The sequence below is a fragment of the Streptomyces sp. NPDC051364 genome, assembly GCF_040682115.1.
Taxonomy (GTDB): Bacteria; Actinomycetota; Actinomycetes; order Streptomycetales; family Streptomycetaceae; genus Streptomyces.
This window is the reverse complement of the sequence record NZ_JBFBAH010000019.1, coordinates 53,982-108,527: the sequence shown is the minus strand read 5'-3', so window position 1 is coordinate 108,527 and position 54,546 is coordinate 53,982. Positions and strand designations below refer to the sequence as shown.

Genomic DNA, 54,546 nt, shown 5'->3' with positions numbered 1-54,546 from the left:
GTTCGAGGTGGCGGAACGGGACGCCTTCCTGATGGCCTGGTACGCGCGCACGCCGCTGCCCGGCATTGCATTGCCCGCCGACGACCCGCTGGTGACCGCCCTGGCCTCGCGCGCCGCACTGATGGGGTACCGGCTGAGCCTGCAGGACGCCACCAACGACCTCGGCATCCCGGCGGTGGTCTCGCTCTGCCGCTACGAGGGGAGCCACCCCGACGCTCCCCGCGCCTTCCTGGCCGCCGGAGCCCACCACGATCCGCGGGCCGCGATCCGCTCGGCGGTGGCGGAGGTCGTCACCAACGTCCAGGACGCCGTGCACCGGCCGGCCGGACCGGGCGGGCCGCGCGACCCGGAGCGGCTTCGCCCCATGCTCCGGCGGCCCGAGCTGGTGGTCGACCTCGACGACCACGTGGGCCTCAACACCCTGCCGGAGGCACAGCCCCGGCTGGAATTCCTGTTCGCCGACATCCGGGAGGTCCCCTGGCAGGAACGGTGGCCGGGCGCTCCGACGCCCGTGGCCGACCTGACGCAGCTGCTGACGGAGACGGTCGCGCGGCTGGCCGCCGAGGGGCTGGAGGTGGTCGTCGTGACGCAGGACGAGCCCGGGATCCGGGACCGGCTGGGGCTGCACTGCGCCAAGGTGATCGTACCCGGCACCCTCCCGATGACGTTCGGCCATGTCAACCGCCGCACCCTCGGGCTGCCCCGGCTGCTGGAGGTGCCCCACCGGCTGGGACGCACCACCCGTCCACTGCGCCACGACGAACTCCCCCTGTACCCGCACCCGTTCCCGTGAGGACGATCCGATGACCGAACGCTCGTACGCGACCCCTGTGAGCGCGGGAGCGCCCGCCGCTACGACAGCAGCCCTCGCACCGGCTCCGGCGGGAGGCTGGCAGAGCCTGCACCTGACCCTGCACACCGACGGAGCGGACACCGATGCCTTCGTCACCGGGGCGCTCGCCCCGCTGATGGATGGCCGGTACGGCCCGATCGGCGGCGCCTGGTTCTTCATCCGGTACAACGAGGGCGGACCCCACCTCCGGATCAGGTTCCGCTGCGCAGCTTCCCCTGAAGAAGCGGCCGAAGACGCGGCCGAACTCGCCGCGGAACTGGCCCTGCTGGCCGGCTGCACCACCCCCGTCACCGGCCCCTGGACCGGTTGGCACGGGGAGGTGCGCGCGGTGCCGTACGAGCCCGAGACCGACCGCTACGGTGGCCCGGCCGCGCTCCCGGTGGCCGAGGAGGTGTTCGTGCACTCGACGCGAGCGACCGTCGCCGCCCTGCGCGCCGTGCCCGGGCGGGCCGACCGGCTGCGGCTCGCCCTGGACCTCGCCCACGCCACGGCGTACGCCCTGGGCCTGGACGAACTGGCCTCGGCGGGCTGGCTGCGTCGGCACGCCGCCTCCTGGCGCTGGGCCGCCGAGGTGCGGCCGCTGCCCGGAGCCGCCGTCCACACCCGGGTCAACACGGTGTTCGCAGCCCAGCGTACGAACCTGGCGCGGCGGGCTCGGGCAGTGCGCGCCGGGCTGGACGACGGCTCCGCCGATCCCTGGCTCGCGGAGTGGACCCGGCAGGTACGAGCGGCCGACGCCCGGCTGCGTACCGCCGCACCCGCCGCGGACCGGCCGGACGCGCCGGTGCGGATGCACCGCCGGCTGTGGGTCTGGGCCTCACAGCTCCACATGCTGTTCAACCGGTTGGGGGTCACCCCCGACGAAGAGCGGGCCGTCTGCCGGCTCGCGGGCCGCGCCCTGCTGGAGACGGGGGACGAGGACGGCTTCTTCGGCGCCGGCCCGCGCGCGGCCGACTACCGGTACCTGGAGCAGAGCAAGTTCCAGATCGGTCGGGCACAGGACACCGCCGTACGGAGCATCGCGCGGCCCGGCATACCGTCCGAGTACCGGCCCGAGGCCGAACGCCCGCTCCCCGCAGCCTCGTTGCCGGAGCTGTCCCTCGCCGAGGCGCTGCGCCGCCGCAGCTCGGCGCGCGGGGCGCTGCGTGGGCCGCTCACCGCGGAGGAGCTGGGCGGGGTGCTGTGGCACGCGCACGCGCCGAGCCATGTGACCCGGCAGGCTCTGGCCGACGGCACGGAGCGCACCGTGCACCACCGCCCGTACCCGAGCGCGGGCGCCCTCTACAGCGTCCGGGTACGGCTGCTGGCCCTCTCCGTGGCGGGACTGGCCCCCGGCACCTACCACTGCATGCCGGAGCGGCGGTCGCTGGTCGCCCTCGGGCCCGCGCCGGACCTCGACGGGCTCAAGGCGTTGTCCTCGTACCTCTCGCGCCCGGCCGAGGACCCGGACTCCGTCGGGATCGACGAGGCACCGGCCGTGCTGGCGATCCACCTGGACCTCGGGCTGCTGCGCCGCCGCTACGGGCTGCGGGCGCTGCGGCTTGGCCTGCTGGAGGCCGGGCACCTGGCCCAGACCCTCCAGCTCACGGCCGGCGCGTTCGGGCTGGCCACGATTCCGCTGGGTGGCCTGCACGACGACCTGGCGCATGAGCTGCTGGGCCTGGACGATCTCGACGAGCCGATCCAGTACCTGCTGCCGCTCGGGCGCCTGGAGGCCGGCCGGTCATGACCCTGTGTGTGACGGGTGCGTGGGTGGCGCAGCCGCCGCGCGGTGCTTGATGTTGACGGCCGAAGCCTTGGCCAGCGCCAAGGGGTTCAGGAAGCGCAGCGGACCGATCAGGCGGGATGCGAACAGGTGCATGTGCCGCGCCACCGATTCATCGCGCGCCGCCGCCGAGAACACCAGCCGCTCCACCGGATTGAACGGGCGGGCCGTGGCGAAGTCGGCAGCCAGGCGCTGGTGACCGCTCAGCCGGCGCCGGTGTGTGCGTGCGTACGCCACGAGCGACCTGTCGAGGTCGCCCCGACCGGTTGCGGCCGAGGCGACCGCCTCTGCCAGCCATTGCGCGGACTGCAGAGCCCACCCGCATCCCACTCCCCACAGGGGATCGCCGGTCAGGGCGGCGTCGCCGATGAGCGCGACGCCCGGTGCGGTCGGCTTGCGGCTGTGAAGCGGGTAGTTGACCGATCCGATGATCTTCGTGATGCGCTCGGCGGAGTCGATGGGCGGCGCCTCGGGGAGCGCTCGGACGAACTCGAAGAAGCTGCCCTCCAGGTCTTCCCGGAAGGCGGGCAGCCGCTTCTTGTCCGGGAGCACCGCGAGGACCGTCACCCCGTCGTCGTTCGGGAACGCGTACGCCATGTCGGGGTCGAGGAACCAGGTTTGACCTATGCCGCCGCGCAGCGGAAGGTTGCGGAAGTGCGCGAGGTAGCCGAACCGCGCGTTCTCGTACTGCGTGGCAGGGACCCCGGCGAACTTCGCCACGGCCGAGTCCTTGCCATCGGCGCCGACCACCAGGCGGGCCCGGATCTCACGCTCGCCCTCTGGGGTCGACGCGCGCACCCCTACCGTTCGCCCGGCTTCCCGGACCAGCCCGGTCACATGGTGACCGAGGAGCAGATCGACGCCAGGAGTCTGCGCCGCACGGGACCTGATCAACGGGTCGAGGATGCTGCGACGGATGTTGTACGCGTACGGCAGCTCGGGGCCCGCCGGCGCGGCCCTCGGCTCGATCCACCCCCAACGGGTGTACCAGCGGGCCTCGTTGCGGACGGCTCCCGCCTTCTCCAGAGCGGGCACGAGCCCGAGTTCGTCCAGCACCGGGTAAGCGTTGGCCGTGATGGAGTGCGTGCACAGCACCTTGTACGCCTCAGGGTCCGAGCGGCGCTCCAGCAGTGCGACGCGGGCACCGCGTCGAGCCAGCAGGATCGCCGCGGCGCTGCCGGCGAGGCTGGCTCCGCTGATGACGACGTCGTAGTCGTGTCCCGCGCTCTCAGGCTTGGTCATGTGCTGATCGCCCCCTTCGAGGTGCGGTGCCGTTCGTCGGAGTGGTGCAGTGCCACTGCTGTCAGGCACATGACGAATTGTAGAGTTCTCGGCGTGCGCACGGGGGTTGGCTCGCCCACAACCCCAGCCTGGGACGAAGCTCGGAGGGAACCGAAGCACGGCGGGGACGGGGTGCCCCGTGCCCCCGCCGTGGCTTCGGTGGCCTCGAATTCGCTCTGGCCGCTTAGCTCACGCGTTCGATACGCGCGCGCCGGATCAGATTCTTGCCCGGCTCCCGCACCGTGTCGAAAGCCGCATTGTTCAGCAGGACACAACTCCCAGACGGCCCGTTCACCGTCACCGTCGTCGCCTTGCCGTTGTCCAGATTGGTCACCTTCACCTTCGTCCCCACCGGAAACGTCCCACTGCTCGCCGCCGGCGCACCCCCCTCACCCGACAACGTCACCGTCGACCCCTGGCACACGACGTCGGGGACGGCGGCATTGCCGGTCGCCATCGTGGCGACGATCCCTCCGGTCGCGAAGGTTCCCGCGACGACAGAGAGCACGAGCTTCTTCTTGAGACTCATAGTCCGTTTCCTGGACATTGGCACTCCTCGATCCGATGGACGCTGTCCCACCCCACGTCCTGCATACGGGGCGAGGTCCCAGGCGAGTTCATTCCTGTCGCTGCCTGATAAATCGAGCGGTGAGGAGGTTCGGGGCGCTGCGTGGGGGCATACCGCCGGGCTCGTGGATCATGGCCTACGCCAAAGAAGCAGGTCACAACCCCCATGTCGATGGGGTCGATAGATGTGCGGCGCTCACGCCGACCGGCTGGACCGACGCAGGGCGAGGAGACCACAGGCACCCTTAAGGTTCAGTTGATCTGCCCTTAAGCGTGCCCGGCCGCCCCGTCGCCCAGGCACCGGCCTCAGTCGGCGGAGGCCGGATCGTCGAGTTCGTGCAGACCTGCCGGGTCCTCGTCGGTCAGCACCTCGCCGGTCGCTGTGACGAAGCGCTGGGCGTGGCCCCGGTGGACGCACAGGAGTTGGTCGCGGGTGCCGGTCCGGGCCCGGTGCACAGCCAGCGCAGCACCGTACTTGCTGCTGTGCCCCGGCATCTCGGTGTCCGTACTCCACCCTGCGCCGTCGAAGGCGGACCACCAGAGCTGCTGGCGGGCGGGGTCGCGGTGGACGCACATCAGCTTGCCGTCGAAGACGGCCAGGCCGATGTTGCTCCGGGTACGGTGCCCGGGCAGCGCGCCCTCGGAGGTCCAGGTGGTGCCGCGCAGCCGGGTCCAGTGGATCGCGCCGTCCTTGGGGTTGCCGTACAGCAGGTGCAAGGAGCCGTCGTACACGGCGAGCGCCGGGGACCTCGTGGTGGCGCAGCCGGGGACGGGTTCGGGGGTTGTCCAGCTGCGGCCGTCCCGGCTGGTGGTGACCATGATCCGCTGGGCGGCGTCGGCGTAGGCGAGGTGGAGCGCGTCACGGAAGACGGCCAGCGCCGGCCCGTAGACGCTCTCGGCGTTCGGGACCGGCCGGTCCGGCCTCCAGGTGCCACCGTCGTACGAGGTCAGCGCCATGCCCCAGTCGCCCGAGCCGCCGCGGTGCGCGCAGTACAGCCGGTCCTGGAACACGGCCAGGGCCGGGCTGCCCAGGGTGTGGTGACCGGGGAACGGCTGGTCCTCGGACCAGCTGCCGTCCGCGCGGTGCGCGGTCCACCACAGGTCGGGGTCATCGCCCCGGCCCTGGTAGACGCAGTACAGGTCATCGCGGAAGACGGCCAGGGCGGGTGCCTCGGAGGCGTAGCGCGCCGTGAACTGCACGTCGGCTCCCCAGCCCGCGCCCGGTTCGAACACGCTGAACCACAGGCCGGTCTCGCGCGGCGGCGCGTCGAGGGCCACGGGGGCGAGGAGAGTGGGCGCGGCCCACGGCGAGAGCAGCTCGCACCCGGCGCCCCGGGCAGCCGACCGGATCTGTTCCGCGCGTCCGGCCAGCCCCGCGCCAACGGCTTCGGCAAGGGCCGCGGGCAGGGAGCCGGCGAGCACTTCCTCCACCAGGCCGCGGAAGCCGCTGACGGGCCCCGTGCCGTCGGGGGGCGCGAGGCCGTCGGCGGCCCGCTGGTCGAGGCGGAGGGCGAAGCCCCACCCCAGCAGGCGGACGGAGACGGCCGCCCCCGCCGCGGCGAGCTCCTCGCCCGCCCGTTCCGCGCGTTCCACGGCCTTGGCTGACGGAGCGTCCGCGCCGAACTCCGGTGCCTTGCCGCTCTGCCGCCCGGGGGCGGCGCCTTCGATCGCCATGCTGTCTTCCTGCCTGCAGGGCCACGGGCCGGACAGCCCGCGTTCCGCGCGGCGCGCGGGCGAACCGTCCCGACCCGCGGACATGGACGCTTGCGGCCCGATCCCGGCCAGGTATGCGCTGGTCTGCGGGCTCTCCCACGATTCACCGGGCCCGCCGGTGCGGACAAGTAGCCGTTCTCAGCCGCCTGCCGTCGGCGAATGCGCCACTGGGTCGCGGGCGTGGTGACGGTCTGGCGTCGGCCGGGATACGGACATACGGAGACCTCGAATCGGTGACGGCGGGTCGGTGTCCGGGCACGTCGTGGCGGGCACCTCTGCCGCCCTCAGGGAAGGTCGGGCGCAGCGGGGGGCACGAGCTGCCGCGCGTCGTGCGGCAGCGGGAGGATCCGGTCGCCCACTCGGATCGTCCCGCCGCGGACCACCTCGGCCCGCAGCCCGCCACGGTGCAGCAGGCCGCGGATCAGGCCGGGGCGGACGAGCTGTTCGAGGCGGGCGCAGGGTTCGCTGAGTTTGAGGCCGCGCAGGATCACCGCGCCGACCTGGAACTCCTGGTCCACCAGCGGGTTGAGCCGGATGTCGCGGCAGACGAGGTTGCGTCGGCATTCGGCAGGGGTGAGCGTGATGCCGTGTTCGCAGGCCAGGGCCTCGAGGGCTTCGGCCTCTATGAGGGTGACGTCGCAGACCCCGGACGCCCGGCCGGTGCCCCGGCGCCGCGGCCGGGGGCCCTCGCCCGCCCAGTAGTTGCGGTCCCCCGCCAGCCCGCGGCCGGTCACCGCGCGGGCCCGTGCGACGCGGAAGGTGGGCTCGCCGACGCGCGCGGCAAGGTGCAGGGAGGTGACCCGGCCGGGTCCGGGCGGGGGCGGGGCCTGCTCCATGGGCGGTTCACCCCTTCAGGAAGTGGTCCGTGAGGGACCGAAGGGTGCGGAACTGGTTCACGTCGATGTGGTCGAGCTGCAGTTCCCGGCCGATCAGGTCCTCCAGCAGCAGGATGAACTCCATGAAGCCGAGCGAGTCGATCAGCCGGTTCTCGATCAGGTCGAGGTCCTCCGGGATCTCTTCGACGGTGGGGTTGCGTTCGCGCAGCCAGTCCACGACCGGCTTCATCACGTCGTCCATGGTCACCTCTCCGGGATCCTGTGCAGCTGTTGGGAGTCCGCCGGGAGCCGGCGCGCGCTCTCGTACTCCCGGCGGAGGCGGGCGACGGTGACGGCGGCCGGGTGCAGGGCGGTGACGCGGGTGCAGGACCGGCCGCAGTACATGGCCATCTCCTCGATGCGGCCGGTGGTGGCCTCGCCCGGAGCCGCCGCGCTGTAGCGCGGTACCGCGTACTCCCGGCCGTCCACCCGGGTGGTGGCGATGAAGGTGGCCGGGGCGCGGTCCTCGGCGGTGGTGAGGGAGTTGCGCAGGACGCGGTGCGGGCGGTGCGGCCAGCCGATGTCGAAGAGGGAGGTGATGAGGGTGTCGTCGGCCACGGCCTCGACCACCCGCCGTTTGAACTCCGGGTGTGCGGTGGATTCTGCGGCCGGGATGAACAGGGTTCCGGCCATGGCCCCGTCCGCGCCGCGTGCCACGGCGTCCGCGAGGTCCCTCCCGGTGGCGATCCCGCCCGCGACGGCCAGGACCGCGTACGGGTGGCGGGCCCGGACGGCGGCCAGCAGGAGGTCCGCGGGCAGCCGGCCGAGCAGGTGGCCGCCGGCTTCGGTGCCCTGGAGGACCAGGACGGCCGCGCCCTGCCCGAGGGCGGTGTCGGCGTCCGCGAGGGTGCCGACCTGGACCACCAGGGGGTGTCCGGCGGTCCGCACGGCCCGGGCCGCGTCGGCATCGGGCAGCCCGAAGGAGGTGACGAAGCCGCCCGGGGGCAGTTCGGGCAGGACGGCCCGGAGCTGGTCCAGGCAACCGGCCGGGCCGGTGACCTCGGGGACCACGTTCACGCCGAACGGGCGGCCGGTGGCGGCCGCCACCTCGCGGACCAGCCGGGCGGCCCGCGCGGGCGGTTCCTTGTACAGCGCGAGGGTGCCGCCCGCTCCGGCCCGGGACACCTCGGCGCACAGAGCGGGGCCGGCGACGGCGCCCATCCCGGCTTGGAGCAGCGGCAGTCCGAGCCCGAGCCGGCTGGCCAGCCGGGTCACGAGCGGTCTCCCGCCTGCCGTACCGCGCGGTGCGCGGCGGCCAGGTCCCCTTCGAATACGTCGCCCAGGGCGTGCACCCAGCGTTCCAGGCCGAATGCCACGCAGCCGGTGAAGGCCGAACGGCCCGCGTGGCGAATGGCGCGGCGCTCGCCGAAGAAGTTGCGGTGGTTGTTGGTGGAGGCGACGGCGGTGCCGTCGGTGTGCAGGTACTCGTCCTTGACGGGGGCAAGCAGCTGCATGACGGTGCGGGCGCCGTCCTTCTCGAAGAACGGGTCGGTGGCGGGCTGCCGGTCCAGGGTGAGGCCGAGGGCCGCCCCGAAGGCGGCGATCCGCTCCTGGTGGCGGTCGAGGTGGGCCCGTACGGCTTCGGCGGAGCCGACGCACACGATCTCCCGCATGGTGAACCCCCAGAGCCTGCGCAGCCCTTCGTGGCGGTCCTCGTTGCGGAAGCACTGCGCGACGGTGGTGATCAGGACGGGAGTGTCGGCGCTGGTGCCGGTGAGGTGCAGGAAGCAGCCGTAGCAGGCCGCGGAGGGCAGCAGGTGGGTGGCGTCGGCCAGCTCGGACGCGGGCAGTGCGGTGGTCCCGGGCGGAGCCGCGGCGAGGGCGGCCAGCCGGTCGGGGCGGATGCGGGTGACCGGGCTGCCCAGGTGCGGGAAGTTGCGGAAGTAGTCGAGGGACCGCAGCTCTTCGGCCCGCAGCAGCGGCGGGTAGCTCTGCTGCCGGGCTCCGGCGTCGGTGCCCCAGCGGGTGAACAGGGCGTCGAGTGCGTCCCTCAGCAGGACGGCGGGTTCGTCGAGGGTGGCCAGTCCGTCCCGGACCGACCAGGTGGTCCCGGTGGCCGTGGGGTCCCCGGTGGCCGTGGGGTCAGTGACGGGCATCGAACACCCCGATCCGGTGGAGGAAGTCGGTGGTCTTGTGCAGGACCTTGGCGTGGGCGGCCTGCCGGGCGGGGTGGGCGAGCAGCCGTCCGCGCAGCGCGAAGCCGTCCGGGAGGCCCGCGTCGCGGTAGACGGCGGGGTTGTAGAAGGACTCGATGCTGGTGGTGAGGTAGCGGCCGAGGTAGTCGCGCAGTTCGTGCCGGACCGCCTCGTCCAGGCCGCTGTCGAGGAGCCGCTCCCACAGCAGCTGCACCAGGCGGCGGCCGAAGGCGATGTGGCGGGACTCGTCCTGGTGGTGCAGCCGGTTGATGTGCCGAATGGTCGGGTGCAGTCGGCGGTCGGCGGCCAGCTGGACGTTGTAGTGGTCGACGATCTGCTCGAAGATCAGGATCCGGGCGAAGACCAGGAAGTTCTCGATGTCCGGGTCGCGCGGGGCCTCGGGCAGCTTCACCGACTTGTCGGGATAGATCTTGCCGGCGTACTTGAGGCAGAAGGTGGCGAAGAACCACATGTGGTCGTTCTCCTCACCGATGAAGTGGTGGAAGAACTCGGAGGGGAGCTCGAAGCCGGGCGTGTGGATGCGCCGGGTGACCTCGATGAGCAGTTCGCGGATACCGTGCACGTTGAGGCTGTAGAAGTTGACGCTCTCCCACCGGCTCAGGGCCCGGAGCTGGGCGTGGCTCAGTTCGTCCATCAGCTCGGTGCCGTGGACGGAGAGCAGTTCGGGGGACATCCAGAGCCCGTCGGCGGGGATCGTGGCCGGCCAGTCGAAGGTGGTGAACGGGTTGTAGTAGTCCGCGGTGGCCTTGTCGGAGAGCCGGTCGAGCAGCACCCCGAACTCGCTGTCGTCGGCGGTGGCGGTGCGGGCCGCTCCGGCGGGCTGGGTGTTCCGGGGGCGCATGGGCGTCACTCCTTCCAACGGACGGCCGACAGCAGGGCCCGGTGGAGTTCGGGGGTGGCTGCGGCCACGCAGGACCGCTGGTTGGTGATGCTCAGGTCGGTCAGGACGGTGTCGCCGAGGGGCTGTCCGTAGCCGTCGGTGATGACCGCGCCGGCCCGCTCGGCGAGGAAGACGGCCGCCGCGATGTCATACGGGAACAGGTGCAGCACCCGGCCGTTGCCGACGCGTTCGAACTCGGGCAGCAGTGCCGGGTCGTCGCGCAGCAGCCGGTTGCCGATGTCCACGTAGGCGTCGAGCTGGCCGGTGAGCAGCCGGGAGATGGACCAGGTGGCGCTGTTGAAGACGAAGACCCCGCCGGTGTTGGCCGAGCGGTCGATGAGGTGGCCGTACGCCTCGGTCATCAGGCGGGCCGGGTGGCCGTTGAACTCCAGCGACCAGAACATCCGCGCGGGGTCGGTGGTACGGGTCAGCGCCGGGACGGGGTGGTCGTAGCCGTGCGCGGTGATGCCGGGCGTCGCCAGGTCCCCGTAGAGGTAGGCGCCCGTGCGCAGTTCCATCAGCAGCGCGTGCTCGACGTCGGCGATGCGCGGGCGCTGCGACATGCGGGCGACGGCGACCGAGACGGTGGCCGACTCCAGGCCCGCGACGGCGGGCCGGGTGCCGTCGATGGGATCGACGACCAGCAGGTGGGCCGGGTCCGTGCCGTGGTACTGCAGGCCGCGGTCCTCGGAGTAGACGGCGACGGGCAGGTCGTGGCCGACGACGTACTTCCAGACGGCCGCCTCCGCGACCTCGTCAAGGCCGAACTGGGCGTCCCCGCCCGGCGAGTGGCCCCGGACCAGGCGGCTGCCTGCTCGGTGTTGCGCGGCCAGCACGGCCTCGCGGACGGCGCCGGCGAGGCCGGTCACGTACTGCCGCACGGCCGCGGCGGGCGGGCGGGCGTCGTACTCGGCGCCGGTCATGCGGCGGCCTCGGCGGCGAAGAGGGCTTCGAGCCGGTCGCAGAGCAGATCGGCCTCGGTGCGGGTGAGGATCAGCGGCGGGCGGATCTTGATCACGTTGCCCCGGCCGTAGCGGGAGGTGCGCAGGATCAGGCCGTGGTCCATGCCGCGCCGGGCCAGGGCCTGGGTCCTTTCGCTGTGCGGGCGGCCCGCGTCATCGCCGATCTCGATCCCGATCATCAGGCCGAGGCCTCGTACATCGACGATGGCGGGGTGCAAGGCCGCCAGTGCGCGCAGCCGTTCCATGATGTGGGCGCCGACCTCCCGGACGTTCTCCAGGAAGCCGGGGCGGCCGATCACCTCGAGGGTGGTGGCCGCGGCGGCAGCGGCGAGGACGTTGCCGCCGTAGGTGAAGGAGTGGTGGTCGCTGCTGAGCCCGGACATCCGTTCGTCGGCGACGATGGCCGCGATCTGGGCGCCGGAGCCGCCGAGGCCCTTGGCGGTGGTCAGGATGTCGGGCCGGACCCCGTAGTGCTCGGCGGCGAACATCCGGCCGATCCGGCCGATGCCGGTCTGGATCTCGTCGAAGACGAGGACGATGCCCCGTTCGTCGCACAAGGCGCGCAGCGCCGGCAGGTAGCCGTCGGGGGGCACGATGTTGCCACCGCTGCCGGAGATCGGTTCGACGACCACACAGGCGACGCTGCCGGAACTGGCGTGGTCGAGGAAGTCGTTGATGCGCTCGACGCAGAGCATGCCGCAGCTGTCAGGGCCCGCCTGCCGGTAGAAGCACCGCAGGCAGTAAGGGTCGGGGACCTGGAGCACGCCGGGCATCAGGTGCGGGAAGGGGGCCTTGCGGAAGGACTCGCCCGACATGGTCGTCGTCATCATGGTCTGGCCGTGGTGGCTGCGGAACAGGGTGATGACGTCACGGCGGCCGGTGGCGAGTTGCGCCATCTTGACCGCGCCCTCGTTGGCGGTGGAGCCGCCCGACACCTTGAGGTGCACCTTGGTCAGGTTCGGCGGGGTGACCTCGACCAGCCGCCGGACCAGGTCGTTGACGGGGGCGGTCTGGAAGGTCGAGGTGGTGTGCACCAGCCGTTCGGCCTGATCGCGCATGGCCTTGACCACTTCGGGGTGCCCGTAGCCGAGGCTCAGGTTGAAGGTGCCGGAGGCGCAGTCCAGGTACTCGTTGCCGTCGGTGTCGTACAGGTGGACGCCTTCGCCGTGGTCCATCTCGTACGCGCTGACCGGGTAGTACAGATGGTTTTGCGCGTAGCTCAGGGCATCGCTCTGCGTATCGCGCTGGGCGCGCATGAGGTCGGCCATGTGTCTCCTGTCGACTTCCGTCCCGCGGACACGACGGACGGATGATATCGATATCTCCGGGCAGCGGAAGAAAAGGCTCCCCACGGGATTTTGCAGCCGGATTTCACACGTCCAGAACGAAGGCGAACGCGGCGTCCCACCCCTCGGACGTCTCCCGCACATCCATCAGACACTCTGGCCGGAAATACTTGTCAAGGTGGTTACGGCGTTCGCCGGGGAAATACAGCATCGTGGTCAGCACGGCTCCGCCGGGCGGCTGCACCTTCACGTGCACGTGCCGCGTCCGCCCCGGGTACACGGCGGGCAGCACCGTCTCCAGCCGCCACCTCCCCTCGGCGTCCGCGAACTGGTGGCCGCGCAGCCGAAAACCGTCGTCGTCGTAGACCCCGGTGTCCCCGACCTGCCAGAAGTCGAGCAGGGTGCCGCCGACTGGCTTGCCCTCGGGGGTGCGCACGACGCCGTGCAGCAGCATCGGAACGCCTCCTGCCACATCGCCCCGGAAGCTGGTCCTGCAGGGGGTGTCGGGCTTGTAGTACGGCCCTTCGCGCAGGGCGGGCGTGGGCGGCGTCCCGTTGCAGCGAACGGTCGGCGTGAGTGTCTTCAGGACATTTTCCGGACTTCCGTTCTCCACGGCGGAATTCTCCCTCGATCAAGGATTTTCGCTCCCGTCCGGGCAGACTAACCGGCATTCCCGATGTTGAAAAGAAGGCCCCGTGTCACTTCTTCGCCATTTACCCGACACTTTATTGCCAGGGCTTCCGCGATCAGCACGGGCACCAGTTGTCTCCTGGGAATGGAGCGGCGCACGGGAGGGATGAGAAAGGTGGGCCGATCGGTGGCGCACGCTCCTCCGGCCGCGGTCAGTACCGCTCGGCGGCGGACCGGCACAGCACTGCGCGGGCGCGGGCGAAGTAGGCCGGGTCGGGCGGTGCGGTGAGGATGTCCGCGAGGGCGAAGAGGTCCAGCGTCCGGCTGAGCCGCAGCCAGTCGCCGGGCAGCCGGCCGTTCCCGCCCAGGAAGCCCTCGACGAAGCCCACGGTGAACGCCGGCGGGTACTCGTGGGCGAAGCGCAGCATGTTCCCGACGTCGAAGAGCGGGGAACCGCTGAAGGCGAGCTCCCAGTCGAGCACGGCGGCCACCGCCCACTGGCCGGCGCGCCGTTGGACCAGGACGTTCTTCGGGTTGAAGTCGCAGTGCACCAGGCTGCGTTCACCCGCCACGGCGGCGAGTGCCCGGGGCCCCCGGCGGGCCAGGGCACGCAGTACGGCCGCATCCGTCCCGCTCAGCGGCCCGTCCACGGCCGCGGTGGCCAGACAGCGGTCGACGAAGCCGGGCAGGTCACCCAGCGGGGCCGCCCCGTCCGGGGCCGGGACCAGCGAAGAGTCGCCGAAGACGCCCGGGCGGGGCAGTCTGACCCGGCCGATCCGCGCCAGCACCGCGCCGACGGCCCGGCCCAGGGCCCGCGCTTCGCCGCTCACCGGGCCGTCCGCGAGCACCTCGCTGAGCGGGGTTCCGTCCACGAACCGGTAGAGCAGGGTGGGGCGGCCGGTGGCCCGGCCGTGCGGATCGGCCGCGACCACCGCGGTCACCGGGACGGTACGGGCCGCCGCCCGGCCCAGGACGGCGATCTCCACCGCACAGGTGTTGCGCGGGACCCGGCTGCCGCTGGGCCGGTAGCGGCGCAGTACGTAGCGCTCCGCGCCCGGCGCGTCGGCGGGCTGGGCCGTGAGCAGGGCCATGTCGTTGGTGAACCCGCCGGGCAGCGGGTCCACCTCGTGCAGCCGGGCGCCGGGCAGGGCGTGCCGGGTCAGCCAGGCGTGGGTGGCCGGGTCGAGGAGGCCCACCGGACCGGGGCGCGTCACACCGGCCAGCCTGCCCGGCCCGGGGCTGTCCTCATGCGTCCGTTCCCCCCGATGGCCCAGCGCCGGACCACGGCCGCTGCCGCGCTGAGGCGGCCGCCCGGGCCGCCAGGACCAGTCCGCCCGCCGGTCCGGCGAGGCGGCCGAGCCGTGCCGGGACCACGAAGTCCTCGGCCGCGTGCTCGGGCAGCCCGGGGTATCCGGCCAGGGCCGCGGCCAGTTCGGCGCGGAGCAGCGGGAACAGACCGGGGAGTTCCGCGACTCCGCCGCCGATCACGATCCGCTGGGGCGCGGTCGTGTAGACGATGTTGCGCAGCCCCGCGGCCAGGTACGCCGCCTCCAGACGCAGCGCCTCGCGCAGGGCTTCGCCGGTCAGTTCCTCGGCCGGGGTCCCCCAGCGGGCGCCCATCGCCTCGCCGCCCGCCAGCCCCTCCCAGCAGTCGCCGTGGAAAGGGCAGGAGCCGGGGAAGGCGTCACCCGCGATCCGGGGCACCGCGAGGTGGCCCATCTCGGTGTGGACCAGGCCGCTGACCACCTTGCCGCCGATCACCGCGCCGCCGCCGATGCCGGTGCCGACGGTGAGGTAGACGTACGTGTCCAGGCCGCGCGCCGCGCCCCAGCGGCCCTCGCCGAGGGCCGCTCCGTTGACGTCGGTGTCGATGCCCACCGGCACGCCGAGCGCGGCGGCGACCGGACCGGCGACGTCCACTCCGGACCAGCCGGGTTTGGGGGTGGCTGCGAGGTGGCCGAACTCGGCATGGCCCGGGCGCAGTTCGAGTGGCCCGAAGGAGGCGATGCCGATCGCGTCCAGCGGTCCGGTCGCGGCGGCCGTCTCCTGGAAGAAGGCGATGGCCCGGGCCAGGGTGGGGCCCGGTTCGCCGGTCGGGAACCGGATCTCGGCCTCGATCCGGTCGGGGGCGGAGCCGACCAGGCAGACGAACTTGGTCCCGCCGGACTCGATCGACCCGAGCCGCGGCGCGCTCACGCCTCCACCGGCCAGCCGTCGGGGCCGACCGGGCCGGAGTGCGAGCGGATGACGACCTTGAGCGCGTCGTAGCGCGGTGACCGTCCGGTGCCGTCGTCCGCGTCTCCCTGGGTGAGCCCGCCGAGCGCGGTGAAGGCATCTGCGTATCGTTCGAGCGGGAACTCGTGCGTCACCAGCCGTTCCAGGACCGGTGCGGTGCCGGTGCCGGGGCGTTGTGGGCCGCCGAGCTCGGCGGCCAGGTCCACGGCGACCGGGAAGATGTCGGCCCGGTAGTCGCCGGCGCCGATCAGCCGGATGCCCCGGTTGGTGAGCCGGAGCGGGCGCAGCGGCACGGTGTAGGTGTCGTCGAAGCCCATCACCACGACCCGTCCGCCGTCGTCGATCAGCCGTAGCGCCGCCTCCAGGCCGGTGCCCGTGGTGTCGAAGACGACGGAGGGACGCTCGCCGCCCGAGGCCTTCACCACGGCTTCGGCCGGGTCCGTTCCGGCCACGTCCACGACGTGCGCGACCTGTTCGCGGGCCCGCTCCAGCCGGTAGCCGTCCGGTTCGGCGACGGTGACCCGGCGCGCCTGGCGGGCGGCGACCAGCGCGGTCAGCATTCCGATCGGGCCCGCGCCGAGCACCACCACGGTGTCGTCGAAGGTGACGGACGCGGCCCGGACGTTGCTCAGGACGCAGGCGAGCGGCTCGATCAGGACCGCGCTGCGGAAGGGCAGTCCGGCGGGAACCCGTTCGACGAAACGTTCCGGCATGGTCACGGCCTCCGCGTACGTACCGTCCCGGTCGACGCCGACCTCTGTCCCGGCCTTGTGACGGCAGAAGTTGGTCGCTCCCCGGCGGCACGGAACGCACCAGCCGCAGTACAGCGTGGGGTTGACCACCACCCGGTCCCCCACCCCGACCGAACTCACCTGCGGCCCGGTCTCCCGCACCACACCCACCGACTCGTGCCCGAGCACCACGCCCGGCCGGGCCGGGAACCGCCCGAGCAGGATCTTGCGGTCCGTTCCGCAGACCCCCGTACCGACGATCTCCACGACGACGTCATCACCGTTCACGAGTTGCGCGGCGGGCCGGTCCTGCAGTTCGGCGGAGCCTGGACCCAGATACACGAGAGCGCGCACGAGACCTCCCCATCGGTGTTCGGAGGGCGACGCTAGCGCAGCCGGACGCGGCCGGACACGACGCCTCTGAGCCACTCCGCGTCCGCGGCCGGCGGGGCCCGGGCCCCGCGGCTTCCGGGTCGGCCGGAATGTCGGCTGGTCAGGGCCTCGTGCACGGCCTGTCCGGATCCAGGAATCCGGTCGTCTCCATTCGTCACGGGAGACAGAGATTCGACGGCGTGCAGGCAGCGCAACTTTCTCGAGGACCTCGTCAGCCCCGCCGGCATCCGAGCACCATCCGGAACATCCGTCAACGTGCGTTGCGCAGCGTGAGGATGTACGCCGCGGTGAGCGCAACGGCAGGATCTTCGTCATGCGACAGATCCGTGAGGGCACGTGAAGCTGTGATTCCCGGGATATCCGCGAATGCCTGCACCAGCCGTCGACGTGTGGCCGATGCAAGGGGGCCGTGAGGGAGGCGGCCGACGAGCGCCGTGGCGATCTGCTCGGCCAACGCGGGACGGCCCGCCAACGCACTCAGTGCATCGGCTGCATCGACGTCGTTCGTCCCCTCGACGATCATGTCGATGAGCGTCGGGACCGCATCGGCCACTCCACGTGCTCCGAGCGCCAGAGCTGCACGCCTGCGGACCGCGGTGTCGGAGCTCGCGAGGGAGCCATGCAGCAGGGCGATCGCCTTCTCGTCCGGAAACTCGGCGATGGACCGGACGGCCCGTTCCCGTACCTCGGCTACCGGTGAGGCAAGGCCCTGCGCCAACAGTTCCAATGCGCCATCGCCTGATTGCGCCACAGCCCATCGAAGGGCTCCGGCAGCGTTCGGATCCGTCTCGCTCAGCACTGCCTCGACAAGCGCTTCCACTGGCACTGGCACCTCTTCGACCGAGGACAACGCCGCGCGCTGGCGTTTCCCGGCGTTCTCCGAGCCCAGCGCATGCAGGAGTGCAACGATCTGAAGAACGTCCTCCCAGTCGGCCGGCTCCGCAGCATCGATCCGGCGGAGTCGCGTGAGCAGCGCCGTCTCGACGGCGATGCGTTCCTGCGTCTGGCGGATGAGGTCGTCGACGAGTTCCGAGGGCCTGAAGCCGGGGTCGTCCAGGGCGCGCGCGACTTCACGCAGCGACAGACCCAATGACCGCAGGCTCTCGACGTGGAAGATCCGCCGGATGTCCTCGTTGGAGTACTCCCGATACCCGGACACGGTACGTCCCGTCGGCCGCACCAGGCCGAGCGAGTCGTAGTGCCTGAGCATGCGGGCGCTGACCCCGGACCGCCTGGCCACATCACCGATCAACACTGCCTACGCTCCTCCTGGCTGGTCCTGCAGGGCCGCAACGCGCTTCGCCTCCTCGATCGCGGACTCGAATCCGGCATCCGGGTCGCGCAGCAGCCGTTCCGTGGCTGCCGCATGGTGACGCACGCGAGGGTCGAGATCCCTCATCGCAGCATGCAGGACCGGCAGAACGGCCTGACCGAGGGCGATCATCGCCCGGCTGAGGCTCAACTGCGTCTCACGCCCGCCTCGCCCCAGCTGTGCCGCCAGCGCTCCGGCCAGCTCAGACTCCTCACCCTCGGGCACGAGCACAACCGCTGCCCGCCAGGCACTCCGCGCCACCTCCTCGTCCCCGTCGGACAGGAGCGCCCGTGTGATCGCCGGCCACGCCTGCCGTTCCCCGATCTTGGACAAGGTGTGCAATGCCTGGCTTCGTGCCTGCGCCCGCTCGGAACGGAGCTCGGCGACGAGCCGTGGGACCGTCATGGATGCTGCGTGACGGGTGAGCGCCCAGGTCAGCATCTCGCGCACGTAGAACTCGGGCTCGATCGCGCACCGCTCGATGAGCTTCTCGACGGACCGCGCGTCCGGGATCGAGCCGATCGCAAGGGCTGCCCGCAGTCGCACCGACGAGCGGCTGTCTTCCAGCCCCTGGAGGGCTCGCGCCGTGTTCGTGTCCTGTTCCACCGTGGTCATCGGAACCACCTCCTTGACCGCAGTGAAAACCTTGTCATCGTGTCAAGGTCAAGAACGGCCATGCCGAGGCCGAGTCCCACGCGGCGGGAGTTTCGGCAGGCCGGCCGACGTCAGCCGATGATCGGGCCGGCTGCCGACCAACACTGGTCACGGGGCCTTTGATGTCCGGAATCCAGCCCCGCATTCAACGGCGGCATGACCCACCTGCTCTGGCCGTTCCGCTGCCCGTGCTCCTGGGCGACCAGTCCACCGGCGCACCGCCGGCGAGCTCGGCGAGACGCTCGGGGCTCTGTAGTCCGTACCGCCTTCCCGGGCGCTCCTCACCCGTCCGGCGCCCGTCGGCCGGGCCAGGTCGGATTCCTCTGCTAGAAAGGTTGTGACACAGCGTCAGGTGATGGAGGTGGACGGCATGACCGATTCGGCGGACCCGCGCGAGGCCGACCGTGCGCTCAAGGCGAAGCACCGGACGATGTGGGCGCTCGGCGATTATCCGGCCGTCGCCACACGGGTCGTCTCGGCGCTCGGGCCCGTACTGGTGGAGGCCTGTGGGGTGAAACGCGGCGACCGGGTGCTCGACATCGCCGCCGGATCGGGGAACGCCGCCATTCCGGCCGCGCTGGCCGGCGGCAACGTGATCGCGTCCGACCTGACGCCCGAGCTGCTGGACGTAGGGCGGCGGGAGGCCGCGGCGCGCGGCGCCGAGCTGCGCTGGCAGGAGGCCGACGCCGAGGCGCTGCCCTACGCCTACGGGGCGTTCGACACGGTCATGTCCTGCGTCGGGGTCATGTTCGCCCCGCACCACCAGGACTGCGCCGACGAACTGGTACGGGTCTGCCGGCCGGGCGGCACGATCGGGCTGATCAACTGGACCCCGGAGGGGTTCATCGGGCAGATGTTCGCCACCATGAAGCCGTACGCGCCGCCTCCGCCGCCGGGGGCGCAGCCGCCGCCGCTGTGGGGGCGGGAGGAGCACGTCCGTACGCTCCTCGGCGACCGTGTCACCGGGGTCGAGGCGCGTCGGCAGACCATCCGCGTGGACCTCTTCGAGAAGCCCGAGAGCTTCCGCCAGTTCTTCAAGGCCACCTATGGACCGACGATCGCGGCCTACCGGAACATCGCCGACGACCCGGGGAAGACCGCTGCCCTGGACCGGGCCCTCGACGAACTGGCGGGCGGCGCGCTCCGGGACGGGGCGATGGAGTGGGAGTACCTCCTGGTCACGGCGCGCCGAAGCGGCGATGCACCTGCCTGAGGCCCACCGGGCCGTATGCCAGTGCATCCGGGCGGTCTGCATCAGGTTCCCCGCAGGTATCACCCGGTACGGCCGTGGCGACCGTGCCGGGTCCGGTCACGACGGCGCATGCCGCGTGGTCCCGCTTCAGGTGTTCTTCCCGGTCCCCGGCGTCCAGCCCGGGTCACGCCCGCTCAGCCCGGCGGCCGGTCCAGTAGCGGGGCGCCGTCGGGTACGGGCACGACTGGCCCGAAGTTGCCATCGCCTCGGCCCCCGTCCTCTGCAGCCGCCGGCACGAACAGGACATCGCAGTGCTGCGGGCCCCGGACGGTCACGGTCGAATCGAGCTGGCGAAGTTCCACACGCCGAAGGCGATCAGCTCCGGACCGAAGGACGCTCCGGCCAACACGCTGGGCATTCGTCCCATCATGTTTGCCGTCGACGACATCGACGACGTCGTTGCCCGCCTGCGCACCCACGGCGCCGAACTCGTCGGCGAGCTGGCGCAGTACGAGTCCAGCCATCGGCTCTGCTACGTCCGCGGCCCCGAGGGCATCATCGTCGGACCGGCCGAGCAGCTCAGCTGAAGACTGCCGAGGGGACCGAGCCCGAGCCGGACGATTCCGCTGACGGGAGCCTCAATGGTCTTCGTCCGTGGGCGTGGCACGGGCACGGTGTGCCGGCGCCGCCCAGCCTCGGCCGCGGCGATCCCCAGGGAGCCGCGACCGATCGCGGAGAGCCTTGACGGGGCATCGGTCGCCACCCTGACGGCCGCAAAGGGCTCCGCACGTCGCTGTCGTGCACCCTCAAGGCACGGCCACGGCCCTGCGGTCCCCGCTCGGGCACGGCTCCGACGGTGAGGTGCCGGGCCGGCGCTCAGCCTGGGATGAGCGCCTCCCACTGGTCTCGGGTCGGGCCGTCGGGCTCGGGCGAGAAGTCCGGGTGGACAGCCAGCCAGGCGGTGACGTGTCGGTCCACTTCGTCGGTGCCGTAGGCCTCGTCGGCCCGTCGCAGGAGATGGCGTACCTGCGCTCGGGCTCGCATGACGACGGGATCGTCAAAGGCGCAGGCGCCCACGGCAGCCGCCCGCCGATCTGCGGGTGGTGTGCTCTCGGCGAGGCGTTGCTCGGTGCCGCGGTCGGCCGTCACCTGTGCGTCGAACCACGGGCGGAGGGCCTGTGCCGTCCAGGTGTGGTAGCCCACGGGGTCCGCCGCGATCCGGTCGACATGGGTGGCGATGTGCTGGGCGGCGCGCAGGCCGAGGGACACGCCATGGCCCGAGGTGGGGTTGGTGTGGATGAGGCTGTCCCCGGCGTTGACCAGGCCGGTGACGACAGGTCCGTCGTCGTCGGCGAGGGCGGTCCATCGGTTGTCCAGGCCGGCCATCGGCAGGACGGCTGACAGTGGTTCGGGGGCCAGGTCGAGCCAGGCGGCGGTGGCGGGGAAGCGGCGGGCGGCGGCCTCGAACACGGCCGGGTCGGTGAGCGCGCCGCGGGTCGGATCAGCCGTGGAGAGCACCAGGTTCACCGCGAAGGTGTCGTTGTCGGAAGGGAAGACGCCGGCGAGCGCGAACGGTGCGGCCGAGCCGGGTTTCACCCGCCCGGGGTCACGCGGGCCATCGGCACGCAGGCGGTACCAGCGGCACAGATAGGCGATCCCGGCGCGGTGGCTGTCGACCACGGGCGGGCGGCAGCCGGCCGCGACCAGCCATGCGGGCACCGGCGAGCGACGGCCTGCCGCATCGACGACGAGGTCCGCCTCGTGCATGTCCGCGCCCACCTGCACGCCGGTGACCCGGGCAGGGCGGCCCTCCTCGATGGTGAGGGCGTCCACCGGGCAGCCCCGCCGCACGTCAACGGTTCGTTCCCGCCGCACGGCCGCGGTCAAGGCGGCCTCCAGCACGATGCGGCGGGTGCGCAGGGTCACCAGGTCCTCATCGCCGGCCCGATGTGGCGGATGCCCATCGAACCAGTCGAACTCGTGGTACTCCCGGGCTCCGCGTGCCAGCAGGTCCGCGTAGACATCAGGGGTCTCGGTGCGCAACACGGTGCGCACGGGCGCGAGGAGCGAGTGGGGTTGGACGGCCTGCGGTATTCGGGGCCTGTCCCACTGGAAGAAGTCCCGGTTCAGGTCCTCTCCGGCCTGTCGCGCGTCCTGCTCGAACAACGTGACCCTGTGGCCCCGCCGGCCAAGCATGAGCGCCGTCCCCAGCCCACTGATACCCCCACCGATCACCGCAACCCGCGCCACTGAAGCTCCCCTTCGCGTCGTGTTGCGGCACGAGCCTAATGCTTGGTGATCTCCGATCGGGAACCGGGTCGCCGTCCGTCGCGGTGCCGGGGGGCGGGGCACGGCAGCGGAGGGGGACGGATCCGAGGTGCTCAGCCCGTCGGCAGAGCCGGCTCGGTCTGCCCGCCGCAGAACACCTCCTGGACGAGCTTCTGCTTCACGTTCTCGAACACCCCGGCTATGGCGGCCAAGTCGAGCTCGGCGTCCCCCATGGTCAGCGAACCGGTCAGGGTCCTGCTGCCGTCGGGTGTGCTGTACATCAGCGCCGCCCAGCCCCAGAAGCCGCCGTTGTGCTGGAGGATGGTGCCGCCGTCTGCCGTCTCCTCCACGAACACCCCCAGGCCGTAACCCATCTTGGGGTGCGGTGTGCGCATCTCGGCCAGCAGTGGGGCCGGCAGGATCTTCCCGCTCATCAGTGCGGAGAAGAACGTGTGGAGGTCCTGGCTGGTCGAGATCATGTCACCGGCGGCGGAGATCCAGGAGGGGTTGAACCGGGTGGTGTCGGCCACCTTCCACTGGCCGGCGTCCTCGTACGTGTAGTAGCCGTGGGCGTGCGGCTCGGGGATCTCCGGCGAGGCGTCCGGCACCACCGTGCCGGTCAGGCCCAGCGGACCCAGGATCAGCCGCTGCATCTCCTCGGCGTAGGAGCGGCCCGTGGCCTTCTCGATCAGCAGCCTGGCCAGCACGTAGTTGGTGTTGGAGTAGCTCCAGTCCGTCCCCGGCTCGAACCGCGCCGGCTTGGACAACGCCATCCGCACCAGCTCCTCCGGCTGGTAGGTGCGGAACTGGTTGTCCATCCACTCCTTGCCCATCCCGGGGACTCCACCGGGCACGACCGTCCCGTCGTCGTAGATCTCGCCGGTGAAGCTGAACAAACCGCTGGTGTGCTGGAGCAGCATCCGCACCGTGATCTGTCGGTCCAGCCCGAACTCGGTCAGGTAGTCGTCCGCCGGGGTGTCCAGCCCGACCGTGCCCTCGGCCACCAGTTGCAGCACCAGGGTCGCGGTGAAGGTCTTGGTGATGCTGCCGACGCGGAAGTGCCCGTCGGTCGGCGGCTTGGCCGCCTCGCCCAGCTTGCGCACCCCGGCGTTGCCGACCCACTGGCCCCGCTCGTCGTGGACGCGCAGCTGCACCCCGGCGAAGCCGAAATCGACAATCTCCTGGATGGCGTTCTGCAGCTCCGGGCGATCCGGCCCGGCAGCGGTGTTCTTGATGGTGTGGAGGGACTCGTCCATGGTCATTCCTCAGCTCGCGACGGTAGGTGTCCGGCACGGCTCGAGAGTGCAACGGTGGCCCTGGTGGCTCCCGTTGCGCTGTCGAGGCGGCCATGCGACGAGCGTGCACCCTGCCCCAAGGTCAAGGTCAACCCCTGTCGCGACCATGGACTGAGCGACACCGATCGCAGGCCCACTTGCTGCGCAACGCCGAGTGCCTGGCCGCACAAGCCCACTGCCTTCGACTTCCACGCCGCCGAGGGCCGCTCCTGGCGTCTCACGGCCGACGGCGACGGTGCACGCGTCACCCGTCTCCCCGCGCCCGGCGCGACGCCCGCTGCCGACGAGGGCCCGGACGCGGCCGGCGCCTCCGTCCGCGGCACGGCCAGTGAGCTGGTCCTCTTCCTGTACGACCGCATCCCGGCGGACTCCCTGCAGATCGACGGAGACGTAGGCCTGATCGACCTACTCCGCGCCTGGGAGCCGGAGGAGTAGTACGTGGCGATGCGCCACCCGTTCCGCGCGCGCCGTTAGGGCTGGAGCCGCGCGCGCAGGAGGCAGAATTCGTTGCCTTCCGGGTCGGCCAGGACGTGCCAGCTCTCGGTACCGGTCTGACCGACGTCGGCGGGCCTGGCGCCGAGAGCGAGCAGCCGCTCCAACTCGGCTTCCTGGTCACGGTCGGTGGCGCTGACGTCGATGTGCAGTCGGAGCTTCCCGGGCCGCGGGTCGCTGCTGGGGCTGAGGACAAGAGTGGGCTGCGGGCCGCCGAAACCGGCGTCGGGCGGCCCGATCTCGATGCTTCCGTCGTCCTCCCGGCCGAGTTCGACGTAGCCGAGGACCTTGCTCCAGAACGCCGCGAGCCGGTCGGGGTCGGCGGCGTCGATGACCAACTCGCTGATGCGGCATGCCATGCCCGTCAGTGTACGTAGCCAACCCGCGAGACCGCCTCGTGCACCACGCGGCCCACGCGCAGCTCGCCGCTGCCCGCCACGCCTGACGAGTTGGCCGGCGGTCCGGCCACTGCACCGAGCGGCACACCCCTCCGAGCTGATCCCAGAGGGCGGTACAGCACTCGCTGAGCTGCACGGACAGCGGGCCGGACAGGTCCGGACAGTCCCGGACAGCGGGATCGCTTGGCCGCGTCGCGCTGCCCCGTCGAGAGTTCTGCCATCCCAGCGAACAGCCGTGCGAGCCACGGCTCTCGACCGATGGAGTCTGCCATGCGCAAGCGCACTTCACTCGCGGCCAGGGGCGCCGCGATCACCCTCCTCGCCGGTACCGCGTTGGCCGCTACCGGCGTCGCCAACGCCCAGCCGGCCTCGTTAGGAGCGAACATCGCCACCACCGCCAAGGGACAGATCGGTGCGGGCCCGTGCGGCCTGAACAACAAGGGCAGCTACTGGGGCCGGGGCACCGCCCAGACCGGCAGCTGCGGCCCCAACCACACCGAAGCGCACCCCTGGTGCGCCGACTTCGTCGGCTGGGTGTGGTGGAAGAACAACGTGGGCGGCAGGATGAGCAGGCTCAACGACCTCGCCTCCGGCTTCACCGGCTACGGTCCGATGCACTCGACGCCGAAGGTCGGCGACGCGATCCTCTACAACCAGCACACCTCGGACATCGGAGACGACCACGTGGCCATCGTGGTGGCCATATCCGGCTCAAGGATCACCGTGGTGGGCGGCAACCAGGGCCGGCCCGGCAGTGTGAGCTCCCACACCTGGGCCTCCTACAAGGTCGGTACCCAGGTCAACAACACTCAGAGGATCAGCGGATACGTCACCCCGGTGGCCGGCTGACCTCACGCAGTGGCCCGCCGCCCTCCCCGGGGCGGCGGTTGGCCTGCCCACACCGGGACCGGGGATCCGCGTACCCTGAGCCGGCAGGCGGCAGCCGGTCGCGGACCTGCCGTCAGCTCGGGACGGCCGCCTGAGGAAGCAGGTCGACGAGGAAGCGCTGGGCGGGTTGGTCGCCGCAGGGTTGTTGGACTGCCTCGGCCCCAGCGGTCGTCTCACCGTCAAGGATCCCCAGGCAGAGCTCGGTGTGTGCGCGCCGAAGGCGGTAGCCCTCGACCGTATCGCCGAAGCGCTCGATCCGGAAGAACTGTGCATCCTTGTCGGCGAGGCAGTTGCCCTGCGGCTCCACCAGGCCTTTGGCAGGGCCGCTGTCGAGGATGGTCAGACAGCCCATTCCCTTGCTCGTCGGATGCTCCCACTTGATGTTGGCCAGGTCGTCGCCGTTGGGCTGCAGGAACGAGCGCGGGCCAGGGTCCGCGCAGGGGCGCTGGACCGCCACCTCAGATCGGTATCGCCCGGAGCGTTCCTTCCCCGCCGTGAGGCACAACTCCGGTGTCTGCGCGGGGCGGATGCGGGCCCAGCTCCCGGCGGAGACGACGGCGAGGAGCGCAGAACGGCGGTTGGCCGGGGCACCCGTCATGCGTGAGCCCGAAGTCATGAGATCGATGCTCAGCAGAGCACCGGCCGCGAGAGCTCCCGCCAGCGTCACGGCGACCACCACGATCACGGGCCGTCTCCGGTGTCCGGTTGTTCCCGTTGGCGGCGGCTGTTCATCGGTGTCGCGGCCGCCACCGGCATCCGCAAGAGCGTCCCCGCTCGCCAGTCGCTCCCAGGCCCCCAGCCACTCTGCCGTCCTGTCCTCTTCACCGCAGGCACGGACGTACGCGGCGACCGTCTCACGGCGGGGCAGGGTGCGCTTGCGCAGGAGGTCGGCGACGGTGCTTCGCGGCAGGATGTCGCCCCGGGCCGCAGCCCGGCTCTCCAGCTGCCGCAGGGTCAGGCCGGACCGGGCCTTGAGCCCTCGCAACGCGGCCGTGAACTCTTCGACGCTGCGTATGTCGGCAGGCTGTAACTCGATCTCATCCATCCGACCAGGAGTAGTGCACAGGACGATGACAGACAACGGGTTCCTCGGCCGACCGGACGAAAGCCTGGAGTCGTCGTGCCGCGGGGCGAAGCGGGTGGTCGGGCGGAGGCCGGCCCGTCCTCGAGCCCCGGCCCTGCTGCATGTCATTCCACCCAGCCGACGACGGACGCGACGCCGAGTGGCAGTCGACGCGCCGCTCGGCCGGGTGGTGTACGCGTCTGATGCCGTCGGCACCGCCCTCCTGCACGGGCGGACGGAACTCGTCCGCCGGGCCTTCCCCTCCGGCGAGGCCCTCTGGCACCGGCCGCTGGAATCCGAGGTCATCGACCTGGACACGCACGCCGGGGTCCTGCACGCCCTGTGCGCCGACGACACCCTCGTCTCCGTCGACGCAGCTGACGGGGCGGTCCTCCACCGGCACCCGCTGCCCCCGTATGTGCCGCTCTCGCTGCACGCGGCCCCGGACGGCACGGTCCTCATCGGCACCGCCGCAGGCCAGATCCTGCGCTGCCCGTGGAAGCCATGAAGTTCTGAACAGTGAGGGTGCGAGGTTTCCGCGGCGCGCCGGTGCGTCGCACAACCGTGTCTCGTCGGCGGGACACGTCAACACGCGCCGCTGCCTGACAGTGCTGCGCCGTTTTGCCCCGTGCAGGCCCGGCTCACGCGCTACTCTCGATCACCGAGGGCTCTGCGATCGAGGACGCGCGGCACATGGCCGCCGACGGCTATCTGGCGAACAAGTGGGTGGCCGAGATGATGGTCAAGGACGCCATCGCACGCGGTGCGTCCGCCCGCGTGTACCGGCTCGGGCGAATCTGGGCGGAGTCGGAGCGGGGCGCCATCAACCCGGACGACATGTTCTGCCGCCTGCTGGTCAGCTGCGCCGCCCTCGGCTGCCACCCGGAGGGAACGGCGCTGCAGGCCGATCTGCTGCCCGCCGACGTCGCGGCCCGCGCCCTGGTGGCCCTCGCCCTGGCCGGCGGAGGCCCGGACTCCGCCGCCGTGCACCATCTGCACCACCCCCGGAAGACCGGCGCGGACGCTTTCCTGAAGGTCTTCGACGAGTGGCGCGGGACGCGGTCGGAGCCGGTGGGGCTCGGCACGTGGCTGCGCCGCCTCAGGCAGGCGAGCGAGGCCGGGCGCGACCTGCCGTTCCTGCCGTACCTGGACGTGTTCCAGCAGCACGTCGAGCAGGTCGAGCAGGTCGAGCAGAGGGAGAACGCCTCGGATGCCTCGGACGCCGCGGATCTCCCGTCCGACACCTACCGCAACGACCGGACCCTGCGCGCCCTCGAGCGCCTGGGCGTGGTCATGCCGGAGGTCGACGAGCGGATGATCCGGGACTTCTGGCAGCACCTGGAGGCCACCGGAGAGCTCGGCTGACAGCCGAGCTCTCCGACGAGCACGGCATCGCCGCGACGATGGGCTTCAGCACCGGTGACCCCCGTACACCGGCGGTGTCCCCCACGTGGGCGCACGTACGACGCCCTCCCGCCGGCCGTCAGTGAGCGTCCCACGGTGTCCCCCACGTGGGCGCACGTACGACGCCCTCCCGCCGGCCGTCAGTGAGCGTCCCCTCCACCGCCCTCCCGACGCCTGCGGCGGCGTCGGCCGAGGGCTCCCGCCAGACCGATCAAGCCGCCTGTGAGCGCGCCGGACACGAGAATGCGCAAAAAGTCTTCCATGGAGCACTCCCCCTTCTGGGCCAGGTTCACCATGTGCTTGGCTGCCTGATCAACTACGAACGGGGACACTATCGGCGTGCAGCCGGCCTGGCTTGGACAAATTTGACCTCGCCCTCACAGGGCGAGGGCTCCCTCCGTCACCCGGGCGGCAGCCACCTGGCCGGGAGTGGTCTCGGCCAGGGCGCGGAACTCGCGGTTGAGGTGGGCCTGGTCGTAGAAGCCACAGGCGGCGGTCACTTCGGTGAGATGCGCCCCCTCGCGGGAGAGCAGCCTCACGGCCCGGTGGAAGCGCAGCACTCGGGCGGACATCTTGGGCGTCAGGCCTATCTGTTCGGTGAAGCGGCGGACCAGGTAGCCCTGGCTCCAGCCCACTTCGGCCGCGATCCGGCCGATCTGGATCGCCCCGCCGGCGTGGGACAGCAGTCGCCAGGCATGGCTCACCTCGGGCGCGGGATGCGGGCCACGTTCGATGCGGGCCGCCAACGCGAGGTCGAGCAGGTCGAACCGGGCTCCCCAGTCGCTGGTGGCTGCCAGTTGCTCCGCCAGCACTCCGGCCTCGGGGCCAAGGACGTCGCAGAGCCCGATCACCCTGTTGGTCAACTCGCTCATCGGCATGGCGAACAGCCGGTAGGCGCCCAGTGGGGTCAACTCGAGCCGGATCGCCTCCTGGCCACCAGGGTGGTCACACACCCGGGGCCCGTCCTCCAGCCCCGCAACCAGCGAGCCGGTCACCTGGCTGTCCGGACTCGAGTCCCCCAGCCGATGGACCTGGGTGAACGGCTCCCCCAGGCTGATCACCACGACCGCCCGACCCGTGGGAACCAACCGCACCCGATAGGGCACGGCGCCCGCTGCCTCCCAATAGCCGGCGTAGCTGTGCACGAACGGGCGCAACTGGGCAGGCCACGGGCGGGTCACCCGCCACCGGCCGCCCACCCGGGTCATCGCGACTCCCCGACCGGCCGTGACTGTGCTTCCGGCCACCTGCATGTCCCTCCCCCTCCCGTGGCGACGAGCGCCCGGCGCCGGCCGAGCCCCCTGACGGGTTGGTACGCCTCGGCCCTGCACCACTCCCTGATCAAGCATCAGCATCCCAGAGCGTACGAGCGCGACTCCCGGGCCGGCTTCGACTCCGACGTGACCAGCTCAGATTTGGCTGTGCGGGGCGATCGCGAGCATCGCGATGTCGTCGTGAAGGTTGCGGGTATGCCGGGGAAGGTCAGTGTTCAGGAAGTTGACGACCTCGGCGGGTCCGGGTGCCGCTCGGCCCTCGAAGCGGTGGCGGAGCCGGTCCACGAGCGGATAGAAGTCGCCGCTGGTGTCGCGGGCCTCCACCAGCCCGTCCGTGACCAGTAGCAGTACGTCGCCCCGGGTGAGCCGGTGGCTCCACACCACCGGCCCGTCCGCCGCGGCCAGGCCGCCCAGGCCGAGGGGCAGTGCCGGCGGGCCTTCCAGCATGCGCACCTCGCCGCAGGAGATCAGCACCGGCTCGACGTGCCCGTGGTTGGTCACCGTCACCCGGTGCGCCAGGCTGTCGTACTCGATGAGCACGGCAGTGGCGAACAGCTCCTCGTCCGGGATCTCCTCGGCCTCCCGGGCCAGCCGCCGCTCCAGCCGGGCGGCGACGGCCGGCAGGTCGACCGCCTCGTACGCGGCCTCACGGAAGCTGCCGAGGATCGCCGCGACCGTACGGACCGCCGGGAGACCCTTTCCGCGTACGTCGCCGACGATGGCACGCTCCCCGGCCCGGGTGGCGCGGATGTCGAAGAGGTCGCCGCCCACCATGGTCCCGGCCTCGCTCGGCCGGTACAGGCTGGCCGCCAGCACGTGCCCGACCTGGTGCGGCACCGGGCGAAGCAGGGCCCGCATCAGGGCCTCGGCGACCGAGTTGGCGTGGACGAGGCTGCGTTCCTGGCGGCTGCGGTGCGCGGCGAGCGCGGTCGAGAGGATACCGACGACAGCGGTGGCGATGTCGGCGGTGACGTGGTGGTTCTCCCCCAAGTGGTGGGAGACGGCGGCGAGGGCGCCCTCCAGGAGGATCGCGAACACGGTGAGCGCGGCCACGACGACCGGGCCGAAGGCGTACGCGGCGATGGCGGGCAGGGCGATGAGGAAGAAGCTCACCGCCCACTCCTCCTGGAGGGTGACCTCCAGCAGCAGGACGAGAGCCACGTACGCGAAAGGCAGCCACCGCATCCACGCCGGCGGCGCGGCCGGCCGGAAGCCGTCCTCCATGGCGACCGCGAGGGGCACCTCCGAGCGGGTGCGCCTCACCGCACGCCCCCGGGCGCCGTCGGAGGCGCCACCCACCCACGGGACCTGTGCACACGGGCCTCCTTACACGAGCGTGACCGACCGTCACAGCGTGAGGAGGGAGCGGAGCCGAAGCGTCGATTACGCCGAACGCGGCATGTTGCCCGACAGGTGCGATGCCGCGGCAGTTCGGGGTGGGGTCGACGAAGAGCGGCGTCATGTCGACGACCACCAGCGTGGTGCGGACGGGATCGAGGTTGGCCGCTTCGGACGTTCTGAGTACGCGTACTCAGGTGCACGGCGCCGAGCAGGAACGTGGCGCCTCGGGGAAGGGGCGGGTCATGGCCGTGTGCCGCGGGCGAGGATGACGGCGTAGCGGCACTCGGTGTCGGTGGTGTTGGCGAAGACCCGCGGGGTGGGCTCGCCGAGTTCGATGGTGTCGCCCCCGTCGAGTTCGTGGACCGTGTCCCCGTCATGGAAGGTCAGGTGGCCGTCGAGGACCCAGACGACCTGTCGTACGAAGGCGAAGGCTGCGGCCGGATAGGGCACGCGGGCTCCCGGGGGCAGATGGATCTCGGCAATCTCCGCGGGGAACTGCGGGCCGGTGATCTGGCGGCGCCGGTAGCCGGTGACGGGGTCGCGCCACTCGGCCGCGTCGGCCTCGCGGTGCACCCCGGCGGTTCCTGCCGTGTCGTCGTCCTGCGCTCCGTCGGCGAGGGCGAGCAACGAGGCGATGCTGAGCTGGAAGGCGGCGGACAGCTTGCCCAGGACCACGGCGGTGGGGCTGCTCTCGCCGCGCTCGATCCGGCTGATCATGGCCTGGGAGACGCCCGAGGCGTCCGCGAGCTGGCTGCTTCGGCTCCGCGCTGCTGGCCGGCCTCATCGCCTCGGCGCGCGATGCCGGCCACCACGTCGTGGTCGCCGGCATCGAAGCCGAGAACACCGCATCCATCCGGCTGCACGAACGGTTCGGGTTCCGCCATGTCGGCACGGTGCCGGAAGTCGGAACCAAGTTCGGCCGATGGCTCGACCTGACCCTCATGCAGCTGCCCCTGACCTGAGCAGCCCGAACGGATGTCGCCCTCCGCCCGTTCGTTCCACACCTGCCCGCCGTGGGCGTGCCGCCGGCATCGGCCAGAGGCCGACCGGTGCTTGACCGCACAGACCGACGTGCAGGTATCCGGTGGGGTGACGGCCCTGCTCAGTCGACGCCGAGCAGACGCCGCCGGTCGTCGGGACGGGATGCGAATTCCGCACAGGCCGCTCGGTGGACGATGCACCCCTTCTGCATGACGGCGACGTCCTGCGCGACGGAGAACGCGAGCCCCAGGTTCTGCTCGACGAGGACGACCGACATGCCCTGTGCGCCCACCTCGCGGATCACCTCACCGACCTGGGCGACGATCGCGGGAGCGAGGCCGTCGGACGGCTCGTCGAGCAGCAGCAGGCGCGGATTGCCCAGCAGGGCCCTGGCGATCGCGAGCATCTGCTGTTCCCCGCCGGAGAGCTCGTCCCCGCGGTGCCCGAGCCGCTCGCCCAGCCGCGGCAGCAGCTCGAGGACCCGGGCCCTCGTCCACGGGCCCTTCGCCGGACGCCGCGAGGCGATCGTCAGGTGCTCGGCCACGGTCAGCGGCGCGAACACCCGGCGCCCCTGCGGGACGACGCCGACCCCGGCTCGGGCGATCACGTCGACGCGGGCTCCGGCGATCTCCCGGCCGTCGAGGGTGACGCTGCCTCCGTACGGCCGGACGAGCCCCATGACGGTCGAGATCAGGGTGGTCTTCCCGACCCCGTTGCGCCCGAGGACGGCGACGATCCCGCCCGCATCGAGATCCAGGTCGACACCGCCGAGGACGACGCCCCCGGCGTAACCGGAGCTCAGCTCGCGCACGCTGAAGAACGGCTTCACGAGGAGACCTCCACGGTGCCGAGGTAGGCGGTCTGGACTTCGGCGGAGGCCCGTACCTCGTCCGGGGAGCCGGTCATCAGGTGTCTGCCGAGGTGCATGACGGTGACCGTGTCGGCGAGCTCGAAGACCATGTCGAGGTCGTGTTCGATGAGCAGTACGGTCACCTCGCCGGGCAGGGCGGCGATCAGCTCGGTGAGCCGCGCGGTCTCCGCGGGAGACATGCCGGCGGCCGGCTCGTCCAGGAGCAGCAGCCGGGGGTCGGTGGCCAGTGCGACGGCGACCTCCAGCTGCCGCCGCTCGCCGTGGGAGAGCTCGGCCGCCGCGACCTCGTGCCGGGTGGGCAGGCCCACCCGCTCGAGCAGCGCGTGCGCCCGTGCGAGCTCCTTCGGCCGGGCGCCGGCCTTCCGCCAGCCCCCGAGGCCTCCCCCGGCCTGGCGCAACACGGCGAGCAGGACGTTCTCCAGCACGGACTCGCGCATGAAGAGACTGGAGTGCTGAAACGTCGCTGCAACGCCGAGCCCGACCCGGCGGTGCACGGGCAGCCGGGTCACGTCCTTCCCGTCGACGAGGACGGATCCGCCGGTGACCGGCAGCGTCCCGGAGATCAGGCCGAACAGGGTCGACTTGCCCGCACCGTTCGGGCCGATGATCGCGTGCCGCGCCCCCGCCCGTACGGTGAGGGAGACCTCGTCCAGGGCCCGGAAGGACCCGAAGTGCCGTGACACCTGCCGTAGTTCCAGTAGAGCGTGGTTGTGGTCGTGGTCTGTCACGTCGTTCTCTTCCGGGTCGGCTTGAGCGGCAGCCGTACGCTGGCCAGCCCGCGGGGCAGCGTGTAGACGGCGACGACGAAGAGCACCCCGAGCAGCAACGGCCCGCGCCCGGCAACGGCTTCGAGGTTTCCGAGGTAGTCGCGGGTGAGCCAGACGAGTGCGGCGCCGGCGCAGGCTCCCCACATCGAGCCGGAGCCGCCGATGACGACGGCCAGCAGCGCCAGGGCGGCGATCTCGAATCCGGCGTCGCCGGGCGAGACGAACCGCTGTACCGAGACCCACAGGGCTCCGGCGGCGCCGGCCAGCGCCCCGGCGCCGCAGTAGACGGTCAGGGCGTAGCGCTGCGTCGGGTAGCCGATCGCCCGCATCCGCGGCTCGTTGTCGCGGATGCCGCGCAGGGCGAGGGCGAACGGTGTCGATCCCAGGCGGGAGACGGTCGCGAAGAGCAGCAGGAACACGGCCAGTACGTAGAAGTAGACGAGACCGTCCAGCGCCAGCGCGGGCATGCCGGGCAGCGGTACGACGGGCGGGATGCCCGATACGCCGTCGGTGCCGTTCGTCAGCGACTTCCAGTTGACTGCGGCGCTGTACGCGATCTCGCCGATGGCCAGCGTCAGCATCAGGAAGACCACGCCCCGGGCCCGGACCGCCAGCCACCCGGTCGGCACCGCCACCAGCGCGGAGACGCCCGCGGCGATGAGGAGCTGGAGGATTCCGATGTCGGTGAGTCGAGTCGCCACGATCGCGGCCGTGTAGGCACCGACTCCGAAGTACGCCGACTGGCCCAGGGTCGGCAGTCCGGTCAGGCCGGTGAGCAGGTTCACGCTGACGGCAAGGAGCCCGAACACCAGGATCCGCGACAGGGTGCCGACGGCGTACGGGCCGAGGACGAAGGGGGCCAGGGCCAGTCCGACGACCACCGCGGTCACGGACAGCCGCCGCGCGCCCGTCGAGGCAGCTTTGTGCGGGCTCATGCGCGCACCGCCGACGGGACCAGGCCGTTCGGGCGGACGACGAGCACGAGCAGCATCGTGCCGAAGAGGAGGAAGGGAGCGTACTCGGGGAGCAGCGCCACCCCGAGGGTCTGCACCTGCCCGATGAGGAGCGCTCCGGCGAGCGCGCCGCGCACGGATCCGAGGCCGCCCACGACCACGACGACGAGCGAGAGGACGAGCACGGTCTCGTCGACGCCCGGACCAGGGCCCAGAATCGGCGCCCCGAGGACACCTCCGACCACCGCCAGGGCTGCGCCGGAGGCGAAGACCCCGTACAGCACCTTGCGGACGTCGACCCCCAGCGCGCGCACCATGTCCCGGTCCGCGACGGCGGCTCGGACGAGCGCTCCGAGCGAGCTGCGTTCGAAGACGAGGTAGACGAGGAGCGCGAGGGCTGCCGCGACGCCGATGAACACCAGCCGGTAGACCGGGTACGCGTGGCCGACGAGGGCCACCGTCCCGCGCAGGGCCGTCGGCGGGTCCGTGGGCAGCACCTCGCCGCCGAAGGCCGCGGCAAGGAGGTCGGCGACGATGAAGGTGATGCCGAGCGTCAGCACGGCCTGGTCCAGGTGCCCGCGCCGGGCCAGCGGCCTGGTGAGGAACGTCAGCGCGGCCCCGCCCGTGCCGCCCACCACGGCGCCGGCCGCCAGCGCGAGGACCAGACCCCACAGGCTCCCGTCGGACAGCGCGTAGGCGACGTAGGCCCCGGCGAGGTAGAGCGTGCCGTGGGCCAGATTCAGCACGTCCATCATGCCGAAGACCAGGGAGAGTCCGACCGCGATCGTGAACAGCAGCAGACCGAAGGCAACCCCGTCGACGACGCTGACGAGGTTGCCGTTCAACCATCCGGTCATGTCAGCCGCCCAGCCGGCCGAGCTCGGAGGTGGCGGTGTTGGCCCCCTGCTTGACCTCGCGCAGGTACCACGGCTGGACGGGCGTGCCGCCGCTGTTGAACTTCCAGGTGCCGCGCGGGCTGTCGATGTCCCCCACCTTGGCGATGGCAGCATTGACCGATTCCGGGGTCACGGTGCCACCGGCCGCCTTGATCGCTTTGTCGAGCACCTGCGCCGCGTCCCACGACGCCATCGCGTAGGTGGTCGCAGGCGCCCCGTAGGCGGACTGGTAGGCGGGCGCGAACTGCTTGTTGGCCGCGTTGTCCAGGTCCGCGCTGTAGTTGAGCGCGGTGAGGATGCCGTCGGCCGCCTCTCCCTGCCCCTTCAGCACGCCGCCCTCGGTGAGGAAGCCGGGCGCGTAGAGCGGGATCTTGCCGGCCAGGCCGAAGTCCCGGTACTGCTTGACGAAGTCGACGGCCGCACCGCCCGCGTAGAAGCAGAAGACCGCCTTCGCGCCGGAGTTCTCGATCTGCGCGAGGTACGGCTGGAAGTTCTTCGTCCCCGGGAACGGGGTGTAGACCTCCTCCCCCGCGAGCTTGCCGCCGGCGGGGAGGAAGGTGGACTTGAATCCCTCCACCTCGTCCTTGCCCGCCTGGTAGCCCGCGGCGATCAGGAAGACCGGACCGCCGGCCCTCTCTGCGACGTACTTGCCCAGCGCCTTGCCCGGCTCGTCGTTGACGTACGACGTGCGCCAGATGTACTTGGTCCCGGTCAGCGTCGTCGGCGAGGCGTTCGAGCCGACGAGCGGGATCTTGCTCGTCTCGAAGAGGTCCTTGACCCCGTTGATGGTGGCCGAGCTGACCACGCCGCTCACCGCCAGTACCCGGTCCTGCTTGACGAGCTTCTCCGCCGCCGCCTTGCCGGAGTCGGCCGTCTCCCCTTCGTCGGCGATCACTATCTGCACTTCTCGGCCGCCGAGTTTGCCGCCGTGCTGCTTGACGTAGAGCTCGAAGCCTTGCTTCATGTCGTCGCCGAGCGCCTTGTAGGTCCCGGACTGCGGGACGAGGAGCCCGATCTTCACGGGCCCGCCCTGCTTGTCGCCGTCGCCGGTCCCGAGGCTGGCGCCACCGCATGCGGTGGTCAGCAAGAGGCCCGTCGTGACGGCGATCAGACCAACGGGACGAAACCGACCTGCCATGGAGACTCCGTACGTGGTGAGCCGGCCCTGGTGGACCGGGTGTTGCCGATGGGGTGCCGTGGAGGGTGACACGTGTCTATCGCGTAATTGAGACGGCCGTCAATAGATCGCGAGATATCGAGCGCCAAGACGCTCGCACCCCTTGACCCCGCTCACGAGCATGGCGTAACACTTGCGATCGTCAAATCTCCGCCATATCGATTCGGCGGCGGCCCGTGATCAGTCAGGGAGTGAAGCACCGTGACCGACGATCCATCACGACGCAAAGTCCTCAAGAACAGCACCGTGTTGGCCGGTGCCGCGCTGCTCTCCGGGATTCCGGCCGGGCACGCGGCGCAGGCCTCCCCTCGAGCGGACGATCCCTCGCCCGTCGTGGACGCGCCCGCGGGCCGGCTGCGCGGGGTCGTCGAGGGAGGTCTCACCGTCTTCAAGGGCGTGCCCTACGCGGCGCCGCCGGTCGGCGCCCTGCGCTGGCGGCCGGCCCAGCCCCATCCCGGCTGGCCGGGAACGCGCGACGCCATCGCGTTCGGCCCCAGCGCGCCGCAGCTCTACCGGGAGGGGGGCGACCAGGTACTCGGAACGCACGGCTCTCCCCCCTTCGACGAGGATTGCCTCACGCTCAACGTCTGGACCCCGCAGGCCGACAGCGCCAAGCGGCCGGTGATGGTCTGGATCCACGGCGGCGGTTTCATCTCCGGGTCCGGCTCACTGCCCATCTACTCCGGCGAGACCTTCGCGCGCGACGGCGACCTCGTCGTGGTGACCATCAACTACCGGCTCGGGCCGCTCGGATACCTCTACTTCGGCGAGGACGGCGCCGGCGGGAACTTCTGGCTCACCGACCAGCTCGCCGCACTGCGCTGGGTACGGGACAACGTCGCCGCGTTCGGCGGAGACCCGGACAACATCACCCTCGCCGGCCAGTCCGGCGGCGCGTTCTCGGTCGCGGCCCTGGCCGGAGCCCGGCCCCAGGGCCGCCCGCTGTTCCGGCGCGCCATCCTCCAGAGCCCGCCGCTCGGACTGCAGGTCCCCACGCGTACGGAGTCGTTGCAGCGCAGCGCCGCCTTCCTCGAGATCCTCGGGGCCAAGGACGTCGCCCAGCTGCGGACCCTGCCCTGGCAGCAGCTGATGGGCGCCACCATCGAGATGTTCAAGCGCACCGGACGGTGGGGGTACTGGTCGACGCCGTTCCTGCCCGTGCTCGACGAGGTGACGCTGGACCGCCACCCCTCCGACCTGCTGCTCAGCGGTCCCGGGGCGGACATCGACATCCTGATCGGCTGCACCAGGGAGGAAGCCAACTTCGCCTTCGCCCTCGACCCGACGTACGCCGCCGCGACCAAGGACCAGGTGCTCGCCCGGGCACGGGACACCTTCGGGAACCGGGCTGCCGAGGCATACAGCGCGTACGAGGAAGCCCGGCCGGGCGCCCGGCCGGTGGACGTACTCATGGACCTGATCAGCGACGACCTGTTCCGCATGCCGGGCCTGGCACTCGCCGAACGGCGGGCTGCGGCCCGCAAGCGTCCGGTGTGGGCGTACCAGTTCGACCTCCCGACGCCCGCGCACGGCGGCCGGCTGGCGGCGGCGCACTGCCTGGAACTGCCCTTCGTCTTCGACAACTTCGACAAGTGGTCGCAAGCGCCCTTCCTGACGGGGCTCGACCCGCGGATCCGTGAAGGTCTGGCCTCGACCCTGCACGCGGCGTGGATCTCCTTCATCCGCAACGGCGATCCCAACCACCAGGCCATGCCGAACTGGCAGCGCTACGAACGGGACTCCCGCACCACGATGAGCCTGGACACGGTCACCGCCGCCACGAACGACCTCGCCGGATACTGGCGGCGCCTGCGCCAGCCGACGGCCTCTTAGGCCGTCTGGCCGTTCGGCCCGGCCCCGACGGGGCCGGGCCGTAGCAATCCCCGGCACTCCGGAGCATGGACGTGTCCGTCCCACCCCAGCCCATGGCCCTGCCGTTCACGTGGGCCGACCAGGAACGCCACCTCGTCGGCCACCTCTCGGCCCTGATCCGGCTGGACACCTCGAACCCGCCGGGGCAGGAGATCGCCGTCGCGCGCTATGTCTCCCGCGAGCTGTCCCGCTCCGGCATCCCGCACTCCGTCCTGGAGTCCGAACCCGGACGGGCCAACCTCGTCGCCCGGCTGCCCGGGTCGGGACGGGAACCGCCGCTCATGCTGCTGGGCCACGCGGACGTGGTCGGCGCCCAGCCCGAGGCATGGAGCCATCCGCCCTTCTCGGGCGAGGTGGCCGAGGGCCGCGTCTGGGGCCGCGGGGCACTCGACGGGCTGTCGGCGACCAAGTGGAGGTATCCCTGCTGCACGGCAGGGTGAGCCACCGCGTCCACGACGACCCGGAGATCCTGCCGGTGCTGGGCGCCACCGTGGCCGCCCACGAGCCGGGTGCGCGGGTCCTGCCGTACATCAATCCGGCCGCCACGGACGCCCGCGCCTTCCCCGACACGAAGGTGATCGGATTCTTTCCCTCGGCGAGCGACGCCGACATCATGCGGCTCATCCACGCGCCTGACGAGCACGCCCGGATCAGCGACCTGATGTTCGGCGGGCAATGCCTGCTCGACGCTGTCCTCAGACTCTCCACGTAGAAAGGTGCCACCCATGGGCGTCGCCAGCGTCGTCATCGAAACCTCGGCCGGCAAGATCGCAGGCTCGGCCGCCGGCAACGGGCTGTCCGCCTTCAAGGGCATTCCCTACGCCCTTCCGCCGGAGGGGCCTCTGCGGTTCCAGGCGCCGGCCCCGGTCCCGGCGTGGGACGGCGTCCGTCCGGCGACGTCCTTCGGCGCCGCTCCCCCGCAGCTGCCACTGGTCCCCGGAATGCCCGCGGCCTGGCGGCCGGAGGACGGTCTGGACTGCCTCAGTGTGAACGTATGGACCCCGGGCGGTGCCGGTGACCGGCTGCCGGTCATGGTGTGGATCTACGGTGGCGGGTGGAAGTCGGGCTACTCCGCCGATCCCGGATACGACGGCGAGGTATCGCCCGCGGCGGCGTGGTCATGGTGACGTTCAACTATCGCGTCGGCTTCGAGGGGTTCGGATACGTGCCGGGGGCGCCCGCCAACCGGGGCTTCCTCGACCAGGCCGCCGCACTCGCGTGGGTGCACGAGAACATCGCGGCCTTCGGCGGCGACCCGGACAACGTGACCCTCTTCGGCGAATCCGGCGGAGGTGCCTCCGTCGCCGCCCTGCTGTCCGCGCCCGCCGCGCGCGGCCTGTTCCGCCGCGCCATCGCCCAGAGCATGGCCGGGCGGTTCCTGCCCGAAGAGGAGGCTTGGCGCATCGCCTCGATGACGGAAATGTTCTCCGACGCGTTGTTCCGGATGCCCGCGACGTGGCTGGCCGAGGCGCACGCCGCCGCGGGCGGCCGGGCCTGGCTCTACGACTTCGCCTGGAGCAGCCCGGCTTTCGGGGGAGCCTTGGGGGCCTGTCACACCGTGGACATCCCGGCGACCTTCGGCCACGCGAGAGGCCCCCTGTCCGGCTTCCTGTTCGGCGGCAAGCCCCCTTCCCAGGACTTCACCCGGCTGTCCGAGCAGCTCCGCTCCTCGTGGATCTCGTTCGCCGCATCAGGGGATCCCGGCTGGCCCCCCTTCACGGCAGACCGCCCGACGACCCGCGTCTGGGACGTCGAACCGACGCTCGCCGAGGACCCGCTCCCGGCATCCCGCCGGATCTGGCGCGAGAACTCCGGGCTCTGACGAGGCACCGGACATGAACGCACGCGGGGCGAACATCCCGGACCGGGCGTTCTGCACCGCCTTCAGGGGCGCTCGAAGAGCTGGAGGATTCCGCCGGCCGAGAAGCAGAGCGCCCCCGTCAGAGTGCCCCAGTTGGCGACGTCCTCGTTCACCGGACTCCCGGTCGCGGGGCGGGTGAAGGCCGCCAGAGCCGAGATGAGGAAGAGGACGGAGCCGAGCTGATTGATCGCGACGATCCACCAGCCGAGGTCGTGGGTGCGCACGGCCGGCCGGCCATGGCAGACCTCGAGCAGTGCGAGGTGCCCCGAGATCAGGAACAGGATGCATCCGACCATGTCGGGTGCCCAGATCAGCCTGTTCACCTGCTGGAGCGAGAGCCCCTGCAGCAGGGAACTCAGCAGGTTGATGCCGAACACAAGAGTGCCGACGAACAGCACGAAGGTACTCAGCCAGTCGATCCGGTAGGGCTCGTAGCTCCACCAGGCCCAGGCTCGTGCGGCCGGCGAGCCTCCTCCGGCCTCCGGGCGGGGGGCGTTGATCGCCTGGAGCAGTGAGGTGTAGCCGCCGGTGTTGAAGAACAGGCCGCCGGCGAAGTAGATCCAGGCGCCTGTTGCACCACTCGAGCCGAACTGGGCGACCCAGGCCCCGAGGGCGAAGAGGGCCCCACCGACGGTGAACGCCAGCGCGGCGACGGCGTTCAGCCTGCGCAGGCGGGCGACCGACACGCCCTCAATAATTCGGCGACGCGGTTCGGGATCGCCCGCAGCGCTGACGGTGATCAGGCCGCGCTTGCGTGCCAGGCGGGACTCCCAGACCGCCGTGCCCCCCTCCAAGGGGTGCCAGGTCAGCCGGGTTGTGAATGGTCCGGCTCCCCCGGAGCGCCCTTCGGTTTGGCTCACCCGCCGACCTTAGCCTCTGACCTCCCCCGGTTCCCGGCGTGAGCCTGCCATCTCACCGCGTTGGTCGAATGCACGTCACTTGTTCAGGCAGTTCTGCCGGAACGCCTCGTCGTAGGCGGTGTCGTAGCCGACCGCGTAGCCGTCTACGGAACGCCCCGGCGCCGGTCAGGACGGGTTGAGCCCGGCCGATGGGGCTGCCGCCGGCCGTGTAGAGGGTGTCGCCCACCCGCGTAGAACGACGCGGAGTCGTTCGACCGGTTGAGCGGTACCGCGGAGGCTGACTGGCGGATACGCACGGGCGTGGCCCCGGCGCCCGCGAGCTGCTGCGCGACGGCAGGATTGGCGAGGTGCTGCTCCGCGGCCTGCGGGTTCGGGGGGCGCGAAGGGGCTCACGCAGATATTCGGCGGCCTTACTCGGGCTGCTCACCCTCCAACGCCTTCACCAGCTGCGGCAGGTGACCACCGGCCACGACGAGGGCCAGGTGGTCGTGGAAGTCCCGGCTGCCGACGATCAGGCCGTCGCGGACCCGCAGCACCTGGATGTTCGCGGTTTCGAAGGTCCGCCCGGTCACGCGGTGGTGAACCCGGTAGTCCCACTCGGCAACGGCCACCTCCGGGTCATCGGTCTCCCGGACGACCACATTCACCGGGGTCAGCTCCACGGGCATACTCGCGGAGACTTGCGCGAACCGCGCTTCCAAGACGGCACGACCCTCGAACCTGCGCGGCCCGACCGGCTCGAAGACGGTCTCCACGACAGCGTCCTCTGCATAGAGTTCGGCCAGCTCCGAGAACCGCCCCTCACTGATGCGCTCCAGCAGCTTGTGGAAGACCTCTCGCGGTGACAGCGTTTTGGGCATGATCAACCTCCGGCGGGATCAGCCACTAGAATCGGACTAGCGGCTCCGTTTTCAACGATACGGACTGACAACTCCGGTTGTCCAGAAGTTCTTGCGCCGCATGCAGAGGAAGGCAGAAAAGGGATGACTGGCGCTCAGGAGCGCCCGCTGCGGGCGGACGCCGCCCGCAACCGGGCCAGGGTGCTCGATGTCGCCACGGAGGTGTTCACCACCCGCGGCGTCGGCGTGCCGACCGAGGAGATCGCCCGGGCCGCCGGGGTCGGGGTCGGCACGCTCTTCCGGCACTTCCCCACCAAGGAGGCACTGTTGGAAGCGGTGATGGTGCGCAGGCTGGAGGCGATCGCCGCCATGACCGCGCAGCTGGCAGCTCAGGCCGATCCGGCCGGGGCATTCTTCGCCTGCTTCCGCCTGGTGGTGGAACAGTCGGCGGGCAAGAACGAGTTCGCCCAGGCACTCGCCGCGGCCGGTGTGGACGTGCACGCATCGCTGCACGAGCCGACCAAGGAGATCCAGACCCGGCTGGCCGGCCTGCTGTCCGAGGCCCAGCAGGGCGGGGTGGTCCGCCCGGAGCTGCGCCTGCCCGAGCTGCTTGCCCTACTGGTCGGTACCGGGGCAATGCTGGAACAGCTCGGTGCGGACCCGGCAGCCCGGGAGCGGATCTTCGAGGTGGTTTTCGACGGCCTGCGGCCACGCTGACCGGCGACGTCGCCGGGCGTGGGAGAACGGACCGCGGCCCGGCCCGAGTCGGGGCGCCGGCCCGGACCTTTTTCCGGGTGCGTACAACCCCGGTTGCAGGCGGAATGCTTCCCTTGGGGGAGTAGGGGTCACCTCCTGGTGGTAAGGAGGAATCAACTCCTGGTGGGCCGACACCGGCGGCCAAAGGCGCTGCCTGCCCGGGGCACCGTCTACGCGGACGAAACGCCCCCGGAACCGCTCGCCCGCCGCACCACCGGCATCGAGGTCGACGAAACGCGCGATGTGATCCCCGTCCTCCGCTGAGCACATTGCCCCGACCGGCGAGCCGCCGACAGGGGCTACGGCCGGGCGGGAGACTGGTCGGGACGGGCGTAGAGGTGGTGGCGGTGGTGGTGGCGGTGGAGATGGCTGCGCGGTATGTCGCGGACCTGATCGGTGCGTTGGAACGGAACGCGGGACGCCCCGCGATCGGGGCCGGTCCCGTGGTCGCGGGATTCTCCGAGGTGCTGGCCGATACGTACCGGCTGGCGAGCCTCCTCGGAGAGCTGGGAGTGCGGCGCGGGGCCGGGCTGGCCTGCGTGAGCGGCAACCGGCCCGAGGTGCTGCTGGTCCGGTTGGCCGCGCACGTGCTGGGCGCGCGGCTGACCCAGGTGATCGTCGGTCCCGCCACTCATGGCCTGGACTTCTTGCTGCGGGACTGCGCGCCGGTCGTGGTGGTGAACGACGCCCCGGTGCCCGACACAGGGGTTCCGCGCATCGGGCTGGAGGCGTTGATGCGGCTGGCCCGCGCCCGGGAAGTCCGGCCGGTTCCCGTGCAGGCTCGTGAGGACGACGTGGCGCGTGTGACGTACACCGGCGGCACCACGGGCAGGCCCAAGGGGGTGGCCTCCACCTTCGCCGCGATGGCGGACCGGACCGGTACGCGCGGCAAGGGCGGCGGACCTGCGGAGTCGGTCTACCTCTCGGTCACCTCGCTCGCGCAGCGTTCCGGGGGCCGGTGCCTGGAACACCTGCGCGACGGAGGCCGGGTGGAGATCCTCGGACTCTTCGACACGAGGGAGTTCGCCGCCGCCTGCCGGCGCCTGGCGCCCGTGTCCACATACCTGACGCCCTCGATGGTGTACCGGCTGCTGGACGACCCGACGACCGCCGACGGCGTGCCGGGGCTCGTCCAGGTGTCGTACGGCAACTCCCCCATCCACCCGGAGCGGCTGCGGCAGGCGCTCACGCGCTGGGGTGCCCGGCCGAGGTGGCGGCAGGGCTACGGGATGAACGAGGCCGGGGTGATCTGCAGGCTGTCGGCGGCCGATCACGACGCGGGGGTGACCGACCGGCCATACCTCCTGGGGTCCGCCGGCCGTCCCGCGCCCGGCGTGGACGTGCGGGTGCGGGACCGGGACGGGGCGGAGTCGGAGCAAGGACGTACCGGAGAGGTATGGGTGCGGTCCGAGATGGTGATGGCCGGCTACTGGAATCAGCCCGACCTGACGGCCCAGGTGATGCGGGACGGATGGTTCAGGACCGGGGACCTCGGCCACTTCGACGCCGACGGGTACCTCTACCTCGACGACCGGGTCAACGACGTCGTCATCGTGGACGGTGTGAACATCTACTGCGGTCCGATCGAGACGTCCCTGACCCGGCACCCCGCCGTGTCCGAGGCCGCGGTGGTGGGCCGGGCCAGCGACCTCACCGGTGAGGAGGTGTGCGCCTTCCTCGTGCCGGCGCCGGGTCACCCTCCCACGAGCGCGGTGGCCGCCGAGGCATGCCTCCTGACGGCCGAGGCGCTGTCACCGGCCCACCGGCCGACCACCGTCTTCTGGGAGCCGGCCCTTCCCCTCACCGACCGGGGCAAGCCGGACAAGCGGCTGCTGCGGAAGCGGGCTGCCGGACCGAGTCCTGCACCCACCACCCCGTAGCCCCGACCGACGACTGCGGCTCAGGAACCGGCGGCGCGGAGCGAGCCGGTGCTGGAGCCGCTGCTGTCCCCGATGAAGCAGGTGACCTCTCGGTCGCCGCGGATCCAAGTGGTGGGCTGCGGGTAGTAGTAGTACACCTCGAGCGTATCCGCGATCTTCGCGTCGGCGCCGACGTAGCCGGTGAGCGCCGGGCCCGCGCACTTCTCCTCGGCGATCGAAATGACCTTGTCCTTGCCCGGGTACGCCCCGCCGTCCAGGTTGAAGACGCTGTAGGCCTCCCCCTCGTGAGCTTCGCCGCAAGGCACGATCTTCACCCTGAAGCCGGCGTCACCGCCCTCCTCGTCGTCGTACTCCGCCAGTTTGCCGCCCGTGTTGAAGCAGTCCCCCTTGCGGATGTCCTCCACACGGACGGAGCCCGGGGTGGTGGCCTGGCCGCTGGTGTCGCGCTTCGGCTGGGGGCCGTCGTCCAGGCCTCCGGAGAATCCGAGGACCAGCACGATCGCGTAGAACGCGATGGCCAGGCTGTGGATGACGATGGCCGCGATGGCGAAGCCCTTGCCCTTCTCGCCGCGGTCGCGGATCTGGGAGAGGGCGATGATGCCGAGGATCAGCGGGGCCAGCGGCAGCCCGCAGACGATCGACATGACGAACGCCACGATGGCCAGCGTGTTGGTCTTCTGCGACATCGGGGGCGGCGCGTACCAGCCCTGCTGGCCGCCGTACGGCCCGGGCTGCCCCGGCTGTCCGTACGCTCCCGACTGGGGGTAGGGCTCGGGGGACGACGGTGGCTGCGGCGGTATGGACATGCGTGTGGGTGCTCCTTGCGCAGAGGGTGAAGGAGCAACCTACAGCCAGGGCATGACAAAGCCGGGTTGGGGGTCCGATGGGGGCACGGCGCTCGGACCGGATCGACGGTCACAGGCTCCTGAAGAGGTCGTCGAGCGGGGCCGGTACCTGTCCGGGGTCGAGGGCCTCCGCCAGGAGACGGCCGTAGCGGATCTTGCGGCCCTTCTTCGTGCCGAGGAAGCGCCGCAACTGCTGCTGCCGGGGCCGGCCGTGGTGTGAGGGCTGGCGCAGGAACGTCTGCCAGGCACGCAGGTCGCCCTCGGCCCCGATGATCTCCTCGATCCTCGCCGTACCCAGCGCGCGGATGAGCTCGTCCTCCAGGTCCGCCACGCACACGAAGAAGCTCGGGCCCGGCGCCTGGGTCTGCTTCAGGGCCCGGTCGTAGTAGCCCTGCTCGCGCTCGTCGCACAGTCCTGTCAGGCGCAGGCCAAGACCGGGCGGCCCGAGAAGTCCGGCGTAGCGCCCCACGTTCATCGCCCCGCCCATCGACACGACACACACCCCTTCGGCGGCGAGGTCCCGGTTGCGCCGTGCGGACAGCGCCTCGACGGCCGCAAGGTCGCTCAGCCCTTCCAGCAGAACCGCCGTCCGCAGCCCCAGTTGCACGGCCAGATCACTCGCCGGTCCGCCGGGACCGCCGGCCGCCCAACGGCCGACTGCGTCCCGGAACGCCCATATGTCCACCATGGGGCAAGTCTGCACGTCCACCGACCGGCACGGCACGGAATATTGGCCGGCCGTCGACCGAGGGCAGGCCGCACCGAGCGGCCGTTGGCCGTACGAGTACGCGTACTGCAACGGGGGGAGGAACGCGAGGCGTACGACGGCCTGCGCGGGTGTGGGCCGCATGCTGGCCTCTCGTACGGTCGCCGCGGCATCACCCGTTCGGCCCATCTCACCCGCTGTGCGTCCTTCGCGCCGCCCGAACCCACGGAGAACCATGGCCGAGCCCGCCGCCCCTCAGGCCACTGCCGCGACGCTGCTGCGCCGCCCGCAGTTGTGGCTGGTGCCCACGGTCCTCACCGGGCTGCTCGCCCTGCTGCTGTCCCTGCTGTACATGGGCGGCATCGTCAACCCCAACCGGGACCTGCGCGACCTGCCCATCGCCCTCGTCAACGACGACATCGGCAAGCCGCCGCCCGGGCAGAAGGAGAACCTGGGCACACAGGTCACGACCGCCATCGCAGCCGACACCGGGGGCGGCAAGGCCGAGTGGCGCAGGCTCACCCGTGCCGAGGCCCAGGATCAGCTCGACTCCGGCAAGGTCTACGGCGCCCTGATCATCCCGGCCGGCTTCACGGACGACGTCACCGCCCTCACCACGCAGGGAGCCACCCGGGCGCCGACGATCACCGTGCTCACCAACCCCGGCAAGGGCAGTCTCGGCTCCTCCCTCGCCAGTCAGATCACGACCAAGGCCGCGCACCAGGCGTCCCAGACCATCGGCAGGCAGCTCGCGGCAGCGGCCGGCACGCAGGCGAGCCCCACCGCGAAGCTGCTGCTCACCGACCCGGTGAACGTCGTCACCCAGGTCGGGCACCCGATCGGCATTCACAGCGGCCTCGGCCTGACCGCCTTCTACTACACCCTGTTGCTCGTGCTGGCCGGGTTCATGGGCGGCAACGTGATCAGCAACGGCGTCGACACCGCCCTCGGCTACGCGGACAACGAGATCGGCCCGTGGCACACGCGCCGCCCCACCGTGCCGATCAGCCGCACCCAGACGCTGCTGCTGAAGATGGTGATGACCGCGGGCATCACGCTCGTCAGCGCCTCGCTGGTCCTCATCGCCTGCGTCAGCATCCTCGGGATGGACGCGTCCCACCTGCCCCTGCTGTTGATCTACTCATACTGCGCGGCCCTCGCCGTCGGCCTGGGCGTGCAGGCCATCAATGCCGCGTTCGGCGGGATCGGCCAACTGGTGTCGATGTTCGTGTTCATCGTCCTGGGCCTGCCCTCCTCGGGCGCCACCGTGCCGCTCCAAGCCGTCCCCGGCTTCTACCGCTTCCTGTCCCACTTCGAGCCCATGCGGCAGCTCAGCGACGGGGTGCGCGCGATCCTCTACTTCGACGCCCGCGGCGATGCGGGACTCACCCGCTCCTGGATCATGATCGCGGTCGGCGTCGTACTCGCCCTGCTCTTCGGCTTCGCCATGACCACGTACTACGACCGCAAGGGGCACAAGCGCCTTACCCCGCAGCCCGCCTGACCCCGTGAAACCGGCGGTTCATTTTCCGACGGTGTTCATCAGGACGATCGCCGTGAGGTTGGCGAGGATGACGGCGAGGACGCCGATCATCATGGCCCAAGCCCTGCGCGATTCGTCCATGTTCATGTCCATGGGATCACCTCCCGCCTGACGCGCGTGTCGCACGCACGCGCAGTGGCCGCACAACGCTCCGGCCTGCCTCTTCCATGATGGACCGGTTGCGCCGGGCGCACGCGCGCAGACTCTGCCCGTGTGTCTGTGTGGGGGGCGGGGCACCCGGTATCGTCCGCCACAGCAGCCCTGGTCTTCCTGGCGGCCGTCGGCCCGGCGCCGAACGCCGCAGCGGCGGATCACGCTCGCGGAGCCCCGGCCGGGAACCGAGCGGAAGCGTCGTCGAAGTTCATGCCCGGCCCCTGCCCCAAGACGTCCGAGCACAGCGCTCCGGCTCCTCCGGAGGGGTCACGGGCGGCGGCACCGGGGCGGCCACGGGCGGCGACACCGGCGCCTCCGGTGACCTCCGTGACGACTTCTACTACGGCGTCTGGGTCGGCCTGGATCCCCGATCCGGCCCCATCGTCAACTGAATCGCCCGAAGGGACCGGCCTAGACCACCGGCGGGTTGAGACGGGCGAAGCCCTCCTGCCGGTGGTACGGGAAGTAGGGATACGGGGCCGTCCGGCTGCTCGCCGCGTCGAGCCTGGCCATCTGCGCAGGGGTGAGCGTCCAGCCCACGGCTCCGAGGTTCTGGCGCAGCTGTTCCTCGTTGCGGGCACCCACGATGACAGAGGAGACGGTCGGCCGCTGCAACAGCCACCGCAGGGCGATCTGCGGGATCGCCTTCCCCGTTTCCTCCGCGATCTCGTCCAGGGCGTCGACCACACGGTAGAGGTACTCGTCCTCCACCGGCGGACCGTAGTCGGCGGTGTCGTGCAGCCTGCTGCCGGCGGGCAGCGGCCGGCCCCGGCGGATCTTGCCGGTGAGCCGGCCCCAGCCGAGGGGGCTCCAGACGATCGCGCCCAGCCCTTGGTCGAGCCCGAGCGGCATCAGCTCCCATTCGTAGTCGCGGCCGACGAGGGAGTAGTGGACCTGGTGGGCGACGTAGCGCTCGCGGCCGCGGCGGTCGGCGGTGGCCAGGGATTTCATGGCCTGCCAGCCGGAGAAGTTGGAGACGCCGAGATGACGGATCTTCCCGGCCCGGACCAGGTCGTCCAGGGTGGAGAGCACCTCCTCCACGGGGGTGCCGGCGTCGTAGGCGTGCAGCTGGAAGAGGTCGATGTAGTCGGTGTCGAGGCGGCGCAGGGCTGTATCGACCGAAGTGATCAGGCGGGATCGCGAGGTGCCCGCGTCGCCGGGCCCGTCGCCCGTGGGCAGGCCGGCCTTGGTGGAGATGAGCACCTGGTCCCGGCGCCCCTTGAGGGCTGCCCCCAGCACCTCCTCGGACGCGCCGTCGGAGTAGACGTCGGCGGTGTCGAACATGGTGATCCCGGCGTCGATGCAGATGTCCACGAGGCGGCGCGCCTCTTCGACACCCGTGTTGCCCCAGGCACCGAAGAGCGGTCCCTGTCCGCCGAAGGTTCCGGCGCCGAAGCTGAGCGCGGGCACCTGAAGCCCGGACGTACCCAGTCGCCTGTACTCCATGACGAATCCCCTCTCACGCACCCAGCTAATGGGGCTGCGGTTCCGTTAAGATGCCCTCAGCGTAACAAGGCTCAGCACTTAATGGAACAGGAGTCCCGTTATGGAGTTCGCGGAAGCCGAGTCCGACCCGGGAGCCACCCGGCCCGGAGGGCGTACGGCGCGGGTGCGGGCGGCGGTGCTGCGCGCCACCGAAGACGTCCTGGCCGAGCAGGGCTTCGCCCATCTGGACCTCACCGACATCGCGCGCCGCGCGGAGGTCGGGAAGACGACCGTCTACCGCCGCTGGGGCACGGTCACCGGTCTCGTGACCGATCTGCTGCTGGACATGGCACAGCAGTCCGTGCGGCACACGGAGACGGGCTCACTGCTCGGGGACCTGAGGGCCAACACCCGTCTGGTGCAGCGGACGCTGGCCGATCCCCGGCAGGGAGCCCTGTTCAAGGCGGTGATCGCGGCCGGCACCTGCGACCCGAAGGCGGCGGAGGCCCTGTACGGCTTCTACAGCGCCCGCGTCGAGGAATGGGCGCCGTGTGTCGAACAGGCCGCCGCCCGCGGTGAGGTGCCCGAGGGCACCGACCCGCACGAGGTGATCCGCGCGGCGTCCGCCCCGCTCTACTACCGCCTCCTCACCACCGCCCTCCCGCTCGACGAGGCCGCCGCCGATCGCTGCGCGACGGCCGCGGCGATGGCCGCGCGTGCGGGGGCGTACGTACGGGAGGCGTAGCGGTACCGTCGCCGTGGACGGGGTCCCGGACGCCGAGGCCCGAGGGGATTCCTTACGGGGTGGTACGGACCGGGAAGGTGAAGGTGTAGCCCCGTGCAGTGAGCCAGGGCAGGTACTGCTTGAGCGCGGCGACCGTCTCGCTGCGGTCGCCGCCGCCGTCGTGGAACAGGACGGTCGGCTGCTGGGGCAGCTTGCCCTCCAGCGCCGCGACGATCGCAGGCAGACCCGGGCGGCTCCAGTCCTTGGGGTCCACGCTCCAGCCCAGAGGCCGCATCCCGCTCGCGGTGGCTATCGCACGGCTGTCGGGGGTGAAGGCGCCGCCCGGCGCACGGTAGTAGTTCACGGCGACACCCGGCACGGCCTTCTCGATCATGGCCTTGCCGTCCAGGATCTGCTGCCGCTGGTAGGCGACGGGCTTGTGGTCCATTGTCACGTCGTGGTCGACGGAGTGGTCGCACAGCTGGTGGCCGTCGGCGGCAATCTCGCGTACCAGAGCGGGGTACTTCTGTGCCCGGGTTCCGATCATGCAGAAGGTCGCCTTGACGTGGTTCTGCCTCAGCACCTTGAGGACCTGCGGAGTCCAGCGGGGGTCCGGACCGTCGTCGATGGTGATGGCGACGTTGTGGCCCGGGCCCTGGGCCAGCCGGGAGATCCCCACCGGGATCGGGGTGGCGCCCTGGGCGGGCCCGGAGGGGGCCGACGACCGGCCCGCCGAGCCGTCCGCAGCGGCGAGCGCCGGCGTGCCGGCTGCTGCCAGAAGGCCGAGGACGGCCCCCGTCACGGCGAATCCTGCCCGCCGACGACGTACGGAACTGATGATGACGCCCATGGACGCGCTCTTCCTTTTGCGCTCGGCCCCCGGATCTCACGTTGCCGGTCCAGGGTAGGTCACGCGTTCGGGGGCCTTGTTCCTCCGATCGGCCGATACGCCGCGGGGCCGGCGACACGCGGCCGGCAGATCGCAGGCAGATCGCACCTGGGCGCCTGACGTCCGGGGCGCCCTACTTGCTGTGCAGGATCTGGATCAGGTTGCCGCAGGTGTCGTCCAGAACCGCAGTGGTGACCGCGCCCATCTCGAGCGGCTCCTGGGTGAACTGCACGCCGAGCTCGCGCAGCCGGTTGAACTCCGCGGGTACGTCGTCCACGGCGAAGGCCGCGAGCGGGATGCCGTCCTTGGCCAGCCCGTCCCTGTACGCCTTCACCACGGGATGACCGGAGGGCTCCAACAGCAGCTCGGTCCCGTCGGGAGCCTCCGGCGAGACCACGGTCAGCCAACGGTGCTCACCCAGCGGGACGTCGTGCTTCTTCACGAAGCCGAGCACCTCCGTGTAGAAGCGCAGTGCCTTTTCCTGGTCGTCGACGAAGACGCTGGTCCGGTGGATCTTCATGGGATGCTCTCCGGGGTGCGGGGCCTGAGCCACCGGGTCGCGATGCGCTCAAGAGGTTCGGTGTTCAGATCGTGGAACTTGTAGCGGCCCTGGCGCCGAGAGACCACCAGACCCGCGGACTCCAGTACGGCCAGGTGCTGGCTGATCGCCTGGCGGGACAGCCCCAGGCCGTGCTTGGTCACCAGCCGTGCGCATATTTCGAACAGGGTCTGGCCGTCCCGTTCCACCAGCTCATCGAGGATGCGCCGACGGGTGGGGTCGGCCAGCGCCTTGAAGACGTCCTCATCCGCCATGACCACCACCATAGGCAAGTTTTGGCTTGCCTATCAAGCGCCGTTGCGGCGTCAGGTGCTGTCGGCAGGATTCGACGGGTTCAGCCAGGCCCCGATGGCCGGCAGCGCTTCCGGGCCGCCGTCCTGCTCCACCGAGCCCACGAGGTCGGCGATGGACACCTGCTGCAGCGACGCCCGCCAGGCGGCATCGGCGGCGGTCATCACACGGGCGATGGCGCACGGCTTCGTGCAGTCCTGGGGCGGGGTCCCGAGCGGGCCCCGCTGGCGGATCTCGGTGCACACGAACGCCGGGCTCGCCCCCTCGACGGCCTGTACCACGTCCAGCACCGTGATCTCGGAGGCGGCCCTGGTCAAGGCGTACCCGCCCGTCTTGCCCTGGACGGACGTCACGAGGCCCGCCCGGGACAGGGCCTGCATCTGCTTGGCGAGGTAGCTGGGCGACACGTCGTGCAGCCGCGCCAGCCGGGCCGCCGGCACCGGCTCGGTTGCCGCGGTCAGCACCACACAGCAGTGCAGCGCCCACTCCACGCCACCGGACAGCTTCATTCACCCTCCCGTTTGACTCGGACCCAGAATATCCGAGTATCATCTCGGACAAGACTTATCCGAGTTTGCGCCGCGACGGGCCGCGGCACTCGGCTCACGGAAAGGGCACGGCCATGAAGATCACGGTCATCGGCGGCACCGGACTGATCGGTTCCCAGCTCGTCTCCAGGCTCCGCGAGGCCGGACACGACGTGGTCGCCGCGTCCCTGTCGAGCGGGGTCGACCTGCTCAGCGGCGCGGGACTCGACCAGGCACTGGAAGGCGCGGACACGGTCGTCAACGTGACGAACTCCCCCACGTTCGACGACGCCTCCCCGGACTTCTTCCGTACCACCATGGGGAACCTGCTGACGGCGGGCGAGCGCGCGGGTGTCCGCCATCAGGTCGTCCTCTCCATCGTCGGAGTCGACCAGGTGCCGCAGCTGGACTACTACCGCGCGAAGACGCTCCAGGAGGACCTGCTGCGCACCGGGCCCACCCCGTACTCGATCGTGCGCGTCACCCAGTTCTTCGAGTTCATGGACGCGGTCATGTCCTGGACCACCGACGACCAGACCGTCCGGCTGCCCGCCACGCCCATCCAGCCCATCGCGACGGCCGACGTGGTCGAGGCGCTGGCCGACGTCGCCACCGCCAAGCCGCTGGACGGCACGCTCGACGTCGCGGGCCCCGACGTCTTCACCCTGGACGAGCTCGGCCGCCTCACCCTGTCCGCCCGGCAGGAGCAGCGCACCGTCGTCACCGACGCGGAGGCGGGCATGTTCGCGGCGATCTCCGGCGACGTCCTCATCGCAGGCCCCGACGCACGCCTGGCCCCCACCCACTACAAGGACTGGCTCGACAGCCGCCGCTAGGGCCCAAGGACCCAAAGGTCCAAAGGTCCAAAGGTCAGCAACGACCGGGCGAACGTGCCCAGTCACAGCATGGGGGGGCAGGCAAGCGATTTCCGCTGCCCCCCTTTCCAACCCGCCGGTTCCAGCCAAACCTCCCCTCCAGGAACCCCCGGAACCCGGCCAGTGCCGGAAACGATCAGCCAACAGGGCCGAGCCGACTGCGCCGGCAGGTCGGCCAGATCCGGCTGCTCCGGCCTTCGCGCTGCGGTGTACTCACTCCCTCCAGTTCCCCGGACAGCTCAGCATCGCCTCCCCCGACCACAGGCGGCGGGCTGCGCCGCCATGCCTTGCGCCGGGTGAACCGGGGTTCCCTCACAGCCGAGTTGGAGGAGCCGCAGGATGACGCAGCAGAAGGCCGAGAAGCCGAAAGACACCGCACTGCCCGCGCCACCGGAGTTCAAGTTCACCTGGGGCCAGCACAACGAAACGATGGAACGGCTGTCGCTCACCCAGATGGCCCGCCGCGTGCCCTCCGCCCTCGCGCAGACCGCGAAGCTGGCCTGGTCGAACTGGCCGCCTACGACGCCCCCGACTTCACCGAGCGCTCCGAGGCGGCGGAAACGGGATCCGCCCGCTCCGCCATGCTGCTGCAGGACGCGCTCGGCTTCACCGGCGGGCTGATCGACATGCTCGCCGTGGCGTCGGTGCTGTCCCTGGTGCACCCGCTGCTCCTGCCGCTCCTGCTGCTGTCGGTGATCCCCCGGGGCCTCGGCTCGGTCTTCGCCGCACGCCTCGACTACCGCCTCCACAACGAGACGGTCGCCTCCCGCAACATCCGCCACATGATGCGCTGGCATCTCACGACCCCCAAGCTTGCCGACGAGCTCCGTGGCAACAGCATGCGGACGTACGCGCACCACTGGTACGCGGCCGTCTGTGCGCGCATCGACTCCAAAATGGTCAGCTCCGCCCCGCGCTACCTGGCCGTGTACCTGACCGCGGCCGCCGTGTCCGGTCTGTTCATCGTCCTGACCTGGGTGTCCCTCGGCGCCTTGGTCATCGGCGGCTACATGGCCGTGGGCGCGGCCGGCACCGCCATCGTCGCCATGCGGACCTCCACCGCGGCCCTGTCGCAACTCGTCGTCTACGGCGCCGCGATGTTCCAGCACGCCCTCTACCTCGGCGACTACGCCGCCTTCATCGCGCACTCGGCCGAGCAGTCCGTACCGCGTGGGGCGCAGATGCTGGACGCCCCGCAGAAGATTCGGATGGAGGGGGCCTCGTACACGTATCCGGGCAAGGACGCCCCGGCGCTCGGACCGGTCGATCTCACCCTGAACCGCGGGGAGGTCGTCGCCCTCATCGGCGAGAACGGCGCCGGCAAGTCCACCTTCATCCGGCTCCTGACGGCGCTGACGACCCCGACGGCCGGCAGCGTGTCGTGGGACGGCGTGCCGACTGGTGGAGGCTCCTTCGCCGAGCTCGTGCGGCTCTCCCAGGACCGGTAGCCGGCCTCTCGCAGGGGGCGCGGGCGGAGCCTTCCTCGCCGGCGCCGCTGTCCGGGTGGCGGCGGGCCGGCGGGGCGGGCGTCAGGTCAGGTCAGGACGACGACTTTGTGCATGCCCTTGACCGCATGCGGCAGGCCGGTCTTGTCGTCCGGGACGAAGCAGAGGAGTACGTACGTGCCCGGGGGCAGGTTCCGGGTCTCCAGCAGCGCGGAGCGGCCGGGCGAGAGGACGCCGAGGCCGACGGGCCGCCCGGTGAAGGGCAGCGGACCGGGTGCGGTGCGGTCGAAGACGGCCTGGATCTGGGCGTCGGTGGTGCCGGGCGCGACGGGCTGCACCGCCATCTCGTGCAGTTCGCCTGAGGAGTTGTGCACCAGGATGCTGCCCGCGGCCCGGTCCAGGCCGTGGACGTCGAACCGGGGGCCGTCCGCGGTGTCCCGTTCGATCACCAGGCTGTCGGCGAAGTCCGTCAGGTTCCCGGATGTCCTGTGGCCTTGGAGCTGAAGCGTGCGAGTGACCGGGTGGGCCGGATCTGCGAGGAAGGCGCCGAAGTCCAGCAGGACGAGCTCGCCTGCGGTGATCGGAGCGGTGAAGGTCTCCGAGACCGATGGGGTGACCTGTGCCCCGCCGAACAGCTCCGCCTCGTCGCGCACCGCGGATATGCCCTCGGCGGTGGGGACGGGCTGGTGACTGACGGCCTTGGCGAGGTCGGCCAGCACCTGGTCCACCGTCACGCCGGGGTGCGGCCGGAAGGCCTGCAGGAAGTGCCCGTTCGGGTCGTCGGTCCTGACGCGGAAGGACACCAGGCCCGCCTGTGCGGACTCCGGCGCCTCGATACCCGACGCCGTGATCCGCACGTCGACCGGCCTCGGCGCACGCAGGCCGAGACCGGCCTGGCCCTGGGGGTCGCCGAGGTCTGCGGTGTCGGCGACGGCCGGACCGC

General features: G+C 71.3%; 55 protein-coding genes and 5 pseudogenes (2 of these 60 running past the window's edge). 22 read left to right on the top strand and 38 right to left on the bottom strand.

Features of this window, described 5'->3' with window-relative positions:
* On the top strand, positions 1-793 hold the end of the coding sequence (locus AB0M76_RS30565; RefSeq protein ID WP_365955962.1) for a TOMM precursor leader peptide-binding protein. Its footprint begins 1,145 nt before the window's first position; 793 of the gene's 1,938 nt are visible here — the last part of the coding sequence; its start codon lies beyond the left edge, outside the window; the stop codon is at positions 791-793.
* 10 nt (positions 794-803) lie between these two features.
* Positions 804-2,582, top strand: coding sequence for a thiopeptide-type bacteriocin biosynthesis protein (locus tag AB0M76_RS30560; RefSeq protein WP_365955961.1), 1,779 nt, complete (start codon positions 804-806; stop codon positions 2,580-2,582).
* On the opposite strand, the gene AB0M76_RS30555 is transcribed toward AB0M76_RS30560, so the two are convergent.
* From AB0M76_RS30555 to AB0M76_RS30480, 16 genes and pseudogenes are all read right to left on the bottom strand, one after another.
* Entirely contained in the window at positions 2,577-3,860 is a 1,284-nt protein-coding gene (locus AB0M76_RS30555; protein WP_365955960.1) for an NAD(P)/FAD-dependent oxidoreductase, read from the bottom strand. The two genes, AB0M76_RS30560 and AB0M76_RS30555, sit on opposite strands and share 6 nt — an antisense overlap.
* Positions 3,861-4,083: 223 nt before the next feature.
* Positions 4,084-4,329 (bottom strand): annotated as a pseudogene (locus AB0M76_RS30550) (hypothetical protein); the annotation flags it as partial.
* A gap of 443 nt (positions 4,330-4,772) precedes the next feature.
* Positions 4,773-6,140: a hypothetical protein gene (locus AB0M76_RS30545; protein WP_365955959.1), complete on the bottom strand. Its 1,368-nt coding sequence runs from the start codon at positions 6,138-6,140 to the stop codon at positions 4,773-4,775.
* Positions 6,141-6,463: 323 nt separating this feature from the next.
* Positions 6,464-7,015 carry an MOSC domain-containing protein gene (locus AB0M76_RS30540; RefSeq protein ID WP_365955958.1) on the bottom strand — a complete coding sequence of 184 codons (552 nt, stop codon included), beginning with the start codon at positions 7,013-7,015 and terminating at the stop codon, positions 6,464-6,466.
* Positions 7,016-7,022: 7 nt separating this feature from the next.
* Entirely contained in the window at positions 7,023-7,256 is a 234-nt protein-coding gene (locus AB0M76_RS30535) for an acyl carrier protein (RefSeq protein WP_365955957.1), read from the bottom strand.
* 2 nt (positions 7,257-7,258) lie between these two features.
* Complete coding sequence (locus tag AB0M76_RS30530) at positions 7,259-8,269, bottom strand: nitronate monooxygenase (protein ID WP_365955956.1); 1,011 nt, start codon at positions 8,267-8,269, stop codon at positions 7,259-7,261.
* Positions 8,266-9,150, bottom strand: coding sequence for a hypothetical protein (locus AB0M76_RS30525; protein WP_365955955.1), 885 nt, complete (start codon positions 9,148-9,150; stop codon positions 8,266-8,268). The genes AB0M76_RS30530 and AB0M76_RS30525 overlap by 4 nt, the downstream gene beginning before the upstream one ends.
* The gene (locus AB0M76_RS30520) at positions 9,137-10,051 is read right to left on the bottom strand and encodes a diiron oxygenase (RefSeq protein WP_365955954.1); all 915 of its coding nucleotides are present in this window, start codon (positions 10,049-10,051) and stop codon (positions 9,137-9,139) included. The genes AB0M76_RS30525 and AB0M76_RS30520 overlap by 14 nt, the downstream gene beginning before the upstream one ends.
* 5 nt (positions 10,052-10,056) lie before the next feature.
* Positions 10,057-11,013: an inositol monophosphatase family protein gene (locus AB0M76_RS30515; protein ID WP_365955953.1), complete on the bottom strand. Its 957-nt coding sequence runs from the start codon at positions 11,011-11,013 to the stop codon at positions 10,057-10,059.
* Positions 11,010-12,320 (bottom strand): aspartate aminotransferase family protein, encoded by a 1,311-nt coding sequence (locus AB0M76_RS30510; protein ID WP_365955952.1) that lies wholly within the window; start codon positions 12,318-12,320, stop codon positions 11,010-11,012. The genes AB0M76_RS30515 and AB0M76_RS30510 overlap by 4 nt, the downstream gene beginning before the upstream one ends.
* 103 nt (positions 12,321-12,423) lie before the next feature.
* Positions 12,424-12,951, bottom strand: a complete 528-nt coding sequence (locus AB0M76_RS30505) for a hypothetical protein (protein ID WP_365955951.1) — start codon at positions 12,949-12,951, stop codon at positions 12,424-12,426.
* Between the two features lie 229 nt (positions 12,952-13,180).
* Positions 13,181-14,182 (bottom strand): phosphotransferase family protein, encoded by a 1,002-nt coding sequence (locus AB0M76_RS30500; RefSeq protein ID WP_365955950.1) that lies wholly within the window; start codon positions 14,180-14,182, stop codon positions 13,181-13,183.
* Positions 14,183-14,213: 31 nt separating this feature from the next.
* Complete coding sequence (locus AB0M76_RS30495; protein ID WP_365955949.1) at positions 14,214-15,164, bottom strand: ROK family protein; 951 nt, start codon at positions 15,162-15,164, stop codon at positions 14,214-14,216.
* The gene (locus tag AB0M76_RS30490; protein WP_365955948.1) at positions 15,161-16,288 is read right to left on the bottom strand and encodes an alcohol dehydrogenase catalytic domain-containing protein; all 1,128 of its coding nucleotides are present in this window, start codon (positions 16,286-16,288) and stop codon (positions 15,161-15,163) included. The genes AB0M76_RS30495 and AB0M76_RS30490 overlap by 4 nt, the downstream gene beginning before the upstream one ends.
* A 289-nt stretch (positions 16,289-16,577) precedes the next feature.
* On the bottom strand, positions 16,578-17,582 hold the full coding sequence (locus tag AB0M76_RS30485; protein ID WP_365955947.1) for a MerR family transcriptional regulator: 1,005 nt from the start codon (positions 17,580-17,582) through the stop codon (positions 16,578-16,580).
* A gap of 3 nt (positions 17,583-17,585) precedes the next feature.
* Entirely contained in the window at positions 17,586-18,254 is a 669-nt protein-coding gene (locus tag AB0M76_RS30480) for a HEAT repeat domain-containing protein (protein ID WP_365955946.1), read from the bottom strand.
* Positions 18,255-18,663: 409 nt separating this feature from the next.
* On the opposite strand from AB0M76_RS30480, the gene AB0M76_RS30475 reads away from it, so the two are divergent.
* Positions 18,664-19,506 (top strand): class I SAM-dependent methyltransferase, encoded by an 843-nt coding sequence (locus AB0M76_RS30475; protein WP_365955945.1) that lies wholly within the window; start codon positions 18,664-18,666, stop codon positions 19,504-19,506.
* 281 nt (positions 19,507-19,787) lie between these two features.
* Positions 19,788-20,072, top strand: a pseudogene (locus tag AB0M76_RS30470) (VOC family protein); the annotation flags it as partial.
* A 289-nt stretch (positions 20,073-20,361) separates the two neighbouring features.
* On the opposite strand, the gene AB0M76_RS30465 reads toward AB0M76_RS30470, so the two are convergent.
* Together AB0M76_RS30465 and AB0M76_RS30460 are read right to left on the bottom strand one after the other, a co-directional pair.
* Entirely contained in the window at positions 20,362-21,735 is a 1,374-nt protein-coding gene (locus AB0M76_RS30465; RefSeq protein WP_365955944.1) for an FAD-dependent oxidoreductase, read from the bottom strand.
* 131 nt (positions 21,736-21,866) lie between these two features.
* Positions 21,867-23,009, bottom strand: coding sequence for a serine hydrolase domain-containing protein (locus tag AB0M76_RS30460; RefSeq protein WP_365955943.1), 1,143 nt, complete (start codon positions 23,007-23,009; stop codon positions 21,867-21,869).
* A gap of 174 nt (positions 23,010-23,183) precedes the next feature.
* Between AB0M76_RS30460 and AB0M76_RS30455 the strand changes: the two are divergent.
* Positions 23,184-23,483 (top strand): annotated as a pseudogene (locus AB0M76_RS30455) (hypothetical protein); the annotation flags it as partial.
* Between the two features lie 35 nt (positions 23,484-23,518).
* Here AB0M76_RS30455 and AB0M76_RS30450 read toward each other — a convergent pair.
* The gene (locus AB0M76_RS30450; protein WP_365955942.1) at positions 23,519-23,899 is read right to left on the bottom strand and encodes a VOC family protein; all 381 of its coding nucleotides are present in this window, start codon (positions 23,897-23,899) and stop codon (positions 23,519-23,521) included.
* Positions 23,900-24,208: 309 nt separating this feature from the next.
* Here AB0M76_RS30450 and AB0M76_RS30445 point away from each other — a divergent pair, with 309 nt between their 5' ends.
* Positions 24,209-24,787: a CHAP domain-containing protein gene (locus AB0M76_RS30445; RefSeq protein ID WP_365955941.1), complete on the top strand. Its 579-nt coding sequence runs from the start codon at positions 24,209-24,211 to the stop codon at positions 24,785-24,787.
* 112 nt (positions 24,788-24,899) lie between these two features.
* On the opposite strand, the gene AB0M76_RS30440 is transcribed toward AB0M76_RS30445, so the two are convergent.
* Positions 24,900-25,871 carry an XRE family transcriptional regulator gene (locus AB0M76_RS30440; RefSeq protein WP_365955940.1) on the bottom strand — a complete coding sequence of 324 codons (972 nt, stop codon included), beginning with the start codon at positions 25,869-25,871 and terminating at the stop codon, positions 24,900-24,902.
* Between the two features lie 178 nt (positions 25,872-26,049).
* Here AB0M76_RS30440 and AB0M76_RS30435 point away from each other — a divergent pair, with 178 nt between their 5' ends.
* Entirely contained in the window at positions 26,050-26,397 is a 348-nt protein-coding gene (locus AB0M76_RS30435) for a hypothetical protein (protein WP_365955939.1), read from the top strand.
* Positions 26,398-26,582: 185 nt separating this feature from the next.
* Positions 26,583-27,254 (top strand): SDR family oxidoreductase, encoded by a 672-nt coding sequence (locus tag AB0M76_RS30430; protein WP_365955938.1) that lies wholly within the window; start codon positions 26,583-26,585, stop codon positions 27,252-27,254.
* A 416-nt stretch (positions 27,255-27,670) separates the two neighbouring features.
* Here AB0M76_RS30430 and AB0M76_RS30425 read toward each other — a convergent pair whose 3' ends face one another.
* The 3 genes and pseudogenes from AB0M76_RS30425 to AB0M76_RS30415 all read right to left on the bottom strand — a co-directional run.
* Positions 27,671-28,501, bottom strand: coding sequence for an AraC family transcriptional regulator (locus AB0M76_RS30425; protein ID WP_365955936.1), 831 nt, complete (start codon positions 28,499-28,501; stop codon positions 27,671-27,673).
* Positions 28,502-28,702: 201 nt separating this feature from the next.
* Positions 28,703-29,830, bottom strand: a complete 1,128-nt coding sequence (locus tag AB0M76_RS30420; protein ID WP_365955935.1) for a PP2C family protein-serine/threonine phosphatase — start codon at positions 29,828-29,830, stop codon at positions 28,703-28,705.
* Between the two features lie 318 nt (positions 29,831-30,148).
* A pseudogene (locus AB0M76_RS30415) lies at positions 30,149-30,649 on the bottom strand (helix-turn-helix domain-containing protein); the annotation flags it as partial.
* Positions 30,650-30,675: 26 nt separating this feature from the next.
* On the opposite strand from AB0M76_RS30415, the pseudogene AB0M76_RS30410 reads away from it, so the two are divergent.
* Positions 30,676-30,870, top strand: a pseudogene (locus AB0M76_RS30410) (N-acetyltransferase family protein); the annotation flags it as partial.
* Positions 30,871-31,010: 140 nt separating this feature from the next.
* On the opposite strand, the gene AB0M76_RS30405 reads toward AB0M76_RS30410, so the two are convergent.
* The 5 genes from AB0M76_RS30405 to AB0M76_RS30385 are packed head-to-tail and all read right to left on the bottom strand — an operon-like array spanning position 31,011 to position 35,463.
* A complete protein-coding gene (locus AB0M76_RS30405) occupies positions 31,011-31,718 on the bottom strand; it encodes an ABC transporter ATP-binding protein (protein WP_365955934.1) in 708 nt (235 codons plus the stop codon).
* Positions 31,715-32,488 carry an ABC transporter ATP-binding protein gene (locus tag AB0M76_RS30400; protein WP_365955933.1) on the bottom strand — a complete coding sequence of 258 codons (774 nt, stop codon included), beginning with the start codon at positions 32,486-32,488 and terminating at the stop codon, positions 31,715-31,717. Before AB0M76_RS30400 ends, AB0M76_RS30405 begins: the two co-directional genes overlap by 4 nt.
* A complete protein-coding gene (locus AB0M76_RS30395) occupies positions 32,485-33,462 on the bottom strand; it encodes a branched-chain amino acid ABC transporter permease (protein WP_365955932.1) in 978 nt (325 codons plus the stop codon). Before AB0M76_RS30395 ends, AB0M76_RS30400 begins: the two co-directional genes overlap by 4 nt.
* On the bottom strand, positions 33,459-34,337 hold the full coding sequence (locus AB0M76_RS30390) for a branched-chain amino acid ABC transporter permease (protein WP_365955931.1): 879 nt from the start codon (positions 34,335-34,337) through the stop codon (positions 33,459-33,461). The genes AB0M76_RS30395 and AB0M76_RS30390 overlap by 4 nt, the downstream gene beginning before the upstream one ends.
* Position 34,338: 1 nt before the next feature.
* Positions 34,339-35,463 (bottom strand): ABC transporter substrate-binding protein, encoded by a 1,125-nt coding sequence (locus AB0M76_RS30385; RefSeq protein WP_365955930.1) that lies wholly within the window; start codon positions 35,461-35,463, stop codon positions 34,339-34,341.
* Positions 35,464-35,754: 291 nt separating this feature from the next.
* Between AB0M76_RS30385 and AB0M76_RS30380 the strand changes: the two genes are divergently transcribed.
* The 5 genes from AB0M76_RS30380 to AB0M76_RS30360 all read left to right on the top strand — a co-directional run bounded on the left by AB0M76_RS30380 (position 35,755) and on the right by AB0M76_RS30360 (position 39,247).
* The gene (locus AB0M76_RS30380; protein ID WP_365955929.1) at positions 35,755-37,386 is read left to right on the top strand and encodes a carboxylesterase family protein; all 1,632 of its coding nucleotides are present in this window, start codon (positions 35,755-35,757) and stop codon (positions 37,384-37,386) included.
* Positions 37,387-37,451: 65 nt separating this feature from the next.
* Positions 37,452-37,865, top strand: a complete 414-nt coding sequence (locus AB0M76_RS30375) for a hypothetical protein (protein ID WP_365955928.1) — start codon at positions 37,452-37,454, stop codon at positions 37,863-37,865.
* The gene (locus AB0M76_RS30370; protein WP_365955927.1) at positions 37,862-38,137 is read left to right on the top strand and encodes a hypothetical protein; all 276 of its coding nucleotides are present in this window, start codon (positions 37,862-37,864) and stop codon (positions 38,135-38,137) included. The genes AB0M76_RS30375 and AB0M76_RS30370 overlap by 4 nt, the downstream gene beginning before the upstream one ends.
* A gap of 13 nt (positions 38,138-38,150) precedes the next feature.
* Positions 38,151-38,552: a carboxylesterase family protein gene (locus AB0M76_RS30365; RefSeq protein WP_365955926.1), complete on the top strand. Its 402-nt coding sequence runs from the start codon at positions 38,151-38,153 to the stop codon at positions 38,550-38,552.
* Positions 38,546-39,247 carry a carboxylesterase family protein gene (locus tag AB0M76_RS30360; RefSeq protein ID WP_365955924.1) on the top strand — a complete coding sequence of 234 codons (702 nt, stop codon included), beginning with the start codon at positions 38,546-38,548 and terminating at the stop codon, positions 39,245-39,247. The genes AB0M76_RS30365 and AB0M76_RS30360 overlap by 7 nt, the downstream gene beginning before the upstream one ends.
* Before the next feature lie 62 nt (positions 39,248-39,309).
* On the opposite strand, the gene AB0M76_RS30355 is transcribed toward AB0M76_RS30360, so the two are convergent.
* Both AB0M76_RS30355 and AB0M76_RS30350 read right to left on the bottom strand, forming a co-directional pair.
* Positions 39,310-40,146, bottom strand: coding sequence for a hypothetical protein (locus tag AB0M76_RS30355; protein ID WP_365955923.1), 837 nt, complete (start codon positions 40,144-40,146; stop codon positions 39,310-39,312).
* Positions 40,147-40,556: 410 nt separating this feature from the next.
* Complete coding sequence (locus AB0M76_RS30350) at positions 40,557-41,006, bottom strand: nuclear transport factor 2 family protein (protein WP_365955922.1); 450 nt, start codon at positions 41,004-41,006, stop codon at positions 40,557-40,559.
* Between the two features lie 123 nt (positions 41,007-41,129).
* On the opposite strand from AB0M76_RS30350, the gene AB0M76_RS30345 reads away from it, so the two are divergent.
* The 3 genes from AB0M76_RS30345 (at position 41,130) to AB0M76_RS30335 (ending at position 43,621) form a co-directional block, all read left to right on the top strand.
* A complete protein-coding gene (locus tag AB0M76_RS30345) occupies positions 41,130-41,702 on the top strand; it encodes a helix-turn-helix domain-containing protein (RefSeq protein ID WP_365955921.1) in 573 nt (190 codons plus the stop codon).
* 162 nt (positions 41,703-41,864) lie between these two features.
* Entirely contained in the window at positions 41,865-42,005 is a 141-nt protein-coding gene (locus tag AB0M76_RS30340) for a hypothetical protein (protein WP_365955920.1), read from the top strand.
* A gap of 101 nt (positions 42,006-42,106) precedes the next feature.
* Positions 42,107-43,621, top strand: a complete 1,515-nt coding sequence (locus AB0M76_RS30335; RefSeq protein ID WP_365955919.1) for an AMP-binding protein — start codon at positions 42,107-42,109, stop codon at positions 43,619-43,621.
* A 20-nt stretch (positions 43,622-43,641) separates the two neighbouring features.
* Here AB0M76_RS30335 and AB0M76_RS30330 read toward each other — a convergent pair whose 3' ends face one another.
* Positions 43,642-44,427: a DUF4190 domain-containing protein gene (locus AB0M76_RS30330; RefSeq protein ID WP_365955918.1), complete on the bottom strand. Its 786-nt coding sequence runs from the start codon at positions 44,425-44,427 to the stop codon at positions 43,642-43,644.
* 109 nt (positions 44,428-44,536) lie between these two features.
* Positions 44,537-45,154, bottom strand: coding sequence for a TOPRIM nucleotidyl transferase/hydrolase domain-containing protein (locus AB0M76_RS30325; RefSeq protein ID WP_365955917.1), 618 nt, complete (start codon positions 45,152-45,154; stop codon positions 44,537-44,539).
* 253 nt (positions 45,155-45,407) lie between these two features.
* On the opposite strand from AB0M76_RS30325, the gene AB0M76_RS30320 reads away from it, so the two are divergent.
* Positions 45,408-46,676, top strand: coding sequence for a DUF3533 domain-containing protein (locus AB0M76_RS30320; RefSeq protein ID WP_365955916.1), 1,269 nt, complete (start codon positions 45,408-45,410; stop codon positions 46,674-46,676).
* A 603-nt stretch (positions 46,677-47,279) separates the two neighbouring features.
* Here AB0M76_RS30320 and AB0M76_RS30315 read toward each other — a convergent pair.
* Positions 47,280-48,314, bottom strand: coding sequence for an aldo/keto reductase (locus AB0M76_RS30315; protein ID WP_365955915.1), 1,035 nt, complete (start codon positions 48,312-48,314; stop codon positions 47,280-47,282).
* A 100-nt stretch (positions 48,315-48,414) separates the two neighbouring features.
* Between AB0M76_RS30315 and AB0M76_RS30310 the strand changes: the two genes are divergently transcribed.
* A complete protein-coding gene (locus AB0M76_RS30310) occupies positions 48,415-49,038 on the top strand; it encodes a TetR/AcrR family transcriptional regulator (protein ID WP_365955914.1) in 624 nt (207 codons plus the stop codon).
* A gap of 52 nt (positions 49,039-49,090) precedes the next feature.
* On the opposite strand, the gene AB0M76_RS30305 is transcribed toward AB0M76_RS30310, so the two are convergent.
* From AB0M76_RS30305 to AB0M76_RS30290, 4 genes are all read right to left on the bottom strand, one after another.
* Positions 49,091-49,867: a polysaccharide deacetylase family protein gene (locus AB0M76_RS30305; protein ID WP_365955913.1), complete on the bottom strand. Its 777-nt coding sequence runs from the start codon at positions 49,865-49,867 to the stop codon at positions 49,091-49,093.
* A 172-nt stretch (positions 49,868-50,039) separates the two neighbouring features.
* Complete coding sequence (locus tag AB0M76_RS30300) at positions 50,040-50,426, bottom strand: VOC family protein (protein ID WP_365955912.1); 387 nt, start codon at positions 50,424-50,426, stop codon at positions 50,040-50,042.
* The gene (locus tag AB0M76_RS30295; protein WP_365955911.1) at positions 50,423-50,719 is read right to left on the bottom strand and encodes a metalloregulator ArsR/SmtB family transcription factor; all 297 of its coding nucleotides are present in this window, start codon (positions 50,717-50,719) and stop codon (positions 50,423-50,425) included. The genes AB0M76_RS30300 and AB0M76_RS30295 overlap by 4 nt, the downstream gene beginning before the upstream one ends.
* A gap of 51 nt (positions 50,720-50,770) precedes the next feature.
* Positions 50,771-51,265: an Rrf2 family transcriptional regulator gene (locus tag AB0M76_RS30290; RefSeq protein ID WP_365955910.1), complete on the bottom strand. Its 495-nt coding sequence runs from the start codon at positions 51,263-51,265 to the stop codon at positions 50,771-50,773.
* A gap of 113 nt (positions 51,266-51,378) precedes the next feature.
* On the opposite strand from AB0M76_RS30290, the gene AB0M76_RS30285 reads away from it, so the two are divergent.
* The 3 genes from AB0M76_RS30285 to AB0M76_RS30275 all read left to right on the top strand — a co-directional run bounded on the left by AB0M76_RS30285 (position 51,379) and on the right by AB0M76_RS30275 (position 53,606).
* Positions 51,379-52,119, top strand: coding sequence for an NAD(P)H-binding protein (locus AB0M76_RS30285; protein ID WP_365955909.1), 741 nt, complete (start codon positions 51,379-51,381; stop codon positions 52,117-52,119).
* Between the two features lie 378 nt (positions 52,120-52,497).
* Positions 52,498-52,779: a hypothetical protein gene (locus AB0M76_RS30280; protein ID WP_365955908.1), complete on the top strand. Its 282-nt coding sequence runs from the start codon at positions 52,498-52,500 to the stop codon at positions 52,777-52,779.
* Positions 52,740-53,606, top strand: coding sequence for an ATP-binding cassette domain-containing protein (locus AB0M76_RS30275; RefSeq protein ID WP_365955907.1), 867 nt, complete (start codon positions 52,740-52,742; stop codon positions 53,604-53,606). The genes AB0M76_RS30280 and AB0M76_RS30275 overlap by 40 nt, the downstream gene beginning before the upstream one ends.
* Before the next feature lie 86 nt (positions 53,607-53,692).
* On the opposite strand, the gene AB0M76_RS30270 is transcribed toward AB0M76_RS30275, so the two are convergent.
* Positions 53,693-54,546, bottom strand: partial view of a hypothetical protein gene (locus tag AB0M76_RS30270; protein ID WP_365955906.1) — the 3' portion only. The gene runs 73 nt beyond the window's last position; 854 of the gene's 927 nt are visible here — the last part of the coding sequence; the start codon falls outside the window, past its right edge; its stop codon occupies positions 53,693-53,695.

Bases quoted from the DNA above. Each gene is read 5' to 3' on its own strand.
- AB0M76_RS30560 (WP_365955961.1), top strand. From the start codon at position 804: ATGACCGAACGCTCGTACGCGACCCCTGTGAGCGCGGGAGCGCCCGCC.
- AB0M76_RS30555 (WP_365955960.1), bottom strand. From the start codon at position 3,860: ATGACCAAGCCTGAGAGCGCGGGACACGACTACGACGTCGTCATCAGC.
- AB0M76_RS30545 (WP_365955959.1), bottom strand. From the start codon at position 6,140: ATGGCGATCGAAGGCGCCGCCCCCGGGCGGCAGAGCGGCAAGGCACCG.
- AB0M76_RS30540 (WP_365955958.1), bottom strand. From the start codon at position 7,015: ATGGAGCAGGCCCCGCCCCCGCCCGGACCCGGCCGGGTCACCTCCCTG.
- AB0M76_RS30535 (WP_365955957.1), bottom strand. From the start codon at position 7,256: ATGGACGACGTGATGAAGCCGGTCGTGGACTGGCTGCGCGAACGCAAC.
- AB0M76_RS30525 (WP_365955955.1), bottom strand. From the start codon at position 9,150: ATGCCCGTCACTGACCCCACGGCCACCGGGGACCCCACGGCCACCGGG.
- AB0M76_RS30520 (WP_365955954.1), bottom strand. From the start codon at position 10,051: ATGCGCCCCCGGAACACCCAGCCCGCCGGAGCGGCCCGCACCGCCACC.
- AB0M76_RS30515 (WP_365955953.1), bottom strand. From the start codon at position 11,013: ATGACCGGCGCCGAGTACGACGCCCGCCCGCCCGCCGCGGCCGTGCGG.
- AB0M76_RS30510 (WP_365955952.1), bottom strand. From the start codon at position 12,320: ATGGCCGACCTCATGCGCGCCCAGCGCGATACGCAGAGCGATGCCCTG.
- AB0M76_RS30480 (WP_365955946.1), bottom strand. From the start codon at position 18,254: ATGACCACGGTGGAACAGGACACGAACACGGCGCGAGCCCTCCAGGGG.
- AB0M76_RS30475 (WP_365955945.1), top strand. From the start codon at position 18,664: ATGACCGATTCGGCGGACCCGCGCGAGGCCGACCGTGCGCTCAAGGCG.
- AB0M76_RS30460 (WP_365955943.1), bottom strand. From the start codon at position 23,009: ATGGACGAGTCCCTCCACACCATCAAGAACACCGCTGCCGGGCCGGAT.
- AB0M76_RS30450 (WP_365955942.1), bottom strand. From the start codon at position 23,899: ATGGCATGCCGCATCAGCGAGTTGGTCATCGACGCCGCCGACCCCGAC.
- AB0M76_RS30445 (WP_365955941.1), top strand. From the start codon at position 24,209: ATGCGCAAGCGCACTTCACTCGCGGCCAGGGGCGCCGCGATCACCCTC.
- AB0M76_RS30440 (WP_365955940.1), bottom strand. From the start codon at position 25,871: ATGGATGAGATCGAGTTACAGCCTGCCGACATACGCAGCGTCGAAGAG.
- AB0M76_RS30430 (WP_365955938.1), top strand. From the start codon at position 26,583: ATGGCCGCCGACGGCTATCTGGCGAACAAGTGGGTGGCCGAGATGATG.
- AB0M76_RS30425 (WP_365955936.1), bottom strand. From the start codon at position 28,501: ATGACCCGGGTGGGCGGCCGGTGGCGGGTGACCCGCCCGTGGCCTGCC.
- AB0M76_RS30395 (WP_365955932.1), bottom strand. From the start codon at position 33,462: ATGAGCCCGCACAAAGCTGCCTCGACGGGCGCGCGGCGGCTGTCCGTG.
- AB0M76_RS30390 (WP_365955931.1), bottom strand. From the start codon at position 34,337: ATGACCGGATGGTTGAACGGCAACCTCGTCAGCGTCGTCGACGGGGTT.
- AB0M76_RS30375 (WP_365955928.1), top strand. From the start codon at position 37,452: ATGGACGTGTCCGTCCCACCCCAGCCCATGGCCCTGCCGTTCACGTGG.
- AB0M76_RS30365 (WP_365955926.1), top strand. From the start codon at position 38,151: ATGGGCGTCGCCAGCGTCGTCATCGAAACCTCGGCCGGCAAGATCGCA.
- AB0M76_RS30360 (WP_365955924.1), top strand. From the start codon at position 38,546: ATGGTGACGTTCAACTATCGCGTCGGCTTCGAGGGGTTCGGATACGTG.
- AB0M76_RS30350 (WP_365955922.1), bottom strand. From the start codon at position 41,006: ATGCCCAAAACGCTGTCACCGCGAGAGGTCTTCCACAAGCTGCTGGAG.
- AB0M76_RS30345 (WP_365955921.1), top strand. From the start codon at position 41,130: ATGACTGGCGCTCAGGAGCGCCCGCTGCGGGCGGACGCCGCCCGCAAC.
- AB0M76_RS30335 (WP_365955919.1), top strand. From the start codon at position 42,107: ATGGCTGCGCGGTATGTCGCGGACCTGATCGGTGCGTTGGAACGGAAC.
- AB0M76_RS30330 (WP_365955918.1), bottom strand. From the start codon at position 44,427: ATGTCCATACCGCCGCAGCCACCGTCGTCCCCCGAGCCCTACCCCCAG.
- AB0M76_RS30325 (WP_365955917.1), bottom strand. From the start codon at position 45,154: ATGGTGGACATATGGGCGTTCCGGGACGCAGTCGGCCGTTGGGCGGCC.
- AB0M76_RS30320 (WP_365955916.1), top strand. From the start codon at position 45,408: ATGGCCGAGCCCGCCGCCCCTCAGGCCACTGCCGCGACGCTGCTGCGC.
- AB0M76_RS30315 (WP_365955915.1), bottom strand. From the start codon at position 48,314: ATGGAGTACAGGCGACTGGGTACGTCCGGGCTTCAGGTGCCCGCGCTC.
- AB0M76_RS30310 (WP_365955914.1), top strand. From the start codon at position 48,415: ATGGAGTTCGCGGAAGCCGAGTCCGACCCGGGAGCCACCCGGCCCGGA.
- AB0M76_RS30305 (WP_365955913.1), bottom strand. From the start codon at position 49,867: ATGGGCGTCATCATCAGTTCCGTACGTCGTCGGCGGGCAGGATTCGCC.
- AB0M76_RS30300 (WP_365955912.1), bottom strand. From the start codon at position 50,426: ATGAAGATCCACCGGACCAGCGTCTTCGTCGACGACCAGGAAAAGGCA.
- AB0M76_RS30295 (WP_365955911.1), bottom strand. From the start codon at position 50,719: ATGGCGGATGAGGACGTCTTCAAGGCGCTGGCCGACCCCACCCGTCGG.
- AB0M76_RS30290 (WP_365955910.1), bottom strand. From the start codon at position 51,265: ATGAAGCTGTCCGGTGGCGTGGAGTGGGCGCTGCACTGCTGTGTGGTG.
- AB0M76_RS30285 (WP_365955909.1), top strand. From the start codon at position 51,379: ATGAAGATCACGGTCATCGGCGGCACCGGACTGATCGGTTCCCAGCTC.
- AB0M76_RS30280 (WP_365955908.1), top strand. From the start codon at position 52,498: ATGACGCAGCAGAAGGCCGAGAAGCCGAAAGACACCGCACTGCCCGCG.
- AB0M76_RS30275 (WP_365955907.1), top strand. From the start codon at position 52,740: ATGCTGCTGCAGGACGCGCTCGGCTTCACCGGCGGGCTGATCGACATG.